The sequence below is a fragment of the Desulfocicer vacuolatum DSM 3385 genome, from assembly GCF_900176365.1.
GTDB lineage: Bacteria > Desulfobacterota > Desulfobacteria > Desulfobacterales > Desulfobacteraceae > Desulfocicer > Desulfocicer vacuolatum.
In genome coordinates, this window is sequence record NZ_FWXY01000012.1 from 115,343 (window position 1) to 168,081 (window position 52,739).

Consider the following 52,739-nt stretch of genomic DNA (forward strand, 5'->3'; position numbering starts at 1 on the left):
CCGTCCCATGGACCGGGCAAACGAAAAATCCAGAATGACGGACACCTTTATCATAATTTGGTGGGGGCAGGCATTATAACATCCCAGGACCCATTATTTCAAAAAAGGTATGGAGTGCCCCGTGTTGTAACCGAGTAAACGGGCTGGAGACCGATTCATCAACCAACCGGCCCGTGATCTATTTTTTTTATGTGAAAAGGCAGCCTCCAAGGCAAGCTAAGGCAGAGCCGCCACCCGATGGGAAATAGGAACCGGACAATTGAGCTGTCTACAGTTCCGGTGGGACCATTGCCCATCGAGGGGCGGCGGTATAATACCATTTTCAATTTTCTTTGTGGGCAGAACCGTATCAGAATGCGGTCTGCCCTTGAGGTTTATTTACAGACTTCTTCCAGACTTTCCTCAAGAATGGAAAGGCCCTTATCCAATTGCTCATCAGTGATAACAAAGGGCATCAGGGTTCGAATAACATTGCCAAAGTTACCGCAGGAAAGAACAATCAAGCCCTTGTCATAACAGATCTGGATCAATTTTTTGGCCTGTTCCGTGGCAGGCTCTTTGGTTTCTCTGTCTTTAACAAGTTCCAGGGCCAGCATGGGGCCCTTGCCCCTTACTTCACCAATGATTTCATGGGATTTCTGCATGGCGGTGAATCGTTCCCAAAGGGTTTCACCCAAGGCTTTGGAACGTTCCATTAATTTATCTTCAAATAAAACCTCAAGTACGGCAAGGGCTGCACTGCAGGAGATGGGATTACCGCTGTAAGTTCCACCAAGACCGCCGGCGTGGGGAACATCCATGATATCTTTTCGACCGGTTACGGCACTAAGCGGCATACCGCCTGCAAGGCTCTTGGCCTGGGTGACAAGATCCGGTTCAATACCCCAGTGCTCAATGGCAAGGAACTTACCGGTGCGACCGGCACCGGCCTGGACTTCATCAATGATAAGCATGATGCCGTATTTTTTACAAATTTCAGCAAGCTTAGGAAAGTATTCCGGCGGTGGTGTCACAAAACCGCCTTCTCCCTGAATGGGTTCTGCAATGACGGCTGCAGTGAAATCAGGATCCACGTTGGTGATGAAATATTCTTCAAGATAATCTGCACAATAAGTATTACACTGGGGACGCTTCAGACCAAAGGGGCAGCGATAGCAGTAGGGATAAGGCATGCGATAGATTTCCGGGGCAAAGGGGCCAAATCCATATTTGTAAGGTTTTACCTTACTTGTCAGGGACATGGTGAGCAGGGTCCTGCCATGGAAACCGTTTTCAAAACAGATAATGCCCGGACGTTTGGTGGCATATCTTGCAATTTTAACGGCATTTTCAACGGCTTCAGCACCACTGTTGGCAAACATGGTCATCTTTTCAAAATCACCGGGAACCAGGTGGTTCAATTTATCAGCCAATTCCACATAGGAGTCATACATGCCCACGTGAAAACAGGTATGAATGAATTTGTCTGCCTGATCTTTTATGGCTGCCACCACCTTGGGATGACAATGCCCCACATTGTTGACACCGATGCCACCGGCAAAATCAATGAAATCACGACCGTCAACATCGGTCATCACAGCACCGGATGCATGGCTGATAACAGCCGGAGTGATGTTGGCAGGTCCCTGGGGAACACTGTTTTTACGCATAGCCATAAACCGATCATACTTTTCTGAACTCATGTTATTTATCTCCCATACTGAATTAATGATCAATGACACATTTTGTGGGCCGATGGCATGGAAATTAAGATCAACACACAAAACCTGTCATCGAGTGAAAATAATGATGCAATTGTGGGACGTTGTCATCCAGCGATAACATATCTCAGGGAAGTCATTGGACTTACCCAAACGAATGTCGTTTTGTTAACGATAAAAGCAAAAAAGATGCCATATGAGATATAATAATATTCTCGATTAAAGACGGGTCCGCCCGTGGGCGGTATATGGCATATATAGCTGTAATCATCCCATATATGAAGAGCCAAAACATATAATTTCGTTAGAAAGGGAAAGGAGAGCGAAGAATCAACAAAATAATAATGATTCCTGTTTTGGCGAAAAAACAATGCGCATTTGCATAAAAATGCAATTTTGCATATACAAAAAGAAAAATCCCGCCACAAACGAACAAATAATCTGTAATTAATAAACGTTATGATTTGAAAAATAATTTCGTATGCCTGGGAGAGGATGGAATCAATAAAATAATATGCAATTATGCATATATAAACATCTTCACATAAAACATTTCTCGATCTAAAACGCCTGTAAATAAAGATCCTGCTGCTAAAAACAATATGGTATATAGCTTGCATAAGAAGCATGTACTTAGGCCATCGACCATGGTTAATGCAATGTGCCGGTCAAAAGGCAGGAATCCCACAGGCAAAACAACCTTGGTCACTGACTCAAAACAATTTAAAAGGGAGAAGAAACACCATGTTAAAACGGCGAATAAATCTTTTTTTGAGAAATACTCTCTTCGCTATGATGCTTTCTATCATTATAACCGGATTTGGCACAGGATTTGTAAATGACGCCCATGCCGCGAAAAAATTCAAATTCACCATGCAAAATATGTTTTCCCTGAACCATCCCATCACCGTTGCCGTGGCAAAGATGGCAAAAGAAGTAAAAAAGAACACCAACGGACAGGTTATCATCCAGGTGCTTCCCTCCGGCGCCCTCATAAAAGGCCCCAACATTTTTGAAACTGTTGGAAACGGTGCCATTGACATGGGTACCACCTGTTCCTGCTACCATGGCGGCATCCTTCCCGTTGCAGCCACTGCCTTTGCCCTTCCCGGTGATCCCAGGGGTGTTGATCAGATCCTTGAATTCATCTACGACGAAGAGGTCTTAAAATTTTACAGGGATGCATATGCCAAGGTCAATGTGTTCTACGGTGCGCCCCTTGTCATGGACGGTTATACCATCGTCTCCAAAGAACCCATCACTTCCTGGGAAGACTTAAGCAAGCTTAAGGTTCGCGCTTCCGGTACCATTGCCAAAACCCTCCAGAAAATGGAAGTTCCCACGGTATTCATTCCTTTTTCTGAAATCTATGTGGCCCTTTCCAGAGGTACCATTGATGCTGAAATCAGTGGCAGTCATACGGAAAGTTACCTGGCAAAAACCTTTGAGGTTGCAAAATATCAGACAGTTCCCGATATTTCCGGTGCCCAGAACTGTGAAGTGATCATTAACCAGGATCGCTGGAATGAACTTCCTGAAAACCTGCAGGTTGCCTTTGAAAAAGAACTCAAAGCATGTTCCACACATGTAGCAGCCCTTTTTGCTGCCGAGAATCAGGTGGTCAGAGAGAAAATGGAAGCCCAGGGTGCTGAGTATGTTGAACTTCCCCAGGACGTTGTGAAAAAATGGATCTCAACGGCTGTGAGCATGTGGGATGAAGATCTTTCCAAGGATGAACTGTCTGCCCAGTACATCCAGCTTGTTAAAAAAGATCTTAAAAAGAGAGGCTACGACCTGTAAATTTCAGTTGCGACCTTTCCCACGGGAAAGGTCAGTTTTACGAAAATGTCAGGGGCAGGCCCCGGGTCTGTCCCTTTGCAAGGGAGATCTCATATATTTTTTCCCCGGCTGACAACATTTCATTTTTCATTACACAGGTTAATTTGTCATATTTTCCCCGGCCATTGCCTGTCATTACCGGGAAATATCATTTTCATCTCTTATTTCTGAATTTTATAATACTTTTAAAATCAGAAACGCCCTTGGTTCTGGCTTGGCCAGGTTAGGATTCACTATGCTACTTTTAAAAAAATTCATCAATATCATTGAAAAGATAAATGAGGCCATGGGAAAAGGTGCCAGTTATCTGATCTTTGTATTTATGACTCTCATGGTTTACGAAGTCATCGCCCGTTACTTTTTTGCAAGCCCCACCATCTGGGTCCACGAAATATGCGGCCAGCTTTTCGCAGGCTATGTCGCCCTCACCGGCGGATGGGTTCTTCTGGAAAAAGGTCATGTGGCTGTTGATATTATTTACCAGCATTTCCCCAAATCCGGAAAACTTTTCGCAGACATTCTCGTATCCTTTGTGGGATTTTTCATGTTTTCTATTCTTTTCTGGCAGGGATACAAATTTGCCTGGCACGCAGTTATAACGAATCAGCACTCACACACCATATTTGGCCCTCCCATGTGGCCGGTGAAAATGATGATTCCCGCAGGCGCATTGTTTTTTCTTTTACAGCTCACAGCTGATTTGGCAAAAACCATTGTCAAACACCAGGAAAGGAGTGTTCGATGAATCCCGGTTTAATAGTAGCTCTCATGTTCCTTGCCGTCATTGTTCTTTTTATTTTGAGAACACCGGTGGCCTTTACCCTGGGTGTGGTGGGTATTGGATTTCTCCTGCTCCTTAACGGGCCGCGATTCCTTATGATGCTGCCGCCGGCCATCCTTGAAACCATGACCAGTATCATCCTCCTGGCCATTCCATTATTTATTTTCATTGGGTGCATGCTGGAAAAGTCAGGCATTGCCGATGAAATTTTTGAAATGATCTATAAATGGCTGGGACCTGTGCCCGGCGGCCTTGCCATTGGTACGGTTTTTATCTGTGTGATATTTGCCGCCATGGTGGGCGTTGTGGGAGCCGCAACGGTGACCATGGGCCTCATCGCCCTTCCGGCCATGCTGAAACGAAATTACAAATCCACCCTGGCCATTGGATGTATTTCCGGTGGAGGTGCATTGGGATTTTTAATTCCCCCCAGTGTTACCATGATTGTTTATGCCTCTTTGTCTAACCTTTCCATTGGTAAAATGTTTCTGGCAGGGGTGATTCCGGGCTTTCTTCTGGCCGGTCTTTTCATGTCCTATATTCTCATCAGAAGTCTTCTTGATCCCACCCTGGCGCCGCCCATTCCTGTGGAAGAACGGGCCACCTGGGCAGAAAAATTTGCCTCCATTAAAAATCTTGCCATGCCCTTTGTATTGATTTTTTCCATCATGGGCACCATTTTTTCCGGTCTTGCCACCCCCACGGAAGCGGCTGCTGTGGGTGCTTTTGTCTCCATGGGTATTGTGCTGATCCGGGAAAAATCAGCTAAGAAGACCATGAAAGTGGTCACCGATGCCGCAGAAAAAACAGCTCTTTTAACCAGCATGGTATTGTGGATTATCATTGGATGTCTTGCATTCTCTGCCGTGGTCAATACACTGGGGCTGCCGCTTTTATTAAAAGATTTCATTGATGCCCTTGGTATCAACCGATGGGTGGTTCTTGTTGCCATGCAGCTTAGTTTTTTCATGCTGGGTATGGTTATGGATGATTTGCCCATTATCATGATCACCGTACCCATCTATGTGCCCCTGGTCACCCTGCTGGGATTTGATCCGCTGTGGTTTGGTATTCTCTTTATTGTGAATATGCAGATGGCCTACCTGACACCGCCCTTTGGATTTGTCCTCTTTTACATGAAAGGAGTGGTGCCCCCCCATATTACCATGGGGGATATTTACCGGTCGGTGTGGCCTTTTATAGGTCTTCAGGCCCTTTGTCTTTTGATCATTATTTTCTTTCCCCAGGTTGTTTTGTGGCTTCCTTCTGTGGTGGGGATGTAAAGTTGCCTGTCATTTAAAAAAACAAACGTTTTCATTTTTTTCAGCACAAAAAAGCCGCTGCATCACCTTCTCTGGTGATGCAGCGGCTTTTTCAACATGAATGGATTATGTTATGGGCTGGGCAATGTAAGCGTCCATGCCGGTTCAATGATCATTGCCTTGATAAATCCACATGGGCACTGTTCCACCGGCCCTTTTAAATCCGCATTTTTCATAAAAAGTAACGGCATCACCATCTGACGTGAGCATTTGTTGGTGAAAATCGGCATATTTTTCCTGAAGAACTGACATCATTTTTCCACCAACACCCTTACCTTGAAAGTCGGGGTGAACCAGCATATGGGGATAATAAACAACCAGACATCCATCGGAAATGGCATTGGCAATTCCCACCAGTTTCTCCCCTACCCATGCAGAAACAAGGGTATGGGAATTGGTCAAACCCTGATACAACAAGTCTGGTTTTTCTGCCGATGACCATTTATTCTTTATGTAAAGGTCCATGAGTTGATCTCTTGGGATGTCCCGTGATTCCGTGATAATTATTTCCATTGTTTAACAGTCAGCCTCCTTTTTATTATTTTTCAAAGCTTTGCAAAATACCGGAACATCTTTTCTGAACATTGTCAAGGAAATCATTCGGTGCTTTGCAGATCCAGCAAAGGCGTATGATTCCTTGAAATTTCTGAAAAAATTCAAACAAAAATCAAGGAACGTGTGAGATCTTTTGCTGTCAAATTATTTTATAAAACTACATTGTAGCGCTTGACTTTTATATGAGCTGAATTAATTTGATGCCCGCAGTATTAAGACCGACGCCACCGGCCCACCTTTTTGAGTCTCTGACGCCTTTTTCATTGAACCCTTAATTCATAATCCAGGTTCTGGCTATATTCCAGATACTTGGTGTTGTTTTATGGTTTTAAGCTTACTTTTTTAATACCACCATGGAGGAGACCTATGGCTGTTATTACCCTTTCCAGAGATATTTGCAGTAAAGGCGCATTAATTGCGGAGGAAGTTGCCCGGGAACTGAACTATGAATGTATTTCCCGAAAAATTCTCATGGAAGCATCAGATCAATTTAATATTCCGGAAGTACAATTTGCAAAGGCCATCCATGATGGACCGTCTGTATTTGAAAAAATTTTCCACGGTAAAGAAAAATACATTGCTTTTTTCCAGGCAGCCCTTTTGAACCATGTTAAAAAAAATAATGTGGTCTACCATGGACTGGGGGGGCAATTTTTCCTAAAAGGGATTCCCCATGTCCTGAAAACCCGGGTTATCATGGGTATGGACGCCAGGGCAGAAGAAAAGGCCCGGGAGGAGAATATCTCAAAAACATCGGCCCGCAGACTTCTTGCCAAGGATGATAAGGAACGATACAATTGGGGAATGCATGTGTACGGTGTTAATACGGGAAGCAATGATTTGTATGACCTTGTATTGCATCTTGATCATCTGACAGTATCTGATTGTGTATCACTGATTTGCAAAACAGCACAAAGCAACACCTTTTGCCCCACCCCTGAGTCCCAGGCACATATGGCAGATCTGGCCCTGGCCGCAAGGATTAAGGCCACCCTTATCGCAAATTATGCCAACATAGGGATAACTTCTTCCAATGGCCGGGTCAGCATTCATGTAAATGAGCTTGTGGATAATCCAGCCGGAACAAAACAAAAAATTCAAGATTGCATGGCCCATATTTCCGGCATTGAAAGTCTGAGCATTCACGTAAAATCGAATCTTATTCGATCGCCTTTTCACAATTCTTCTCCATCCATGCGTCACAGTGCATAGATTGGGTTTTTCAGAGCGGCAAGTTGAAGTATCCGTTGACCTACCAACCACTTGCTTTAAAAGCGTACGGCAACGTCCCCGGTGTTTTGCATACCCGAACAAGCTTTTCCCAAAAACTGTAATAAATTAAATTTATAAATTTTATTATGGGCAGACCCCATTTCCAATGCGATCTGCCCGTATATATCTCGTCAGTCATAAGTTCTCCACTTTGACGTCACATAATGTGTTTCTTTAAAATTAAACATATCCCATGTGTTATGAGAAATGAGAAATGAGAATTTCGGACTCATGAACAATTGATGTTTCTTGCAATTTATATCAAATTTTGGTTTGATACAAATTCCGTTCTGTAGTGAAAATTTAAACTGAAACTGAGAAAACATATTATTAAATCATGAATGAACACTGCAATAAAATTACGCATCAAAAACCACTTATTCACCAACATTTTTCTGATTGTGCCCGGCATTACCCCCACAAACCTGCAGTCATTTGCGATAAAGATATGTTGACCTATGGAGAATTAGATCATTTATCCAATCAATTGGCCCATCATCTTTTGCAAAAAAAGACCAAAGGTCCAGTGGGTATCGCCATGGAACGAAACCTGAATCTGGCCATCGCCATTATAGGGGTACTCAAGGCGGGCAAAACCTACATGCCCCTGGATCTCTCCTATCCCGGGGAGCGCCTGGCCTTTTTTGTTAAAGACAGCGGCATGTCATCATTGCTCTGCCTCTCTAAACAATTACCCGTCTTAAAACATTTAAAAATTCGCTGTCTGTGCCTGGATACAAATCAAAAAAAAATTGCTCAGCAGCCGGTGTCCCCCCCCTGTGTAACAGTTACCGGAGAGCATACAGCCTATATTATCTATACATCCGGCTCCACAGGACTTCCCAAAGGGGTATGCTGCCATCACAAAGGAGTGATAAACCTGCTGGCGGATTTTCAGAGTCGTCAGCCCATCAGTGTGGGAGATCGAGGAAGCTGGTGGACAAATCTCAACTTCGATGTTTCAGTTTATGAAATTTTTGCGCCATTGACTTCAGGCGCAACCCTTCTTATGGTGCCAGAGTCCATTCGTGTGGACCCACCGGCCCTCATGAACTGGCTTTGCAAAAAAAATGTCACCAGTGCATACCTGCCCCCCATGATGGTGGCGGATCTGGAGAACTGGATTCGACATCACCCCGGTCAATGCACTTTAAAACGTTTGTTGGTAGGAGTGGAACCCCTGCCGGAAAATCTGTTAAATACCATTGACGCCCAGGTGCCGCATCTTCGTATTATCAATGGCTATGGCCCCACAGAAACCACTGTATGTGCAACGCTGTATAATGTTGGCCCTGAAAACCCGCCCCATAAAACCGTTCCCATTGGTAAACCGGTACGCAACATGCAAATACATCTGTTAGATTCCCAAAAGAAACCTGTGCCCGATGGGGAGACAGGTGAAATTTGGATTGGTGGCACAGGAGTGGCCCATGAATATCTGAACCGCCCGGAACTAACCGCCAAGCAATTTCAACCAGATCCTTTTTCAAAAGATCCCACAGCCCGCCTGTATCGAACCGGTGATATGGCCCTTAAACTGTCAGACGGCAACTTCATGTTTGTGGGCCGTGGGGACTTTCAGGTCAAATTCCACGGCCACCGTATTGAACTGGGTGAAATAGAAGCACGACTTCGTCAACATCCCAATATCCGTGAAACGTCAGTACTGCTTCGGGAAAATGAACCCGGACTTAAGCAGTTAACTGCCTACATAGTCTGCAAAACAAAAAAGTCCATCCCGGCCGGTGAACTGAAAGCGTGTTTGAAAATCGCTCTGCCCCAGTACATGATTCCATCGGTATATGTTTTTTTGGACAGAATGCCCGCCACCCCAAATGGCAAAACAGATCGCAATGCTTTACCCACCCCTGATCCAGATACGATAAAAACACAGCTCAATTCCGTTCGTGAGGTGCCGGCATCTGATTTAGAAAAAAAATTAAGCGCCATTTTTGAAAAAATGCTACATATTAAAGGAATTGGCATTCATGATAATTTTTTCGATCTGGGGGGAAATTCCCTTTTGGCCACGCGAGTATGCTCGGCCATTCTCCATGATTTAAAAACATCACTGGAGCTGATCGTTTTTTTTCAAAGCCCCACAGTAAGGGGAATTGCCCAAAAAATAAGCCTTGACCGGGAATCGCTATCAGCACAACCAGAAAATTTAATCCTGCCCGTTCAGGGAGAACGCCGTCAGTTCCCGGCATCCTACACCCAAAAAGGGATCTGGTTAATGCATCAAATGGATCCCAGGGGCATGGTTTATAATATCCCTCTGATTCTTACGATCAAAGGCGCTCTTGATTCAGACTGTCTTCAACAGGCCTTTGACTTCATGGTGGAACGATACGAGATTCTGCGAACAAGCTTTACCATCTCCAATCAAAAACTGATCCAGAAAATTCATTCCCAATTCTCCGTTGATATGCCACTCCGAAATCTATCCCATATGACGGAGTCTGAACACAATATCCAGTTAAAAAGTATCTTGACCGAAATTGGAGAGACCCCATTTGATCTTGGTCGCCTTCCGCTCATGAAGATGGTCCTGGTGAAGATAGCACAAAAAAACTTCAAATTGATATTTTGTATTCACCATATTTTAATTGACGGTTGGGGTATCGGTATCTTTTTCAGGGAGTTGTTCACGGTCTATGAGTCACTGACCCGGCATGAGCCGATTTTATCCTCACCACCGTCGTTTCACTACGGAGAAGTGGTGCTGTGGCAACAAAAAAAACTGATGCAAGAAACCACTGCATCCCACATGGATTATTGGATGCATCAGCTCAGGGAACCCAGGATACCGCTGAACCTGTTCACGGCCAAACCACGCCCCCGGGTTGATTCTTTTAAGGGAGAGCGTCACCCCATAATCCTGGCACGGGAAATCACCGAAAAGTTAAACATCCTGGCCCAGGAAGAGAATGCAACCCTTTTCATGGTATTGCTGGCGGCATTCAAAGGATTGTTGTTCAGCTATTCAAATGAGACTGATATCATTGTGGGTGCCACCGTTGCCAACCGGAATCACCCCCAGCTGGAAAAAGTGATAGGCCCTTTAATCAACTCCATGGCCATGCGAACGGATCTATCTGGAAATCCCAGTTTTCGAAAATTACTGCAACGAATTCGACGCACTGCCCTCGAAGCCTACGCCCACCAGGATGCACCCTTTGAACAGGTTAAAAAAAAACTCAACGCCGGGCAGGAGGGTGGAGCCTTGCCCATATTCCGGGTGCTGTTTATCTTGCAGAACACGCCTTTACCGCAGCTGACACTCAAGGATATCAGCTGTTCCTACGAAGAAGTGGGTAACAAAACTGCAAAAGTAGATATTTTGCTCAACCTGGAAGAAAAGGCAGGGCAGCTGGAGGGATGGTTTGAATACAACCAAAACCTGTTTGCCCCAAACACCGTCACACAAATGGTGCTGGATTTTAAAGCCCTTTTAAAGCACGTATCAACTGACACAGAGGTTGCACTGTCTGAACTTGAAAAACCCATTCGTTCACGTCTGAAAAAATTATATCCGGCAAAGATGGAAAAAAAATTCAGCGCATTTATCATCGGGGAAGGCTCCTTACCCCGTATGTGTGCGGAAATTCTTTTAAAAAAGGGATGCATTCTTTACGGCATGATTTCACCTGATGCTGAAAACCGCCACTGGGCAAAAAAAAACGGAATCTGTGCATTGGGGACACAATCAGATATTAAACCCCTGTTACAAAGAACCTCTTTTGATTACCTGTTCAGTATTGTCAACAGCTACGTGGTGCGTCCTGATATTTTGAAGATTCCCCGACGTTACGCCATCAACTACCATGATGCCCCTCTGCCGCGCTATGCAGGTATGTATGCCACAGCCTGGGCCATCATGAACAATGAAAATAAACACGGCATTTCCTGGCATAAAATGACAGAAAGCGTGGATGCCGGAGATATCCTTGAACAGCAAATGGTGACACTTGACCGGCATGAAACCTCCCTCACGCTGAACAGCAAATGCTATGGGGCTGCAATTGAGTCCTTTGAAATTCTTGTGGACAGACTGATAAAAAATAAAACGATTCTGAAACCTCAAAATTTAAATCTACGAACCTATTACAAACCATATCAAAAGCCGCAGTCAGCCGGTATTGTGATGTGGGAGGAGGATGCAAAAAAAATCCATGCAATGGTGCGGGCCTTAAATTTCGGTCCCTATGACAATCCACTATGTCTGCCCAAATTGTGGGTTGCCAACCAGATGTTTATCATGGCCGAAACCACTCCCATTGAAATCGGGTCAAAAAAACCGCCGGGCACCATTGTGATGCTGGATACCAATTTCCTGAGGGTGGCAACGGGCTCCGGTGATCTGACAATCAAATCCATTAAAACCATGAATGGAATTCCTTTAACGATTACCCAATGGGCCCAAAATATGGGTTTTGTCCCCGGTGATCACCTGCCGATTGTCACAAAAACACTTGTGCAAGCCTTTGAGACCTATTACATTGAAATATGCTGCCATGAGGAGTTTTGGGTTCAAAGACTCAGGAAACCCAGCCCCCTTAATCTTCCCATGCAACGTCTAAAAAAAACAAATGGCAGTACTTTCCGCCCCAGATTTCTGCCAATATCAGCTTGTAATGCCAGAACTGTTTTATGGCCCGGAAAAAAGGAACACAATGCAATCTCCTCACTGGGCGCCTTTGCAGTTTTTATCTCCCGGTACTGCCAGGCCTATGAATTTGATCTGGGCTTCAGACACCCCGGTATTTCTGAACAAACCTCTGAACTGTCAGATTGTTTTGCTGCCTACGTTCCTCTACCTGTGCAGGTGGATGTCAATCAGACCTATTCCGACTTCAGCAAAACATTTGAAAAAAAATGTCACCAGACAATCCAGGGCCGGACATTTTTAAAAGATATCACCTCACGATATCCGGTATTGGGCAAAAATGAGTACGGAGAAAACGGATACACATTTGCCGTGGGGCTTGAAATAGTAGATTCATTTATCGGGTATTGCATGGCTCCCGGTACTGATATGGTGTTCGTCTCCTCGATAAAAGAAAAAAAGTGTCGTATTTATTATGATGCCACTGTTTTGGTGCTTGCACAAATTCAGCAATTGATTCATCGTTTCCGCATATTTCTGACTGTACTGACAGATGCACGTGAAGACCCGATTTTCAGTATCCCCCTGCTTACCGCTGAAGAGTATAGACAGCAGATTACAACATGGAATGAAACCAACATATCGTTACCCCAAAAACCATTTGTGCATCAACGTTTTGAAATCCTGGCAAAACAGATGCCCAAGGCACTTGCTGTGATCCACGGTGAAGAAAAAATCACCTATGGAGAACTGAACAGCCAAACCAACCGCCTTGCCCGAATTCTTCAACATAAGGGGGTTAAACAGGATGTCCCGGTTGGAATTTTCATGAAACGATCCATTCATATGATCAGTGCTATTTTGAGTATTTTAAAGGCAGGTGGGGCCTATGTTCCCCTGGATCCCCGGTATCCCGCCCATCGAACCGCTCTGATGCTCAAGGATTCCGGTGTGCAGACTGTACTCACCGAACAAATTCTTGTCACTGAACTTGAGCAATTCAACATCCAAGTGATGGCCATGGAAAATATATTAAACATTTCAATAAATGAATCATCTGAAAACCTTGAGCATGCCACCCGACCCGGGGATCTGGCATATGTTATTTATACATCCGGCTCCACCGGAACCCCCAAGGGGGTCATGGTAAAGCACGGTGGGGTGGCCAATCACGTCATGGCAGTGACTGACCAATTTGAAATCACCCACAACGACCGGGTGGCCCAATTTTTTTCCATCACTTTTGACGGAGCTGTAGAGGAAATATTCATGGCCCTGACCCAAGGTGCATCCCTGGTGTTGCTTCCCTTTGCACCACTGCCGTCCATGGGAATATTCATGGAATGGGTGGAAACCGCAGGCATCACGGTTCTGGATCTTCCCAGTGCCTTTTGGCACGAATGGATGCACTGGCTTTCAGATGCAAAAAAGCCTGTTCCCCGGAAGCTTCGTGTTGTGATCGTGGGCGGAGAACAGGCGTTAGAATCTGCCTTTGACACATGGATCAAACATACAAAGGGGCAGATTCGATGGTTTAATACCTATGGTCCCACTGAAACCACAGTGATATCCACACTTCTGGAACCGAACCTTGATCCTTGCAAAAAAACAGAAAATCTTCTGTCCATTGGACGTCCCATTGCCAACACCCGAATTTATGTGGTTGACAAACACCTTCAACCGGTTCCCGTGGGGATCCCAGGAGAGATGCTCATCGGCGGTGCCGGTGTGGCCCGGGGCTATCTCAATCAACCGGAACTCACCTCACAAAAATTTATTCCAGATCCCTTTCAAAAGAAAGGAACTATTTACCGCACCGGGGATCGGGTACGGTACCGGCAAGACGGGCAGATTGAATTCCTGGGACGCCTGGACTCCCAGGTTAAAATTCGCGGATTCAGAATTGAACCCGGTGAGGTGGAAGTTGTACTTGGCAGACACCCGGCTGTAGGCCAGGGAGCCGTAACGGTTAAAACAAATCCACAAAAAGAAAAATTCCTGGTTGGGTATGTTGTTCTCCGAAGCGGCATGAGCTGTAAACCATTGGATATTTTAAAGTTTATGAAGCAAAATCTCCCTGACTACCTGGTACCGGCAATGGTGGTTCAATTGAAGTCTCTACCCCGGCTTTCCAATGGAAAAGTGGACCGATGTTCTCTCCCATATCCTGACCTGAAAACAAATGATGAAAAAAACAAACAGATGTGTCAACTTACATCTTTTGAAAACGATATGAAGACCGTCTGGAAAAATGTATTGGGCATTTCATCCATTGGAATTCATGATAATTTTTTTGAACTGGGGGGACATTCCCTTCTGGCAGTACGCCTCTGCTCGGAATTGGAGAAATACCTGGGAAGACGGTTTCCGGTTCAGAATTTATTTCAAGCTCCCTCCATCTCCAAGTTATGTAAAACCTTTTTTGAATGCAGGACAAAAAAAAACCTTCATTCTCTGGTCGAAATCCAGTCAGGTGGCCTAAAGCCGCCGTTGTTTCTCATTCATGTATTGGGTTCAGGACTTCATTTCTGGAAACCCATGCTGCCATATCTGGATAAAAATCAGCCAATTTATGGTTTGTCTGTTCATTTTTCAAACGAGAACTCTCCGGTTACAAACCGGGTGGAGGACCTGGCAGCCCACTATATTAATGAAATGCGGACGCTGCAACCCCATGGACCATATCTTCTGGCTGGGGTGTCATTTGGTGGAATGGTGGCCTATGAGATGGCTCGGCAATTGTTAATAAAGGAGGAGCGCCCAATTTTTTTGGGTCTTTTGGACACTCCCGCCCCTGATGCCATTCAGTTTGTTTCAACAACAAACCGCGTGTCGATCCACCTGAAAATGTTTAAAAAACAAGGTTTCTCATATGTGCAGAAAAAACTCGGATGGCGGATAAAAAGATTCAGACGATTCTTTGAACAAACAATAGCCAATGGTAAGAAAATTCATGTGCACTACTGCGAAAAAATCGGATGTCCACTCAATGCAAAACAGCGAGATTTCAAAGCCAGGTGGGAGAACCAGATAGCCATGAATCACTATGTTCCCAAACCCTATGACGGACATACGGTTTTATTTCGCAGTCAGGAACGCATTTTAGGTGCGGGTGCGCAAGTGGACCCTAAATTGGGATGGGGCCCACTGGTGGGACATGATCTTGATGTAATTGAAACTCCCAGCAGTCATTTAGGAATGCTTCAGGAGCCACATGTACGGTTTGTGGGAGAAAAAATGAAGAAATTAATTAACCGGTCGCTTCGTGAATTTGAATGAATAACCGCCACGGGCGAACCTTTGATGCCGTAAGGAAACATATTGAATCTCAGTATTAGCGAGTCCGGAAATTCATCCCCTGAGCTAAAAACTCAGGGGTTTTCGATAAAAGTAATTTTCAAAACTGATACACCCGGGTGTCAGAGGCCCGGGCCTGCCAATGGGGTTCCCGGTTATCAAAAGTACGTTCTGCAACATAAACCTGTCCCTGAAAATCCATGCGAATCACCGAAGATGACCGGGTACCATAGCCGGAACTTTCAATAAAAAGAGGGGAAAGAATGCGCTCCCACGCCGTACCCACCCCGGTGTCCGGCAGCTGGTGATCCAATGGTTTTTCACGGTCTTTCAAGAGCGAAAAAAGGGATGCATCATCCAAAACCCCGGTGTTTATCAAGGCTGACAAACGATCTTTTCCTTTTTGAACCTTTGGCCAGTCACAATCAATCAAACCATTGCTCAAGCCATACACACCTGGAGAAAGCGTTGTTATCTTATTTTGATAGTTGGAATAATAATAAAACCCTGTGGTATCACCCAAAACCAGGTTGAATCCGTTATATTTTCCCGATGTGGAATGAATCCGCTCAAGATATGACCTTGCAGATTCATCTTTGCAAAGAAAATCACTCACCAGTTCACCTCGGGTGGGTGCTCCGGGATTTAATCTGGCCGGATCCCGAAAATTGGTGATCCCGGCCACCCTTCCTGACCGGGTGATTCCCATCCAGGTGCCACCGCCCTTTAAATCCCTCCCTGCCAGTACCATGGGGTGATCTTCCCACCATCCAAGGGGGGCCGTGGGTCGATCATAAAATTCATCTCGATTGGCACAAAGAATCAGACGATGGTCTTGATGCATGTCAACTGCAAATAGAATCAAACACATAACTTTCCTTTTAAAAATCGACATCTTTCATAATATAAAGTTTAATTCCGCTGGGTTTTTGAAAGATAGTATTCGTAATTCCCGTTGTAGTTGATCATTTCACCCCGGTCTATTTCCATGACCCGATCCACAAGACAACGCAAAAAATGCCGATCATGGCTTACCAGGACAACGGTTCCGGTAAATTTTTTCAAGGCAGAAAGCAAAATTTCCCGGGACTGGATGTCCAGATGGTTTGTGGGTTCGTCAAGAATAAGAAAATTAACAGGCTGCCCCAGGAGTGTGGCCAGAACCACCCGGCTTTTTTCTCCACCGGACAACTGCTTTATTCGTTTTTCCACATCATCCCCAAAAAAAAGAAACGCAGCGCACAGGTTACGGATCACACCGATACCGGCAAGGGGCAGCGCTTCCTGAACAGTTTCAAAAACGGTTTTATCTGCATTGAGAATATCCATGGCATGCTGACTGAAATAGCCGATGTTAACATTGGCTCCGATTTTAACCGTTCCCTTTGTGGGGGTAGCCATTCCTGCAAGCACTTTGAGAAAGGTTGACTTTCCAGCACCATTTACCCCGACCACGGCAATTTTATCCTGCCTGTTGATCAATCCGGAAAGGTTACTGAACACGGTATTGGTCTTTCCGTCAGCAGTTTCCCATGTTTTTTCCAGATTCTCCAGAAGCACAACATCATCACCGGAACGGGGGGGCGGTGAAAATTCAAATTTCATAACCCGCTGCTGTTCGGGAATCTCAATGCGTTCTATTTTTTCAAGCTTTTTAATGCGGGATTGAACCTGTGCAGCATGGGATACCCGGGCCTTGAAACGGGCAATAAAATTTTCTTCCTTGGCAAGCATCTCCTGCTGTCGCCGGTGACTTGCCAAAAGTTGCGCCATCCTGATTTCCCGTTCCCGAATGTAAAAGTCATAATTCCCGCCATAGGTGGTAATGGTTTGATTGGCCACCTCAACGGTGCGGGAAACCACACGGTTCATGAAATCCTGATCATGGCAGGTCATCAACAACGCACCTTTGAAATCATTTACCAGCCAGTTTTCCAGCCAGAGAATGGATTCCATGTCCAGATGGTTGGTGGGCTCATCCAGAAGCAGAACATCGGGATTGATGGTCAAAATTTTTGCCAGGGCAATGCGCATTTTCCACCCACCACTGAAAAACGCCACGGGCTGTGTGTAATCTGCAGGACCAATACCCAACCCCGTAAGTACTGTCTGGGCACGGGATTCAAGATTATACCCGTCTCGATTTTCAAATGCCTCGACAGCTTCACCATATTTTTCAAGGAGCTGTTCCATGGCGCTGTCCTCCATGGGTTCTGCCATGGCCGCTTCCATCTCTTTCATCTGCTCCCCCAGCCTCATCACATCGCCGGCGGCACTCATGACTTCAGAAAGCGCTGATCCTTCTTCCATATCCCCCACGTTTTGGGAAAAATAACCTATTTTTGTTTTTTTAGAGCAGGAGATTTCCCCCTCATCTGCCGCCTCTTCCCCGGTAATCAGGTTAAAGATCGTTGTTTTTCCGGCTCCGTTGGCTCCCACAAGCCCCATGCGAGCGCCGGGTAAAATCTGCAGGCTTGCGTTTTTAAATAAAATTCTGGATCCGTGCTGCTTTGATATTTTTGTCAGATGAATCATCTTAAGTGCCCCAAAAAATTATGGAAGATACCATATTTAGAGATCATTTTGCAAGCAGGTAAATCCATTCCATCCCGATCAGGCGGACACTGAAATCCAGATGTGTTTCATATAAAACGGGCATGTCTTGGCGGACACAACGAATATAGGGTCGTAGACGCGGAGCCAAATGGTATTATGCCGCCACCCCGACGGGCAATGGGCCCGGACCGGAACTGTAGACAGCTCAATTGTCCGGTTCCTATTGCCCATCGGGGGGGGCGGCTCTGCCTTAGCTTGCCCTGGAGGCTGCATTGTATATAAAAAACTGCCACGGGCAGACCTTGTACTGATCCCACAACGAAGCTTGGAATACGCCTCTGATTTGTGGAGTATTTCATATAACCGCCACGGGCGGACCGTATTCTGATCCGGCTCTGCCCACAACAAAGGTAGAAATACTTCACAGATTTACGGAGTATTTCATATAAAAAAAAATATTGACACGAGGATGGACACAGATATATCGTTATGATATATAACGATATGAATCGTATGCTTTTGCAAAGCAACAAAATAATTCATTTTGGGTTATAGAGTCTTATCCAAGAAACTGGGGATTAAGTCCAGACCCGGTACCGCCAGCGGCGCATAAAAAAATTTAAAAGATGTTTTTGGTTTATTCATAAAAAATAAGGAGTGAAGATGGGTGCAAAAATCTATAGCCAGCTGCGTGAACAGATGGATCAATATTCAACAGGCTTTCCATCCACCGAATCCGGTGTGGAATTGCAAATCCTTGAAAAACTTTTTACCGAAGAAGATGCTGAAATCTATCTGGATTTAACCATGCTCCTGGAATTGCCGGATGAATTTGCCGCAAGGACCCACCGCTCCCAGGAAGAGGCCGGGGTAAAACTGGAAGAGATGGCAAAAAAGGGCCTGCTTTTTCGCCACGTCAAAGAAGGCAAAAAACGGTATTCTGCGGTGCCCTTTGTGATCGGTTCATACGAATTCCAGCTGGGACGCATGGATAAAGAACTGGCAGAACTGACAAACTCCTATATGGAAGAAGCTTTTCTCACCGGCATGGGTAACAACATCCCTCCCCTTAGAACCATTCCGGTGGGGAAATCAGTGGATGTTATCCATAAAGTGGCGGCATACGAGGACGCCAAAGCCATTGTCAACGGAAAGGATAAGATAGCAGTGGCAAACTGCATCTGCCGTACCCAGCAGAATCTTCTGGACAAAGGCTGTGACAAACCCCTGGAGGTGTGCCTGCTTTTTGGGTCCCATGCCGACTACTACGTTGAAAACAAAATGGGACGTTATATAACCAGTGAAGATGCTTGCAAAATACTTGACCTATGTGAAGAGGCAGGCCTGGTGAATCAGCCAGCCAATATGGTAAATCCCGGGGGCATGTGCAATTGCTGCCAGGACTGCTGCGGCGTGCTCAGGGCTCTCAATCTTCTGCCAAATCCCGGAGAAATGGTGCATAACCGTTACTGGGCAGTGGTTGATCAGGAAGCATGCATCGAATGTGAAGAGTGTCTGGACCGATGCCAGATGAATGCCATTAAAATTGAAGATACCGCAGCCATTGAAAGTGCAAGGTGCATTGGATGCGGCCTCTGCGTCACCACCTGTCCTGTGGAAGCCATCAAGTTGGAAGAAAAACCCAAAGAACACCAGGTACCGCCCCCAGCCAGCGGCCAGGAATTAATGGCCATGACTGCTGAAAAAAGAGGCACTTCCCTGATTCCTTTGAAGATGCAGCAGTAAAACCATTATTGTGAATTGAATCTGGCCCATATTGGATTCCTGGCTCTCAGGGAGTCAGAGCAAATCAATTTACCTGGCAATCCGGCTAAAAATTCGATATATCCAAGCCCCAAAATATAAGTGGTAAATTGAAAATTTCTGGCTCCTTTATGGGTGGGGCACGCTGAATATTTTGGCATCTATCTGGACCAAAGTCCCCAAAACGCAACAGAAACTCTATTTTTTGAGGTAAATTATGATTGAAATGATGCTGTTGGGATTTCTCATGGACGGTGAAAAAACCGGATATGAGATCAAAAAATATATGGAAAACAGTACCGATTTTTTTTTCAATACCGGATTCAGCAGCATTTATCCCAAGTTTAAAAAAATGGAAAAGGACAGCCTGGTTGAAGTCACTGAAAAGATCAAAAACGGAAAACTCAACAAGGTGTATATTTTAACGGATAAGGGGGAAAAAACATTTTTGGAGTGGTTGCAAAGCAAGCCCCATATAAGTCGTATCCGTGACGAGGCACTTTTAAAAGTGTTCTTTTTTGATCATCTTGACCAGGATGAGATAAGAAATCAACTAAAGGACTATCTTGAAGATATTAAGGATCAGGTCAGCACCCTGCAAAACATCCAAGAACGATTCGCATCCGGAAAAATCCCCCCCTGGAAAATGGAAACGTTGGCCTTTGGTATCCGGTATTATACTTTTTTAGAACAAAGTTTCACTGAAATGCTAACACAAAACGATTTGAAAGAGATATGATTTTGGCCAATTTGCTATCAAGCTTAATTTCCCGGGACTTAATAACCTTTTTTATATGAAACACTCCGCAAATAGGGGTGTATTTCAAGCTTTGTTGTGGGTGGAACCGGATCAGAATACGGTCCGCCCGTGGCGGTTATATGAAACTCCGTACAAAGCAGCGTAATAATTAGAGTTCCATTTTTCGCTGTGGACAGGTCAAATCCCAATATGGTCTGCCCATGGCAGTTATTGCAGCTCTACCTTCCATTTGTATCTCATTTTGCAGCAATTCCCGGTCGTGATCTAATTATGATGGTCTCGTAAAAAGCCTCAAGGCCCATCCTTGACCACAATATGTTGATAGTGATCAGAACTCAAGACCGCATATAGTTTAGCTAAAATTTCATAGGCCGACTTTTTACAGGTTCATCAATTATCTGATTTTATTTAATCTTAACCAACATAGCTTCGCGGCAATAGAAACAATAAAATCAATCATTTTAGATATTTATCATAAAGCTTACCGAAAATCGCTGCTCATCTTGAACTTTTCCCGCCATCAATGTAAAAATCCATAACAACAAAATATTTATATACAGGAAAGACTATTTTTTAAAAAAAATAAAATTTTTTTAACTTCCCTCCCCTTCCCTCCCCTTCCCTCCCATTTTACAAAAACTATCAAACAGAAATATTCTTTTTATTTTCAAATCATTATGCAAGTTCCACACATTCATTTTCCCAAACGGTATGGCCTTTGCGTTGTAAAGATAAAATTAAGCATTTTGCATTTTCTGAATTATATTTTTTGAAGCTGTAAAGTAATACCCATTGCTCCAGATTCATTATTCCCAAGAACTTAAACGAATTGGGATGAGATGGAAAATAAGATATTAAATTTTACGAACAAGTTATCCCATGGATTGATGGTACCAGGAAAGGGCATCACCATTCCATAAAAATTGATGCAACCTTTCCAACCAGGTCAGCATCAAAAGAATAAAGAAGCTCTTAAGGTTCTCAAACTCATAAAGTGATGGAATCATGAAGAGTTTAATTACACAGCAGAAAAAATCTCTTTTTCTGCACAATAATTAATCCGTAACACAGGAGGCATTGCGTGGCTATTAACTCCCCTTTAACTGAATTAGATATTAACCTTGCCGACAAAGGTTTTTATAAAGGTTTCAACCAAATAGTAACCATAGGGACAAAGATATTAATTGCACTTCTGGTCATATGGGCTGCAGTTTTTTCAGAACAGGCCGGTGCTGTCTTAAAAAAAATGCAGGGATGGTCTTTTGAGTCTTTCGGGCCTTGGTATATTTATGCCATGGCATTTGTTGTTATTCTATGCCTGATTTTGGCGATCTATCCGGCCATGGGTAAAATTCGCCTGGGTGGTGAAAATGCCAAACCCGAATTCTCCACGTTTTCATGGTTTTCCATGATGTTTGGAGCCGGTGTTGGAATTGGTATGCTCACCTTTTCCTCGGCTGAACCCATCTATCACTTTGCCAGCAACCCTGATACCATAATGGGGCTTGTTGAACCCAAAGCCCAGGAGACCCTTCGTTCTGTTTACAAATGGTCCTTTTTCCACTGGGGGCTCACAGCATGGGGTTGCTACGGCATTGTGGGACTTGTCCTTGCCTATTTTTCCTACAATCGTAATCTGCCCCTGACCATCCGTTCCGGTCTAACCCCGCTGTTTGGTAAAAAGCTCGAAGGAATTTTTGGAGATATTGTTGATATCACCGCAGTCATTGCCACCATTCTTGGCATTGCTGTAACCATCGGATATGGTATTGCCCAGTTTGCATCGGGCATGCATACGGTGGCTGGTGCCCAATGGATGGTTAATGCCGATGGTTCCCCCACAAACACGGCCATGCTAATCGCCCTTTGTGTGGTCATGGCAACCTCCATTCTTTCAGCAGCTTCCGGTGTGGGTAAGGGGATCAAATGGCTCTCCAACCTCAACATGGTGCTCTCCTTTTCACTACTGGCATTCTTTTTGATTTTTGGTGCACCCATGGTGGCCATAGAATCACTATTTTTGGGTATTTGGGATTATATCATCAACTTCCCTGTCCAGGCCATAACTTACTGGCCCAACTCTGAAGTGGAACCTGCTGCCACCCTCTATAAATGGCAATCCATTTGGTGGACCGTATTTTACTGGGCATGGTGGATCTCCTTTGCCCCCTTTGTTGGCCTTTTCTTTGCCCGTATTTCCCGGGGCAGGACCATCCGGGAGTATGTTCTTGGCACCATGGTTATCCCGGCTGTCATGTGTTTTATCTGGTTCACCGTTGTGGGCGGCACTGCCATTGACCTGGAGCTCACCGGTAAAGCAGGCGGTAGCATTCTTGGTGCTGGCCAGGAAGCCCAGCTATTTGCCACCCTCAGTGTTATGCTCTCTCCCATAATGGCCAAGGGTATGTCCTTTATGGTGGTCATATTGCTCATAACCTATCTTGTCACATCAGCAGATTCCGGCATTCTCGTTATCAACACCATCAACGCCGGTGGTGATGATCGTCAAAAAGGAATAAAACATATTATTTTCTGGGGAGTTGCCCTTACCACGGTTATTGCAGTTCTCCTTCTGGCAGGAGGTCTCACGGCTCTAAAATCTGCCATGCTGGTGGGAGCATTGCCATTTTCCGCCATAATGGTTCTCATGGGATTTGCCTTGCTAAAAGCATTGATCCGCGATGCCATGCGATCAAAGGAAAAAAATTTCAAAGGCATCCCTGCCGATGCAAAACAGATCTAATCACAAAATGTACAGAAAACCTATGACTAAAAAAAGGAGAAATAAGGAAGATGTCATTCTTTAACTATGCCGTTTCTAAAACAATTATGCACGTTCCATCCCCAGTGGTTCACCACTTTGCAAAGGATTATGTGGCAGGGAACGACCTTGATGATGCCGTTCGTGTGTGTCGTGAACTCAGCGCCAAAGGCATTGAGTCCACCCTGGATATCCTGGGAGAGTACATAACAAAAAAAGAACAGGCTCTTCCCTTTAAGCAGGACTGCATAGATATCCTGGAGACCATCCATCGCGATAAACTGGATGCCAATCTCTCTGTTAAACCAAGCCAGATGGGATTGCTAATGGATTACGATTTCGCATTCAATAACCTCAGGGATATTGTTGCCAGGGCTGCCGAACTCAACGGCTTTGTGCGCATTGATATGGAAGACATTGAATGTAACGAAGACACCATCAAAATATATCGCATTCTTCGGGAAGAGTTCCCGGATCACGTGGGTACCGCACTACAGTCCTATATGCGAAATGCCATGGACCACCTTGAACTGCTTGGTGATGGCCCCATTAATCTTAGACTGGTCAAGGGAATTTTCATTGTCACCCGCCAACAGGCTTGGCGGGACCCTGAGCTCATCACCCGCAACTATATCCAGCTCCTGGAACGGATGTTCGAGCTTGGAGCCTATGTGGGTATAGCCACCCACGATGAAAGACTTTATTATGAGGCACAGAAACTGATCAAAAAATTTGGTCTTAAAAGGGAGCAATATGAGTTTCAGATGCTTCTGGGGGTGGACCCAGAGTTGCGGGATTTGATCGTATCTGAAGGACACCGCCTGAGGGTATATATCCCCTATGGAAAACAGTGGCTGGGATATTCACGAAGGCGTTTACTGGAAAATCCAAATATTGCCCGGGCAGCCCTGGGTCAAATGCTTCGGGGTACCGGTGGAAGATAATTTTTATATGAAATACTCCTCAAATCAGAGGTGTATGTAAACTTTGTTGTGGGCAGAGCCGGATCAGAATACGGTCTGCCCGTGGCAGTTATATACAATGCAGCCTCCAAGGCAACCTAAGGCAGAGCCGCCCCCCGACGGACAATAGGAACCGGACAATTGAGCTGTCTACAGTTCCGGTCCGGGACCATTGCCCGTCGGGGGGCGGCGGTATAATACCATTTGACTCCGCGTCTACGACCCTATATTTGTTGTGTCCGTGAGGACATGCCCGTCGAGGGCGATACAATTATTCCTGCCACTAATCCCCCAATGTGCCACCCTGTGATCAATCGTCTTTTTTTCGATTCAAGTGGTGGGTCAGGCCATGTTTTCTCAGCTTCCGCACCACGGAAGTCTGGCTGGTTTTAAGAAAAGCAGCCAGGCTTCTGGTGGAAGCACACGTTTCCAGTGCCTGGAGTAACATCTCCCTTTCCACAGCCATGACCCGTTGGGCAAGACTCTGACTGGGTGGAATACTCTTTGGGGAATGAATTCCGTCTTTGAGAAGTTTTTTATTATTTAGAAGCTCATTGATGGTATTTGCCCCACCCATTACAACGGCTTTTTTTATAACATTCTGCAACTCCCGAACATTACCCGGGAATTTATAACATCGAAGTTTATCCAGCTCCAGTTGCTCAAAGGTGCAGGCCATATCAAATTCTTTATTATATTGCTCCAGAAAAAAACGGGACAGCGCCATAACATCCTCGGGTCGTCTACGTAAAGGAACAATCTTCAATGTAAAGACGTTCAATCGATAATAAAGATCCTGTCTGAAAAGGCCATCTTTAACCGCCTTTTCAAGGTCAAGATTGGTGGCAGCTATAATGTTACAATCAATTTTAACCGGTTTTAACCCACCAAGATGCATCACCTCCTTGTCTTCCAGGGATTTTAGCAATTTTGCCTGCACTGTCATGGAAAGCTCACCAATTTCGTCCAAAAAGAGAGTGCCTCCTTTTGCCATTTCAAAAAGGCCTATTTTTCCTTTTTCACTGGCCCCTGTAAAGGCCCCTTTTTCGTAACCGAACAATTCCGCTTCCAATAGAGTTTCCGGTAATGCTGCGCAATTGATTTGCACAAAGGGATTTTGCTTGCGAGAACCGTTATTGTGAACAAATTTAGCCAACAGCCCTTTGCCTGTACCGGATTCTCCCAAAATAAGAATATTGGAAATATTCAGTTCAGACAATTTCAAAGCTGTGGATAGAATCTCCCGCATCTCTCCACTAACTGCAATTATTTTTTGTTTTTTCAACTCCATCATGTTTAACTTGGTCAACTCATCCTGGAACCGACGATTGATATGACGCTGGCTTTCAAGCTCTCTTTTCAGATGATTGAGTTGAGTGAGATCCCGTTCATTGACGATGACCATGGAAATTTGTCCATAATCGTCAAAAACCGGCGTTCCAGTAATTAAAAGATCTCTGTGTTGTTTTATGAGGCGTTGCATCATGCTTATTTGCTTTTTTTCTTTTAAGACCCTTTCAGTGACACTCTCATTGATATGTCCCCGGTCCAGAAGTATCTGATAAGAAAGCCCCACCATCTCTTGAGCCTTACACCCAATACTTTTTTCCGCAGCCCGGTTAAGGGTTATCACAATCCCTTGTCCATCAAATACCCAGATACTTTCTGATGATTCATTTAGAATGGTTTCCAGCTGCTGATTGGTGGTTTCCAGATTTTTTGTCTGCCGTTTCACTTCAATGGCAAGTTTTTGATTAATACGCTTCTGGGCCTGCTTTAACTCCATCTCCCTGGTGATGTCCTGGTGGGTTCCCACCATTTTAACGGGAACGCCGTTCTCATCCTTTTCCGTAACAATGGCCCGGGATCGAATCCAGCGATAGTTGCCATCCTTCTGGCGCAGCCTGTACTCCGATTGATAAGTCTCTTTTTTTTCTTTTATAATATTGACCAGCCGTTTCAAGGCTTGGGATTTATCATCGGGGTGAAGCATCTGGGCCCACTTTTTAATATCTCCGGGAAGCTCTCCTTCTTCATACCCGTAAATTTCACTGTACCGGGGACTTAAAAAGCCCTTGTCTTCCGGGATATCCCAATCCCACAGCCCGTCCACAGTGGCGGAAAGTGCATATTCCAGATGGGCATTTTTCCTTAATTGAGCCTCCTCTTTTTGTTTTATTCTGGTGATATCCTGTACAATTGTAACCATGGCAATGGCTTCTTTCTTATCGTCAAGCACCGGAGATGAGTACATGAGTACATTGAGTTGTTTACCTCCCGGCTGGTGGATCTGAGCCTCATATTCCCTTGCAATATAATGATTCCGGGACATAAGGTGATGCACAAATTGTTCTTCGTTTATTCCCCCCGAATCCGGATAAAAGCACTTGCCGCCGATATCAAAAAAAGCATCTTTAAGGGTATTATTGATAAGACTGCCGGAAATGCCCATGATACGATGAAACTCAGAATTGGCAACCAGCACCCGACGTTCCCCGATGCGGGTGACAACCACCCCCACCGGGACCTGGGACATGGCATTGTGCAATACCCGGTTAAGTTCTATAATTTCATTTTCAGACTCATAGTCCGGCAACGTCTTATCTCCCATAAATACACCTTTTTTCATTGCTCTTTTAATACTTCATAGCCATGTGATCTCCATCAGCAAAAGCCCAATACTTAATCAAGTCATGGATATATCTATCACACCCACCGGGAATATCAATTATTCACAGGTATCATAGTTCTTTCACCCTGGGATTTTTTTGAGACAAAATAGAAAGACGGTTAAAATATCAACTCCGCATCTCAAAAAAAAACGGAGCAAAAACTTTTTTATAAGTCTGCCCCGTTTCGTCTACTCAACCACCTTAAACCATCTTGCCGGCACCGGATCAGCAAAAATCGCATATCAAAAAAATCCCATGGATTACACTGCCAGGCTCAAACCCAGCTTATCTGCCATGGGAACCATGACAGATAAAAAACTGAGGATTATTTGGCAGCCTTCATATGATCCGCAAGCGGTTTACACTTTTTTAAAAGTTTATCCCTAAGAATGGAAACATTGCTCTTGAAAGTGTAAAGTGGCAATGAACCATGCCGATTATTTCTGTGCCATCATTTCACGAATTTTCACCACGCCGTCATGGGCATCCTCGGCATAGGCATCGGCTCCAATGCGGGCGGCCCATCGGGGGGTCACAGGAGCGCCACCCACCACGGTACGAAACCGGTCTTTGAGTCCGGCTGATTTCAAAGCCTCTTCAAGGGTTTTCTGCTGGTTCATGGTGGTGGTCAGCAAGGCACTGGTACCAATGACATCGGCATTTACTTCCACGGCCTTTTCAAGAATAGTGTCGATGTCCACATCCCGTCCCAGGTCATGGACGGTGAAGCCGTTGGCCTTCATCAACGATACCACAATGCATTTCCCAATATCATGAACATCGCCCTTTACCGTTGCCACAACCACCGATGCGCCGGACTCTTGAGCACCGTCACCCTTGGCAGCCAAAGCGTCATTGATGATGTCCGTTGCCACTTTCATGGCATCGGCGGCCTGCATCAGCTCGGGCAAAAAAAGCTGGCCACGGCCAAAAAGGTCCCCCACCTCATTGATTCCGGGGATAAAGGCATTATTCATCAATTCCAGGGGGTCCTGGCCGTCCCCGATCACTTTTTTTGCAATCTCCTCCACCCTGTCCTTATCTTGGGCCACCAGCATTTTTTTTGCTTCTTCAATGAGTGCACTATCTATCATTTTATTTTTCCCTCAATGTAAAATGTAATGGATCAATCCCCCACCATTTGAGGCGTTGTTTTGCAATCTACCGGATCTGTCGAGCCTCAAAGTTGAGCTTGATATTTTTTTATATGAAATACTCTGCAAATCTGGGGTGTATTTCAAGCTTTGTTGTGGGCTGACCGAGGTCAGAAGAAGGCCTGCCCGTGACGGCTATAAGATCTTCTTTAATCCCTCTTCCATGATCTCAAAGGCTCGACCCAATTGCTCCTCAGTGATGACAAATGGTGCCAACACCCGGATAACATTGCCGTAAATGCCACAGGAAAGAATTACCAAGCCAAGCTCCAGACAATGGGCACAAAGGGCTTTGGCTTTTTCCGGTGCCGGAGATCCATCAGCGTTGACAATGGTGATACCGGCCATGGCACCCACTCCACGCACCTCTCCCACGCCGTCAAACTGCTCCTTCCAAATGCCGAATTGACTTTGAAGCTTCTGGCCAAGAATCACCGATTTTTCCAACATATTCTCTTCTTCAAAGATATCCAGAACAGCCAGAGCTGCAGCACAGGCAAGGGGGTTGGCACTGTAAGTCCCTCCAAGCCCTGCCAGGTGCACACTGTCCATTATCTCTTTTTTACCCACCACGGCACTTAACGGCATACCCGCCGCAAGGCTTTTAGCAACGGTCACAAGATCCGGTTCCACCCCCCAATGCTCCATGGCAAACATTTTGCCCGTACGTCCCATGCCACTTTGGATCTCATCTGCCACAAACAAAATACCATGTTGTTTACAAAGGGCAGCTACTTCTTTGAAGAAGCCATCCGGTGGAGCAATAAACCCACCTTCACCCTGAACCGGTTCCGCCACAACGGCAGCCACTTCAGAGGGATCCACACCGGTGATCAATAATTTTTTCAGGGCATCAATGTCACCAAAGGGTGCCCGGTAAATTTCAGGAGCAAAGGGGCCAAACCCTTTTTTATAGGGCTGAACCTTTGCCGTCATGCTCATGGTGAGAAGGGTTCTGCCATGGTAGGCATTGTCAAACACAATAATTCCAGGTCTTTTTGTATAATATCTTGCTACTTTCACAGCATTCTCAACAGCCTCTGCACCGCTGTTAAGAAACAACACTTTTTTATCAAAATCCCCTGGTGTGAGTTTGGCTAACCGATGGGCCAGAGTTACAGCAGGTGCATAAGGATGCACCATAAAGCAGGTGTGCGTAAAATCAGCAGCCTGCTCCTGTATGGCCTTGACCACTTTGGGATGGCTATGCCCCACATTCATCACGGCAATGCCACCGGCAAAATCAATGAACTCTTTGCCTTCCACATCGGTGACAATGGCCCCCCTGGCAGACTTGATATAGGCCTGGGTGGAACTGCAGTGGGCATCGGCGATGCTTTCATTTCGCAACGCCTGTAGCGTTGCATTACTATCTAATTTATTCATTTTTATTCTCCATATTTTTTTTATATGAAATACTCCGCAAACCGGAGATGTATTTCAAGCCTTGTTGTGGGCAGAGCCGGGTCAGAATACGGTCCGCCCGTGGCGGTTTTCCTTCTTATATGTTTTGAGCGGCTTCTTTTTCCGCATCGCTTTCAAGACGACGGGGCTGGTGAAGATGGGAATAATCATATCTAAGCCATTTCAAAAGGGAAAAAACTGAGATGATCATCAAAAAAATCAGAGGAACGCTCACCACAAGACTTGCGGTTTTTAATGGCCCAAGACCACCGATTTTCATGAGCACCAGGGCGATGCCGCCAAGAGCTACGGCCCAAAATCCACGATTAAACAATACAGGTTCCTGCCCCTCTTTCATATCTTCTGAAGAGACAGTTGCAAGGGCATAGGCCGAGGAATCCACGGTGGTGCCGGAATAGACAAATCCCACAAAGATAAACAACGGAAGAATCAACCATTTCATGGGCATCTGCATGAGTACTCCAATAATGGCGGCGGAAGGGGATTGGTTTTTCATGACCTCAATGACGGGGAAAATATCATTTAATTCTGCATGCATGGCATTGTTGCCGAAAATCAGGAAAAACAGGGCGCATCCGCCACTGCCGGCCAGAATAACCGTGGAAGTAAGATCCCGAAAGGTTCGTCCCTTGGAAATCCGCGCAATAAATATGCCCATATAAGGGCCATAGGCCACCCACCATGCCCAGTAAAAAATGGTCCACCACTGGGGGAACATGCTTCTTCGGATGGGATCCGTGTAAAGGGCCATGCGGGCGTAGTTGGTTGCCAAAAGTCCCATGCTGTCGGTGAACACATTGACCATGAAAAAAGTAGGCCCAAGTACAAAAATAATGGCACAGAGAAAAAACACCGCCACCACATTGATGTCACTTAAAATTTTAATACCTCGCTTTAATCCCAGGGTCACAGAGATAGTAAAAATGGCTGTCCAGATCACCACAACCATGAGATCCACTCCCGGTGTATGGGTTAACCCGAACATTTGACAGATGGCCTCAGCCAGCATGGGGGTCCCTGCTGCCAATGTGGTGCCGGTGCCTCCCACAAGCCCAAAAATCATAAGAATATCAATGATCTTCCCAACCATTCCAAGAGCGCGTTTTTCACCAATGATACCACTGCAGGCAGTACTCAGTCTCAAGCCTGTCATTTTTCGATTATAGTAGGCATAACCAATGGGAAAAGCAGATAAAAGATAAATGGCCCACCCCGACGGCCCCCAGTGGAAGATACCGTACATGCCGGCCCATTCGGCAGCTGCCTGGGTGTTTTTTTCAATGCCAAAGGGCGGTGCCCCATAATAATAGGACCACTCAATGGAGGACCAAAAGATCAAAGAGGTGCCAACCCCTGAGCAAAAAAACATGGCGATCCAGCTCCAGCGGCTGAACTCGGGCTTGGCATCGGGTCCTCCCAGGCGAATATCGCCATATTTGCCAAACCCCATCCATAAACAGACAACCAGGGCAAAAATTCCAAACCAGATATAGAGAAAACCCAATTGATCGGTGCAATAGCTGAAAATAATACTGATGGCCTTTTTGGCTTCGACCTCAAAGACTATCATAAATAAAATTAAAGATATAACGGTGATAACAGCGGGCCAAAATATTCCCTTTGCAATGGGGGCTCCGGTCTCTTCTAAAACCATTGGTTTTTCTGAAATATCCTTGTTTATCGCGGCAGTTTCCATACTCATCTCCTTATTCGTGTCTCATTTGAAATTCAGTAACATGCACGGAATCATCAATCAAAAAGTGTGTCACCTCCCTGGGCGACACACTTTGATTGATCTTATTTTCCGGTGTTTTTTCTGAAATTACGAACGCAGTTGATATCTATGTCCAGAAGATCTGCAATGTTGTGCTTGGCCTCTATGCCCTTGGCGCTCCTTGCGCCGGCATGGAGGGTGCCAAGCCTTAAATCTGTACGAACTTCCGTCATGATGATGGGATCGGTGAGGTCCTTTACAGCCACACCCAGTTTTTTAGCAACATATGCTTTGGCTTCCACAAGTCTCATGCCCTGGGAAATCTGCATACGGGCAACCAGATCTCCGGCTGCCCGCATTCCGCCCATTCCCGAGGCCAATGCGTGGGTTACTGCCATTCCAAGGGGATCGCCGACGCCAACCTACAGCCCGTCAAGGTTACACAGCTCCACCAGGGCCTTGGATGCCCTGGAGGTGACATCAATGGGGGTATGGTCATGGACTGTGACGCCGCCAACGCCCATACCGATGTTGGCATGGATGGGAATATCTGCAATGTCGCTGCATGCCTTGGTAAAGGTGACAGCCCGGGCAAGATTCCAGGGGGTGCTTTCTGTGGTACTGGTGTTCATAACAGTTCCAAAGATATTGACACCCGCCTTCTGGGCCAGCTCCAGCATCTGATGATTGTAAAGACCTGCCAGACGAACACCCTCATACTCCAGAGCCCCGTGCATCCCCAATACAAACTCTCCTGCCATGCCCATTTCGATACCGATATCCGGATATTTCTCCCGAAGAATTTCTGCGGTTCTGAGTCCTGCCAGGGCATCGGCATCTCCGGCAGCCCCAACGGTGTCGAGCAAGATACAGTCCACACCGGACTCGTACATGCTGCTGGCCACATCCACCATATCCTTCACTGCTTCATCAACGGCCAGTTCATAGGATTCCTGGGCCTCTTTGATCTTACCCATGGGCATCAGTTCCGCAGGGTTGGGAAATGGACCGTCGGGCTGACTGTAACGCCCCAGATTGGGCTGGGCACCGTACATGATGGGCGCTGTGGTGGTGAGCAGAGCCTGTTCCATCAACGGTTCTTCAAAGGTCAAGATGGGTTTAATCGGTTTATAACTGTAATCCACAAACCCCATCTCCAGGGTGTCCGCACCCATTAGTTTTTCATAAATCTGCAGGGCCGTGATACGGTCCGAAGTGACATTGGTTCGCAGCATTTTGATGGGAGCGCCATCATAGCTCAACACACATTCGTATCCGGGATCCACCCCCACCACCCGGTGGGTGCATTTGAAAATGTCTGCCAGATGATCCATCTCATCCTGGGTCATGGCGGGAATATTGCCCCTTTCCGCCGCATCTTCGGTCCCTGCAATGAGATCTTCCATTAATTCAGATTCCGTCAGCTCAACGGCGGAGCCGTCTCCGTAACGGGTGAGTATTTTTGTCATATTCTCTCCTTACACCCCTCTGTCTTGTTCAGCTGCCAGGACAATGTCCCGGATCTTTTGCTGCACCTCTTCTGACAACGGCGTCGGCTGATGATTTTCCAGGATATTCCGGGCTTTTTCCGTGGCCACTTCGTATAAATCTTTACATCCGCCAGCCTCCCATCGCTCGATACCCTGTCGATTGATGATTGTGGGCTGGGACTGGATGCGCATGTTTTTAAAGGTGGCCGGGTGGCTGAGAAAATCCTTGAACTGTCCCACTTCCCGGGTAACATCCACGGCAAGGGTTTCATCGTTCACGGGAATTCCGCCCACCACATATCGAATCATTTTCGCAAATTCGTTATCAAGGACCAGCTGAGCAAAATCAAAGGTCATACCCGACTCCACCATACCCAAGCCGTAAATGAGGTTGGCACCTGCCAACGCCGGTAACATGGCTGTAAGGGTTTTTTCATGGCCAGTTTGGATATCGGAAATTTTACTGTCAGCCTAACCACCGGCGACAAAACTGGGCAGGGCGTAGTATCGGGCAAGTCTTGCCACTGCCCCACTGATCATGGCGCACTCAGGGGAGCCCACCGAGGCAGTTGCCAGTCTTAAATCCATGGCCGTGGTGGAGCTGCCATAAATGACCTTGGCTCCCTTGCAGGTAAGCTGGCTAAGTACGATGCCGGACAGCACTTCGGCATTATGATTCACCAGGGTTCCAGCCAGGGTCACAGGAGAAGATCCGCCGGACATGGCCATGGAAAGGATATTAACGGCCATGCCGGAACGGGCCGCCCCCATGATTACTTCACAGGTATCCTTAACCAGTTTCAAGGGACTCACCGGACAGGTTATGAAAGTTATTAATGGCCGCTCCAGCAATTTTTCCTTGCTACCGGAAATGGCTGTTGCCATTTCCACGATTTTTTCCAACTGATACCCGTCAAAGGGTCCCATGAAAAGATGTTTGCTGGTATTGTTGAAGCTTGCTTCAGCATTGTGAAGCTGCCCCACTGCCTGGGGTACTTCATGGGCACCCACAGCCCTTTCATAAACATCCACCTCGTCCATGGCATCGGCAAGCTTGGCAGCATTGCTCACATCCTGTTTGGTGGGGGAGCGAAGTTCTCCTGTGTAGGGATCACGTACTTTAACCCCTTCACCAAAGGTGGTGAATCCCACCCGGTTACTCTCCAGAATCACATCATTCTTGGGGTCTCTACCCGCCAGAAAAAGTTTGGAAGGGGCCGATTGAATGGCCTCTTCCACCATATAGGGTGGAAGTTTTACGATTTTTTTATCAAGATCAACAATTGCCCCTGCCCCTTGAAAAATTTCAAAGGCTTCGGGGTCTTCCACAAATACGCCTGTATTTTCCAACACCTCCAGGGTTGCCAGATGAATGTCTTCAAGCTCATCATCCGTGAAAAGGGGCGCGCCGAATCCACCGTTCAGGGCCTTGCCGGCATGACTGTTTCGTCTCAAAGCTACCTCCTTGTTAAAGTTATTATTTTTTCATGAAAAACATGTAAGTTCTCAATACCCAGGGGTGATAAAACCTGATTAAGCTTTTCAACACCGATGAGTTTTTATATGAAATACTCCGTAAACCGCGGCGTATTTCAGACTTTGTTGTGGGCGGAACCGGATCAGAATAAGGTCCGCCCGTGGCGGTTATTTAATAAGTGCCTTGTCTGCCGCTTTGACAATATCGTCAATCTCCTTGAGCACATGATCTTCAAGGGGGGGGACTTCATGACCGGTTTTAAGTTTTTCCAGGTACTCATCGGTGCGCTGCATCAATGTGGTGGGATTGTCAAACCACTGCTTGGAACCGATATAATTAAATAATTTTGATCGAAAGCGTTCTTCTGTTCGAAGATGTTTCATGGTGTGCAAAGCAGAAACATACTCTTTTTTGCCCATGGCCACCTGGGCAATGGCATCCACGCCAAGGGTGGCATGGTTGATGTCACACTTTCGCAAGATTCTTTTGGAATAATCCATTATTTCATTTTGCAGTATCAAAGAGTGGGGGGAGTAGGCATTGTTACCGTCCAGACCGGAACCACCCTGCTCTCCAACGCCGAGCATGGTATTAAACAAGGTTCCCTGGGTCAGATTAAAAATAGTCTGCTGGGCCTGACAGCTGGAACTTGTGGTGCAGGTTGTTGTCACCGGTGTTTTACAATGACGGGACACCTGGGCCACAGCAGCAAACAATGCCTGGAGTTCGGCAGAGGTATACTGCACCCCCCCTGTGGCCATGTCCAGGGACTGGAATAATGCATAATACCATACCGGCATACCGGGTTTAATGGTCTGCAAAATGGTGGTACACCCCATGAATTCCGCCGTTGCCTGGGCAAGAATACCGGCCATGGTATAGGGGGCATTACCGCCCATGAGGGTGGTGATGGGTACCTTGACGGGAAGACCGTAATCAGCATAGAGCATGGCGCGCTCGATCTCATCATCGGTGATGGTTAAAGGCGAAATCACACAGAAAATGCCAGAACCCTGGTTACGGCCTTCCTGCATGGCTTTTTTGCTTCCAAAAACCGCCTCCAGCATCTTCAACTGGTATTGAAGATTCACTGAACTTGAGGTAAGTACCCATAGATTTTTCCGGGTATTCTCAATAAGGGCTCTCAAAGAATAGATATCATAGGTTTCATTGGGGGCATCAGATGGGGTTAAGGATCCCACACAGCCCACATTGCCAAGGGCATCGGAGATATGGGCCTGTTCAGCAATATCCGCACAGGTGAGTCTTGCCGTGGTGTCCCGGTAAAGGTCAAAGCGGTCAATGGCACCTGATGCCGTACGAATCCTGGCATCCACATTGAGCCCTGCCTGATAGTCAAACGCTTCTGTTCGGCCACTGCAGGTGAACTCTTCCGGGGCCAGGGCAAGGGCTTTTTCCACCATGTCCCGGGGAAAATAGACCCGTTTTTTAGCGGCATCCACTCTGGCTCCGGCACCGGACAGCATTTCAAGTGCCCCCTGGTGGGTCATTTCCATGCCCACATTGTCAAGGACTTCAAGGGCGGCATCGTAAACTTTAGTTATCTCTTCAGTGGTGTACATTTCGTAAAATGGAGGCATATTAGAATTTCCCTTTTTTTTATTTGCCTTTTCCAAGAAACGGTCATCTACTTGGAACGCTCCTGGTTTCGACTAAATCTTTTATCAAACACTTAACTTAGGAACCTGAAATAGCAAAACGTGTGCCACCATTACAAAATTTATTTTTATATATTCAATTCAGATAGTTACGCAAACGAATTATTTTAAAGGATTTTTCAGAAGAAACGATTTGGACTCAAAAAATTAATTATCGATCAAATATTGGGTCAATATTAAAAAACAGGAAAGAATGCCACCTTTTGAACGCATATGCTATTTTAATTGAATTAATATAGAAGTCAGATCTTATTAATTCACCATTATAAGAACCAACCCCCTCCAATATTTAAAGCAAAAGAAAGTTAACTCACCAATTCAAAAGTCCTTAATTTATAAGCTTAATACTGGATTATATGAAGGATAAATCAACGATTCATATGCCATAACAATCTATGGAATACATCACGAACACAAACCGGTTCAAAATTCATTTCCATTGTCAGTCATAAATTTTCTGTGTGATTTACTTTATTTAAGAATATTACCGGAAAGGAATATGGAGGGATATTCAGTGTTTTAAATTTGGTATTTAAATAAGGGCTTAATGTTTATAACTCAACTTTCGGGCTTCATTTCAAAGCCAGCATTTTTAAATGTACCGACGGGGTCAGTGTGCCGACGGGGTCAGGCTTTTGTTATTGATGTTATCGACCAAGGCCTTTGCCAACGAAAAAAGCCTCGATAATGTCAATAACGACAGCCTGACCCCACCACGAAATGCGAACACCGAAAGTTGAGTTTGTAAGCGGCGGGTCCATGTACAAAAAAGTTCAATAAAAAAACAGAGATAAAACAAACAGGTTGATTTTATGAAAGCCAAGTCAAATGATTTCCCGGCCAATTAAATGCACAGTTTAAACCCCTATTTTTGTGCAGATGCCAATTTCAGAGTATTGGCAACCATCTCATCCAGACTGCCATCAGCCTTAAACTGTTTTAATTTTTCATTTACCATGGAATAATATTTTAAAATTCCTGATTTTTTTGAAAACCCCATATGAAGTTCCCGGGAAGAAACCACCTTGGGCAGCATCTCTATTTTATCTTGGAATCCCATTTTATTCACCCGCATAAAAAAACCAAACTGAGGAACAACTGCATAATCTGCCCGCAAATTAACGAGCATCTTAATGATTTGATCATAGTGGGCGATTTTCATCATATTTAATTTGGGCTCATACAGTCTAAATTCCGGGCTTATGCTGTCTCCTTTTACCATGACCCCCTGCTTACCTTCTAAGTCCTCAAGGGAATCAAAGAAAAAGCCCTTTCCTTTTGCCACAGCCACGCAGTTGGGAACCGTGACATAGGGTATGGTAAAATCCATAAATTGAGCCCGTTCTCCGGTGCGAAAAATCGCAAGCATGATATCGATCTCACCGGTTTTCATCATATGAATCGCCCTGGCCCAGGGCAAAGATTTTGTTTTAACCCGGACATTGACATCAGAAAAAATTTCTCTGATCAGGTCAACAACAGGCCCGGTCAATTCCCGTCCTTGCTGTCTGGCCCATATGGACGGAGGCGCTGTGACGCTGACCACATCATTGGCATAAACCGGCAGAACCCCAAAAACACTTAAAAGCACACAAAGTATCAATTTCATAAAACCCCCTTATTTTGCTGCCATAAAAAGCATCATACATAGTCAAATTTAGGGATTGATCATCAGCCGGTCCCCGTTTCCCAATGGACACTGACGGCAAAGATGGATTCAGGGCAAAAAAGCACTTAAGACGATTTAAAGGTTGCCGGTATTAAAAAAATTGAAACCACCAGCAAAACACCAATGGCAATAAAAGCAGGATAAAAACTTCCCCCGATTTCAAAAATCCAGCCCGCTGCCATGGGAGCCACGGCTGCAGGAATATTGGCGGAAAACAAGAACCCATATATTGCGCCCATGCGTTTATCGCCCCAACACAGCGCTGTGGAAGAGGCATAAAGCACCAAAATACCGCCATAATTAAAACCGGTGCCAAGGGCAAAGAGATAAAAGCCTGTTTTTGACCCCAGAAACAAAGCGCCCAGGATTAAAAAGAATGCCTGGCACAGCAGATTGGCTTTTACTGCCGTGGCAGGAGTTACCCTGTCAAAAAACGCTCCCCAGGAAATTCTGCCCAGGGCATTGGCAAGGGCAAACAAAGAAACGGCAAACACCCCGGCCTGGACCCCGGAGGCGGTGTGAAGCTCTTTTAGATTGGCATTCACGGCAAATCCTGCGGCCAGCCCTGAAAACATGGCAAAATAAAGAATGCGAAACATGGGTTGAGCCAACATCCAGGAAAAAGAGACGCCCTTGTTTTTTTCAGGCTCATCAATGTTTTTGTTATCATTTTCAGGGGTCTTCATGACAGTGCCTGCCAAAGTGATAAGCACCAGAAAAACAGCGCCCAGGATGGGAAACACCTGGAAAGGGGTTTTTCCCATGTGGGTCATGAGTGCTCCCCCCACCTGGCTGACAATGGCAGCTCCCCCCCCAAACCCGGCAACGGCAATACCGGTTACCAGTCCCTTTTGTTTTGGAAACCACAAAATGGCAGTGGAAAGGGGAACAATATAGGCAAGACCTGCCCCCACACCGGCAATAACACCAATACCCATGACAGTGAATGCAAAGGCATATCCCCCAAGCCCTGCCATCATCCAACCGGACCCAAAAAGAAGCCCCCCCAGCATGGCACTGAATCTGGGTCCCATGCGGGTTAGAACAGATCCAGAGAACACCATGGTCACGGGAAACACAAAGTAAAAAAATGAAAAAGGCAGTTGAACCCCGGCCTGGCTGATGCCGGTGACGGCCTTAAGGGATGCCACATAAACGGACCAGGAGTAGGTGGCCCCAAGGCAAAGCTGCATCACCACCGCAGATAAAAGCACAAGATATCGAGTCAAAACGTTTTTTTATCTCCAAAAAAATCCATGACAAATTGAATATGATTTTTCATTGCCTTATATGCCCCATAGGGATCTCGATTTTTTATGGTTTTCATGATTTCTTCGTGCTGGCGAATAATAATCTGAATATTATCTTCCTTCTCATAAAGCCCTGAGAGATTTTCACGGATACCGTAAAAAAGATAATCATAAAAATTACGCATCACCAGAACCTGGAGGGGATTTTTGGCGGCATAAGCAATGGCCATGTGAAAAGAGGTGTCGGCTTCGGTTCCCAGTCGACCCGAAGCGATCTCAATCTTCATCTCTTCAATGCTGTGGGCAAGTGCCTTTAGATCATTTTCATCCGCCCGCTTGGCAGCAAGGGCTGTGGCGTTACACTCAAGCCCCATGCGCACTTCCAACAACTCTTCAATGGTGGCATCCTGGGCTTCCATGGCCTTTACCAATGGACTTTCTATTTTTCCGTCATGGGTTTTAACAAATGTCCCCTGGCCTTGTTTTTGAACAATAAGCCCCATGGTCACCAGCCGTTGAATGGCATCACGAATGGTTGTCCGGCTGACATTCATGGCCTCGGCAAGCTCCCTTTCGGGCATCATTTTTTCTCCAGGTTTAAGGGTGCCCCGAAAAATCAATTCTCGAATCTGATCAAAAACCTGATCTGAAATACGTTTGGGTTTTATGGGCTTTATGGATACAGTCATATCATTTCATTCCATCTTGAATTAAAAGCAATGTAAAACAATTAAAGTGCTGTTCAACAAAACTGTGCTATAACAAAAAAAAGGGTTTTAAAGCAAGATGATTAACACGGAAAACCAGGGCAGCCCAAGTTAAAAAAATCTGCCGGTGGCAGTTGATATCATCATCTATTTCTCAAAAAATCGGCATAAAGTTCCAGGGGATGTTTCACCTTTACCTGTGCCCCGCTTTTTGCCAGCATATCAGAAATCTGAATCATGCAGGCCGGGCATCCTGTTGCCACGGTATCACAATGGGTATCTGAAATACTTTGCTGTTTTAAGGTCCCGATGCGGGAAGAAATCCCATAATGATAGAGATTAAAACTGCCCCCCATACCACAACATTTGTCAGCCCCTTCCATCTCCACAAGTTCATGCCCCGAAGCTTTTATCAATTGCCGGGGCTCCCGGGCCACCCCCAGCGATTTTTTCAAATGACAGGGATCATGATAGGTCACCGGCCCACCCTTTGTCCCATGGATTTCATCCCGTGGATCAAGGGACACACTATTGACCAGAAACTGATTTATATCAAGGGTTTTTTCTGACAGTTTCCCAATTTTTGCCCGGGTACCACTCTCCTTTCCCTCATATATGGAGGGCCACAATTTTTTAATGGTGGAGGTGCAGGTGGCACAGGCGGTGACAAGGTAATCAAATTTTTCCCGCTCAAACAAACCAATGTGATGTGCCACCAGCTTGGTAAAACTTTTTCTGTCCCCGGAGGCCAGGGCCGGAATTCCGCAACATCCTTGTCCATCAGGAATATAAAGCCCAATGCCATGGTGTTTGAACACCTCAATGACATCATTGGCAATGCGGGGAAATACCTTATCAATGATACAGCCTGTGAACAGGGCCACCTTAATCCCGGATTTACCCACAGGGGTATTCAGCCGGGGGGTCAGGCGATGGAAAGATTTTTCTGCCATGGATGGAAAATGGCGGTTGTCCAGAAGCGGAGAGATCACCCTGGCACAGGAGGTTGCCTGGGGATTTTTATCTTTTTTTGTGAAAACACCCTGGAATTTTCCGGCAAGTTCTGTGAAAAAATCAAAGGTTTTTGGATCGGAAAGCAATTTTTTAAAAATCACCTGCTTGGCCGGTGACAACCCTTTATACTCAGCAAGAATGGCCCGGGCTTTGATAAAGATCTCCACCACATTGACGCCGCTTGGGCAGTTGGCCGCACAGGAGCCGCATAATAAACAGCGGTTAAGACGCTCTTCCACCCCATTGGGATTGTCAAACATATTTTTACCAAGGCCGTCCAGCAGGGCCAATTTTCCCCGGGCCACATCGGCTTCCCGGTGGGTCTGTTCAAAGAGCGGGCACACTGATTGACAGGTACCGCAACGGATGCACACCACCAGTTGATCCTCAAGCTCTTTTACACGTTGTGCCAGGGATTTCATATCATTCATAATTAAAGTGCTCCTGTTACTTTACCCGGATTGAGTATATTATTAGGATCAAGGGCCTTTCTCAAGCGCCTTGAAAACAATATGGAGGATCTTCCCACCTCTCTTTCCAGAAACGGCGCCTTGGCAAGGCCGGTGCCGTGCTCTCCGGATAAGGTGCCCCCCAGCTCCAATGCCCGGTCAAAAATTTCCTCAATGGCCTGTTCCACCCGGAGCCACTCCTCTTTATTTCGTTTGTCAGTGAGTATGGTGGGATGAAGATTCCCGTCCCCGGCATGGCCAAATGTGCCGATACTGATATCATATTTTTGGGAAATTTCCTGCAAAGATTTCACCATGGCGGGAATTTTACTCCGGGGAACGGTGGCATCCTCCAACACCAGGGTAGGCTTTAACTTGGCAAGGGCAGACAAGGCACTTCTCCGGGCTGCCCAGATGCGGTCCCGCTCGTTTTCATCGGTTGCCACCTTGACACTGTCAGCACCAAACTCCCGGCACAGCTCTTCCACCCGGAGGCCGTCTTCTTCCACCTGTCCCGGATGACCGTCCACCTCAATCAACAACAATGCCCCGGCATCCAGGGGTAAGCCTGCCTTGCTGTAAGATTCCACAGCCCGGATGGTGAAATTATCCAGAAGCTCCAATGTGGCGGGCACAATTCGATCGGCAATGATGGCAGCAACGGTTTTTGATGCCTGTTCAATGGTTTTATAAACCGCCACCATGGATTTGCGGGCCTTGGGCAGGGGAATTAATTTTAAAACGATTTCGTCCATGACCCCCAGGGTACCTTCGGACCCCACCATGAGACCGGCAAGGTTATATCCTGTGGCGCATTTCACCGTTCTGGAACCGGATCTCACATGTTCGCCATGGGCATCATAAAAACTGACCCCCATGACATAATCCTTGGTCACGCCATATTTCAACCCCCTCAATCCCCCGGCATTTTCCGCCACATTCCCACCAATGGTGGAAACCGCTTGGCTTCCCGGGTCCGGGGGATAAAAAAGGCCTTTTTTCTCCACAGCTGCGGCCAGTGTGGCTGTGACCACCCCGGGCTGAACAACTGCATACATATCTGCTTCATTAATTTCCAGGATGGCATTGAGCTTTCCGGTGAGTATCACAACACCGCTGTTATGGGGAATGGTGCCGCCACTTAAATTGGTTCCGGCCCCCCGGACGGTCATGGGCAGGCAATACTCACTGCACAACTTGACAATTTTTCCCAGCTCCCCGGAATTTTCAGGCATCACTGCCGCAATGGGTATCACCGCATCAAGGACAGCCGCATCATAAGAGTAGGTCACCATATCTTCATTATCAGCCAATACATTCTCTGCACCGACAATTTTTTTCAATTCGTCAATAATGGTTTTTTTTTTCACAATTCCCCCTTATTTAGTATTGGTATTACCAATATTTTATTCTTCGCGATTCTTACACCGACCCCATCGTTATTTATTGGTCATACCTTAATGCTCGCAAAACAAAAACTATTTCAAAAACAATTGATTTTTAAGGATTTTTAAAAACAATAACAGAGTTTTTCAAAAAATTCAATTATTTTATTTTTTTCTTGACTTTTACAACTCCATGCATTTATTATTGGTCATACCATAAATTTAAAAATAAAAAACAAGCAAACAAGCACCAAATTGGTTTGTTTTAAAACCACAAATCAAACCAAGAAGGGAGGTAGAAAGCCCAACGTTTTATCGGTTCGTCAATCTTCACAATTGGCGATGAAGCAATCGCAGAGTGCATTTATTTTCTTTATTTAAAGTCCTTTGTTCTGGAGGAGAAAAAATGAAAAAAGTTTTAACACTGATTATCGCATGCTTAATTACAGTGACCCTGGCAGCCGGTTCATCCTTTGCCGGCAAAAGAGAAAAATTCGGGGAAGATCCCCGCCACAAAACAGCCAAACGGGTCAGCTTCAAACCCTCGGATAAAAAAATTCGTTGGAAAATGGTTATGCCCTGGTCCAAGGGACTTCTTTTTTACGACATTGCCGTGCATTTCACCGACAGTGTTCGTCTGGCATCTGCAGGACGCCTGGACATCAAACCGTTTTCCGCCGGCGAACTGGTACCGGCCATGCAGTCATTTGACGCTGTAAGCAAGGGATCTGCCCAGGTGGGACATGACTGGCCCGGTTATTGGAAAGGAAAAAATGAAGCCTTTGTTGCCTTTGGAGATGTTCCCTTTGGCCTTGATCCCGAAGGATACAATGTCTGGCTGTACGAACAGGGGGGAATAGAGCTTCTTCAGGAACTTTACGGCAAATTTAATCTTTATGCCCTTCCCGGTGGACAGACCGGTCAGGATATGGGACTTTTTTCCAATAAAAAAGCCACAAAAATGGAAGACTTCAAAGGACTTCGTATCCGTACACCGGGATGGTACATGGACATCATGAACAGCCTGGGAGCATCGGTAAGTCCCCTTCCCGGCGGCGAAGTTTATCTGGCCCTGGAACGTGGGGTCATTGATGCGGCAGAGTTTTCAGCCCCGGCCATTAATTATCCCATGGGTTTTGATGATATCACAAAATATGCCATTCAACCCGGTGTGCATCAGCCCGGCGGACAGTGCAACCTGTTCTTTAACATGGATGCCTGGAACAAACTTCCCGAAGACTTGAAATATATCGTAAAAATCTGTGCAAAAGAGACCCAGCTCTGGAGCCTTACCTGGATAAACAACCTCAACTCCAAAGCCATGGAGAAATTCAAAGAAAAAGTTGAAATTGTCCAGATGGAAAAAGAGACACTGATTCAATTTCGTAAAACAACCCAGGCATATCTTGAAACCCTTAAAGAAAAATACCCTGATGTTAAAAAGGTTCTTGAATCCCAGGAAAAATTCAAACAAGAATATTCTGTGTGGCGAAAAGCAAAAAGCGGTGTCGCACCCTGGCCCTACGAAACCTATATCAGCGGTGAAATTTCCCAGTAAAAATAAACTTTATTGCTCAATTTAAAAGAGCAAACAATTTGATTAAACAAAAACGTCCGCCCGACAGCATCATAAAAGGCGGGCGTTTTACACAACCTGCAATAAATTTACAACCCGCAATAAAAGGGATTTACCCATGCTTGAAAATGTATCTGAAAAATTGACTGCCCTCAACAGAAAGGAGGGAGAGATTGCCTCTTTTCTCATCTACCCTCTTTTGTTCATTGTGGTGTATGAAGTGGTCATGAGATATGTCTTTAACGCCCCTACTATCTGGGGTTTTGAAGCCACCACCTTTTTGTACGGCCTTCATTTCATGTTTGGATTTGCCTACACCGATGTATACGACGGCCATGTAAAAGTAGATATTTTTACATCCTTGTTATCCACGAAAAAACAAATTTTCATGAGAATCTTCACAAACATCATCTTTTTTCTACCGGTAATGATCTGCATGACCATCTGGGCCTTTAAATTTGCCATCACCTCCACCATGGGGCTTGAAGTAAATTCAACCAGCTGGGCCCCCCCCATCTGGCCTTTGAAAATACTCATGGCCGTCTGTTTTCTGTTTCTTCTACTCCAGGGAATTTCAAACCTGATCAACGACATCAACGCCTTTGGCAAAAAATAAAAAGAGGTTATTCACATGAGCCTTGAATTCATGACAATCGCAATGTTTGCCACCCTGGTCATTGCCATTACCTTTGGTCACCCTCTGGCTTATACCCTTGCAGGGGTTGCCACCTTGTTTGGTCTCATTGACAACGGCGGCTCCATTCCCATGCTGTTTGACATGTTTGCCAACAACGCCTGGGGATTAATGAACAATTACACCCTTGTGGCCATTCCGCTTTTTATCTTAATGGCCCAGCTGCTGGATCGATCCAAGGTTTCCGATGCTCTGTTTGAAGCGCTTTATGTGGTTCTGGGCGGGTTAAAGGGAGGATTGGGCCTGGCTGTTGTTGTGGTGTGCACCGTCTTTGCAGCCACCACCGGCATCATCGGTGCTTCAGTTGTGGCAATGGGCCTTTTGGCCACACCGGCCCTGATCAAAAAAGGCTATCAAAAAGAACTGGCCAGCGGCATCATCTGCGCATCAGGAACCCTTGGCATTCTCATCCCCCCCAGTATCATGATGGTGGTTTACGGCGGACTGACCGGCATGAAAGAGACCTCCGTGGGTAATCTCTTTGCCGGTGCTATTTTTCCCGGACTCATGCTGGCATCCCTCTATTTTATATATATCCTCATTCGGTGTAACATCAATCCCCAGCTGGGTCCCCCAATTTCAAAGGAAGAAGCGTCCACATACTCCAGCACCCAGAAGTGGGCCATGACCCTAAAGTCCCTGGTCCCCCCCCTGGGATTGATCCTGGCGGTCATGGGCACCATACTGGCCGGGGTGGCCACCCCCACGGAGGCCGCAGGTCTGGGTTCCGGCGGTGCCATGCTCCTTGCCTTTTTCAACAAAAAACTCAGTTGGCAGGTATTAAAAGAAGCCAGTTATGCCACATTAAAAACCACCTCCATGGTCATGCTGCTTTTCATCGGCGGCAAATTTTTCAGCACGGTTTTTTTAAGCATGGGCGGCGGTGATGTGGTGGCAGATCTTCTCATCGGCAGCGGCATGAACAGATGGGCCATTCTCGGCATCATGATGGCCATTGTATTTCTCATGGGTATGTTCATTGACTGGGCCGCCATTCTTCTGGTCACTGTTCCCATCTTTATGCCCATTGCCATGGAAATCGGTTTTGATCCTCTGTGGTTCTCCCTGCTCATGTGTGTTAACCTCCAGACCTCCTTTCTGACCCCTCCCTTTGGTTATGCGCTTTTTTATTTCAAAGGTGTGGCACCGGAAGGCTATACCATGATGCATATTTACAAAGGTATTTTACCCTTTGTGGCGCTTCAGATCATCAGTCTGGCCCTTTTATGTCTGTTTCCGTCCATCGTCACATGGCTGCCAGGTGTATTTTTCGGCTCATGATAAAAAAAAGTGAATAAGATAAGGAGAAAAGGCTGTGGATCATCACCAACTTATCCAGCAATTCAAGGAAAAAGCTCAACTGGTATCGGCAACGATCCACCCCGAGATGACCCTGGAAACCGCATTGACAACGGCTGTTAAATATTGTCAGAAAAAGTCATCCTGCCAGACATCCCGGCCCTGGGAATCCCCCCCCGGTCACCAGGACAACGGGGGGGCCCGGGAGCATGTAAAAACCATTGCTTTACCGGAAAACCACGCCTCCCTGGAAACGCTCCTGTCGCCCATGTGTTCATCCCGAGGCATTGAGCTTGTGACAAAAAACTTCAGAAACCATGCCCGGGGTATGGACATGGGCATCACCTTTGCCGATTACGGCATTGCCGACACCGGGACCCTGGTCATTGGCTGTGACGGAGAGGACATGCGCCTTGCCACCATGATCAGTGACATCCATGTGGCCCTGCTGCCCCAGTCCCGGATACGCTCCACAGCCCTTGAACTCACAGATGAGCTGGAAGATATGATGGCAGCCCCGGGGGCTTACACCGCCTTTATCACCGGCCCCAGTCGCACCGCAGACATAGAACGGGTGCTGGCCATCGGGGTTCATGGCCCCCTGGAACTTCACATCATGTTGCTTAAGGATTGATCCATGGAAAAAAAAACATCCCAAGAGACATTAAAAGCGTATAGAAAACGCATTGACACGGCCCTTGACAATGATTTTTTAAGAACCGCCATGGACCGCTTTGCCGTGGCCTACAAAGAGGGCAGAAAAAATGCCTTTAAAGATATGGACACCGATGATCTCATTGAGCAGGTGGCAATACTTAAAAAAAAGGCCATTGAAAACAGAACAGCTCTTTTGGAAGAATTTACCTTCCAGGCCGAAAAAAAAGGCATTCAGGTGCACATGGCTGCGGATGCACAAGAAGCCAATAACATTATTTCCCATATTGGAAAGGCTGCCAACTGCCAAAAGGTCATTAAATCAAAATCCATGACCGCAGAAGAGACCCACCTCAATCCCTGGCTGGAAAACCGGGGATTTAAGGTCACAGAAACCGATCTTGGTGAATGGATTGTACAGCTGCGCCATGAAGGCCCGTCCCACATGGTCATGCCAGCCATCCATCTTTCCCGGTATCAGGTGGCAGATCTTTTCTCCCAGGTTACCGATTCCAGGCAGGATGCCAAAATTGAAGGCCTTGTGAAAGTGGCACGGTCCACACTGAGAGATAATTTTATTGAAGCGGACATGGGCATCACCGGTGCCAATTTTCTCATTGCAAAAACCGCCACCATGGGCCTTGTCACCAACGAGGGCAATGCCCGCCTGGCCACCACCCTGCCCCGGGTCCATGTGGTGCTGGCCGGTATTGATAAAATCCTGCCCAGCCTTGAAGATGCCCTTAAGGTGGCAAGGGTCCTTCCCCGTAATGCCACAGGCCAGCAGCTCACCTCCTATGTCACCTGGATCACAGGCCCGTCCCAGTGCACTTCAATGGAAACAGATAAGCGTGAAATGCACATTGTATTATTGGACAACGGTCGCTCTGCCATTGCAGATGATCCTCTTTTTTCCCAGGTGCTGCACTGTGTGAGATGCGGTGCCTGTGCCAATGTCTGTCCTGTTTATCGCATGGTGGGGGGGCACCAGATGGGGCACATTTACATCGGTGCCATCGGACTCATCACCACCTATTTTTTCCACGGCAGAGAAAATGCCCGAAACCTGGTTCAAAACTGCACCAACTGCGGGGCTTGCAAAGCGGTGTGCGCGGCAAACATAGATCTGCCAAGATTAATTAAAGAGGTCCACGCCCGGATTCAGGATGAAGAAGGCCACCCACTTAAAAGCCTGCTCCTGGCCAAGGTACTGAAAAATCGCAAACTATTCCATGGGCTGCTGCGTTCGGCAAGTCTTGCCCAGGTACCGGTGACGGGAAACACCCCCTATTTGCGACATCTTCCCATGGTATTTTCCAATGAACATAATTTTCGGGCCTTGCCTGCCATAGCAAAGGTGCCCTTCCGGGATCGCTGGAAAAAGCTTAAACCCCGCATTGACAAACCTGCCATGAAAATCATTCTGTTTTCCGGATGTGTCCAGGATTTTGTCTATCCGGAACAGCTGGAAGCTGCAGTAAAACTGTTTAAAAAAGGCTCTGTGGATGTTGAATTTCCCATGGGTCAATCCTGTTGCGGGCTACCGGCCATGATGATGGGGGAAAAAGAGGCGGCAAGGGATGTTGCCATCCAGAATGTAAAGGCCATGCGCGGATTTAATGCCCAATGGATTGTCACCCTGTGTGCTTCGTGTGCCTCCCATCTCACCCATGCCACCCGGGATCTGACCAAAGGCTTTCTTCCAGATAAAGAGATCAAAGATTTTATCCAACGGATTATTCCTTTCAGTGACTTTATTAACCGCTTTGCCCCTGAAACGGTACTTCCCGGAGGTAAAGATTTAGCCTCCCATGCACCCAAGGCTGTTTCCACTGCGGGTAAAGGCAAAGTCACCTGGCATTCTCCCTGTCATCTGTGCCGGGGCATGGGGGTACGAAATGCGCCCAAGGATCTCATTGCGGCATCGGGCCAGACCTTTGTCCAGGCAGAAGAAGAAGAGACCTGCTGTGGATTTGGGGGCAGCTTTTCTGCCAATTTTCCTGCAGTATCAAGGGAAATCCTCACCCGTAAGCTTGATGATGCTGAAAACACCGGGGCCGAACTTCTGGTCACCGAGTGTCCGGGATGTGTTCTGCAACTGCGGGGGGGGGCCGTGAATCAAGAGCGCAATCTCAAGGTGAGCCATCTGGCTGAACTTCTGGCCGGTACCGTAAAAACGTCGTCTGATTAAAAAAAGCCGCGATTATTTGGTTTAAAATGCCCGCTGGGCATACACACTCTACATCTCCCTTGAAATCATGACATCTCAATAGATTTTCTTTCAAATCAGATGTTATGATTTCAAGGAACTCCCTCCACAAAACAAATTAACCCCACCAACTCCCTCCTGCCCTTGCCACAACAAAAAGAAAAGGCTCGTGTTGGGTTCCGGGTCTTATATCTTTAAATCCAGTATAATACACTGAATTTATTAAGAATTAACCAAAGGCCTTGTAAATATTAAAACCATAAAGTATTCTCATTAAATAAAATGAGTTATCATCGCTTTAAGGAAATAAAACCCTGAAACACAACATGAGCCTAAATCTTTTACATTGGCCTTGGGTATCTGTTGATTGTTGATGGCAGAATGGTCTTCCCCCCCCTTATTGATTCTGCTCGTCATCATAAAGATTCATGTCAGGATAGTATTCTTCTGCGCATCCGGGGCAGATGCTGTGGCTGATATCTGCATCTGAATGTTTTTCAATATAAGCATCAATCTGATTCCAATACCCTTTATCATCCCTGACTTTTTTACAATATGAGCATACGGGCAATAAACCGCTTAATTGTTTAACCCTGTTTAGTGCATCCTGGAGGTCTTTGGTTCTTTCTTTTACCTTTTGTTCCAGGGTTTCGTAAGATTCTTTTAATTTTTTTGAGGCATCATTGATGGAGGCAGCCACCTGATCAAGTTCATCCCGGGAAGATTGGCTCTTTCTGTTCAGTTTCAGGTAGCCTGATCTTTTATTAACTTTGTAGTTTTTTAAATATTGATCAATGGTGGACAGATGTTTGATGACAAAATAATGAAATAAAAAATAAATAAAAATTGTAACGATGAATGTTTTTACGGTCTGGGAAATTAATACGATAATAAGCCTGTTGATTAAACGGGCATATACGTTGCTCAGGCTTGCAACTATTTTTAACTTTCCAATATCACGGCTGGTGTTGTCACTGACATACACTATGGGGAGAATTTTCTCCACCGCGTGTTTAGAATGTTGTTTTCCAACGCTGATAAAGACCTTTCCTTCACCGGAAAGTTCAAGGTATTCAATGTCTTTAAGATTTGAAATACCCTCAAGATGAAGATGCAGGGCCTTTTCATTAAAAAACCACAACGCATCGGCAATTTGTTTTTTAAAACTTTTTTCTATGCGGGAAAATTGTCCATCAATACTGTCTATATCCCTTTGATATTCAATTTTCAGTTGTATGGATGTTATCACCAGGGTCACAAATCCGCTGAATATCAGGATGTAAAGCAAAAGCCTGTTGGCAATTTTATTTTTAACGTATGGAAGTATCATTAATTCTGTTCCTGAATAAACGCATCATAGTATTTTCGTATCAACAACAATTCTTTTTCATCAGTATGACCTATTTCAGTAATTTTTCTATACTCGGCAGTGGGTTTAATTTTTTTAAGTGCGGCATTCCATTTTTCAATGACCTTTTTGCCCCATTCATTTTTTGAGCAATTCATGTAAACATATGAAATCGGGTCCATTTCAGATATTGGAATACTGATCAGGGTGTTTGGTGCATTTGATTTTTTTTGATAATAGGTCGCCACTATGGGATATTCGATGGTGTAATCCACACGCCCCATGATAACCATTTTAATCAAAGATTCCGGACTTTCAGAGACCCGCGTGAGATTAGAGTCGTTTTCATGATTTTTCATCAAGGAGTCTATTTTTCGGGTAAAGGATCTGTTTTTTTCTGCATATCCCTTGATTCTATTTTCCTTGAGCAACTTGGTTATTGAATAAGAAACAGGATTGCCAAGACGCTGGGCGGTTTCTTTTTTCATAATGATTGCATTGGGCAGAACAAATGTATGCGGTGCTGAATAGTATACGATATTTTCCCTTTTCCCGGTTTTTAAGCCAAAAGTGTAGCAAATGTTTTTATCACTCTCAATTTCATGCCAGAACCTGGCCCAGTTCATTCGCTCTGTCACATGTTCATATTCCGGGAGATTTTTCTGAGCTGTGTCAAGGATATAATTGAATCTGCCAGTGCCCTTTTCCTCGCCGTCAATCATCATCCATGGGGGCCAGTCCAATACCATCCAGGTTATTTTTTCTTTTGAATGGGATACATTACAACAAAGCAGCAATGTGATTAAACTTATTAACAACGCTCTCATTTTTCCCCCTTTACGGGCTTGGATGTGAGTTCTCAATAACTGCCACGGGCATGTCCTGCCGGATACAACGAGTATTGCAACCAATAAAAAATGCTATTATGCCGACTTTAAGGAATTAAAACAAACTTACCCACATGTTTTTTATGGATGAATTCTTTTTGTGCCGCAACAATTTCTTTAAGTGGAAATGTTTTTGCCAGAAGGGGTTTTATTTCATTTTTTTCAATGTAGGAGATGAGATTGGGAAAAACAGGCTCATCCCAAGCCGTGCACCCTGTGAGTTTTAAATCCTTTAGATAAAGGTCCCGCATATCAAGGGCCACAAGCGGCCCGGCAATGGCCCCGGAGGATACAAAACGGCCTCCTCTTTTCAAGACTTTGAGCATTTTTCCAAAGCAATCTCCTGCAACATTATCCACAACAACATCCACGGCGTTTTCACCCAGGATATCCACAATATCATCCCCCCGGGCAATGAGTTTATCTGCCCCAAGTGTTTTTACTTTTTCAAGTTTTGCTTTTCCGGCAATGGCTGTTACAACAGCTCCCCGCCGTTTTGCCAGCTGTACAGCGGCGGAGCCGACACCGCCCGAAGCCCCTGCAATCAATACATGTTCACCCTTTGCCACCCCTGTCCGGTGGAGCATATTTTCAGCCGTACCATAGGCGCATGGGATGGTACCAAGCTCGGCATTGCTCCAGTCACATGCCACGGGGAAGATTTCAGTTACAGGGACTTTTACAAATTGTGCAAACGCCCCGTCAAAATCCGAAGCCATCCAGATATTCTCCAGAGAATCCCAGCCGTTAATGCGCATACAGGGCCGAACCAGTACCCGGGAACCCACAAGGGTTTTATCATATCCTGCTGGAACCGATATCACCCGGCCGCAGCAATCTGTTCCTTGAATAAAGGGAAAGGGGGTTGCCTCATTCCAACCGCCGTCCCCCTGTTTTTCTGCATTTTGTTTTTCCTTTTCTTCCATTGTAAGGGATTCTGTACCGGTTGTCACCCTGGAAGAGTACCAGCCAAGGCGGGTGTTTATTTCAGTATTGTTTATTCCGGCGGCAAGTACCTGTAAAAGAACTTCATTGGGACCCGGTTCCGGAATCGGCACACAGCGGTAATCCAGTTTTTCATAACCGCCGCTTCCCGTTGTGACCACGGCGTTCATGGTTGTTTTGCAATTTTTGATATCAAAGCGATTTTTTCCGGGCTTTGTTATGGTGTCCTTTTTCATACAATCCTTTTTGAAAAACAGAAGAAATAAGACCGAGGGCACGATTTAATGTATGACTCCAGTAATTAATAAGTGTTTGAATATTTAATAACACCTTCGCTGAGTTTACTTAAATTTATATCTAAGCCTATATATTGATATCTAAACATGTACGGACCACAATATATAGAATTGGGTTTGGCGGTGTTTAAATTAAAGTTAAATTTGGCATAGGTGTTGTTTAATATATCGTTTTATGGAAATTTTGGCAACCGGGACCTCTTGAGAGCTCTCCGGGCAACACTTTTAGCAAATTTGGCTTTTACCTGAAAAATTCATGCGGGTACGGGTTTTTTCTTTGGCTCATGTTGTGTTTCAGGGTTTTATTTCCTTAAAGCGATGATAACTCATTGTATTTAATGAGAATACTTTATGGTTTTAATATTCACAGGACCTTTGGTTAATTTTTAATAAATTCAGTGCATTATACTGAATTTAAAGATATAAGCCCCCGGAACCCAACATGAGCCTATTTTTTTTATATGAAATGCTCCGTGTTGAATGTCAGAATAAATGGACAATTATTTTCCGATTATTTTGACCAAGTCAGAATTTTTTCATAATCAATGGACCATCCAGACAACTATCA

General features: G+C 45.7%; 31 protein-coding genes and 2 pseudogenes. 14 read left to right on the forward strand and 19 right to left on the reverse strand.

Annotated features, from left to right (window positions below; all coding sequences use genetic code 11):
* Positions 1 to 374: 374 nt before the first annotated feature.
* Entirely contained in the window at positions 375 to 1,682 is a 1,308-nt protein-coding gene (gabT, locus tag B9A32_RS12165; protein WP_084069718.1) for a 4-aminobutyrate--2-oxoglutarate transaminase, read from the reverse strand.
* An 810-nt stretch (positions 1,683 to 2,492) separates the two neighbouring features.
* Between gabT (B9A32_RS12165) and B9A32_RS12170 the strand changes: the two genes are divergently transcribed.
* From B9A32_RS12170 to B9A32_RS12180, 3 genes are all read left to right on the forward strand, one after another.
* Positions 2,493 to 3,500, forward strand: coding sequence for a TRAP transporter substrate-binding protein (locus B9A32_RS12170; RefSeq protein WP_232367141.1), 1,008 nt, complete (start codon positions 2,493 to 2,495; stop codon positions 3,498 to 3,500).
* Between the two features lie 274 nt (positions 3,501 to 3,774).
* A complete protein-coding gene (locus B9A32_RS12175; protein WP_084069720.1) occupies positions 3,775 to 4,284 on the forward strand; it encodes a TRAP transporter small permease subunit in 510 nt (169 codons plus the stop codon).
* The gene (locus tag B9A32_RS12180; protein WP_084069721.1) at positions 4,281 to 5,603 is read left to right on the forward strand and encodes a TRAP transporter large permease; all 1,323 of its coding nucleotides are present in this window, start codon (positions 4,281 to 4,283) and stop codon (positions 5,601 to 5,603) included. The genes B9A32_RS12175 and B9A32_RS12180 overlap by 4 nt, the downstream gene beginning before the upstream one ends.
* A 144-nt stretch (positions 5,604 to 5,747) precedes the next feature.
* Here B9A32_RS12180 and B9A32_RS12185 read toward each other — a convergent pair whose 3' ends face one another.
* Positions 5,748 to 6,155 carry a GNAT family N-acetyltransferase gene (locus B9A32_RS12185; protein WP_084069722.1) on the reverse strand — a complete coding sequence of 136 codons (408 nt, stop codon included), beginning with the start codon at positions 6,153 to 6,155 and terminating at the stop codon, positions 5,748 to 5,750.
* Positions 6,156 to 6,563: 408 nt separating this feature from the next.
* Here B9A32_RS12185 and B9A32_RS12190 point away from each other — a divergent pair, with 408 nt between their 5' ends.
* Both B9A32_RS12190 and B9A32_RS12195 read left to right on the forward strand, forming a co-directional pair.
* Positions 6,564 to 7,409, forward strand: a complete 846-nt coding sequence (locus B9A32_RS12190) for a cytidylate kinase-like family protein (protein WP_084069723.1) — start codon at positions 6,564 to 6,566, stop codon at positions 7,407 to 7,409.
* 397 nt (positions 7,410 to 7,806) lie between these two features.
* Positions 7,807 to 15,357, forward strand: coding sequence for an amino acid adenylation domain-containing protein (locus B9A32_RS12195; RefSeq protein WP_084069724.1), 7,551 nt, complete (start codon positions 7,807 to 7,809; stop codon positions 15,355 to 15,357).
* Between the two features lie 118 nt (positions 15,358 to 15,475).
* On the opposite strand, the gene B9A32_RS12200 is transcribed toward B9A32_RS12195, so the two are convergent.
* Together B9A32_RS12200 and B9A32_RS12205 are read right to left on the reverse strand one after the other, a co-directional pair.
* Positions 15,476 to 16,246, reverse strand: a complete 771-nt coding sequence (locus B9A32_RS12200) for an NRDE family protein (protein ID WP_084069725.1) — start codon at positions 16,244 to 16,246, stop codon at positions 15,476 to 15,478.
* Between the two features lie 41 nt (positions 16,247 to 16,287).
* The gene (locus B9A32_RS12205) at positions 16,288 to 17,910 is read right to left on the reverse strand and encodes an ABC-F family ATP-binding cassette domain-containing protein (RefSeq protein ID WP_084069726.1); all 1,623 of its coding nucleotides are present in this window, start codon (positions 17,908 to 17,910) and stop codon (positions 16,288 to 16,290) included.
* 684 nt (positions 17,911 to 18,594) lie between these two features.
* Here B9A32_RS12205 and B9A32_RS12210 point away from each other — a divergent pair.
* From B9A32_RS12210 to B9A32_RS12230, 4 genes are all read left to right on the forward strand, one after another.
* Positions 18,595 to 19,677, forward strand: coding sequence for a 4Fe-4S dicluster domain-containing protein (locus B9A32_RS12210; RefSeq protein ID WP_084069727.1), 1,083 nt, complete (start codon positions 18,595 to 18,597; stop codon positions 19,675 to 19,677).
* Between the two features lie 235 nt (positions 19,678 to 19,912).
* On the forward strand, positions 19,913 to 20,434 hold the full coding sequence (locus tag B9A32_RS12215; RefSeq protein WP_084069728.1) for a PadR family transcriptional regulator: 522 nt from the start codon (positions 19,913 to 19,915) through the stop codon (positions 20,432 to 20,434).
* A gap of 1,102 nt (positions 20,435 to 21,536) precedes the next feature.
* Entirely contained in the window at positions 21,537 to 23,198 is a 1,662-nt protein-coding gene (locus tag B9A32_RS12225; protein WP_084069730.1) for a BCCT family transporter, read from the forward strand.
* Positions 23,199 to 23,248: 50 nt separating this feature from the next.
* On the forward strand, positions 23,249 to 24,160 hold the full coding sequence (locus B9A32_RS12230) for a proline dehydrogenase family protein (protein WP_084069731.1): 912 nt from the start codon (positions 23,249 to 23,251) through the stop codon (positions 24,158 to 24,160).
* Between the two features lie 328 nt (positions 24,161 to 24,488).
* Here the strand turns inward: B9A32_RS12230 and B9A32_RS12235 are convergent, their stop codons facing one another.
* The 12 genes and pseudogenes from B9A32_RS12235 to B9A32_RS12300 form a co-directional block, all read right to left on the reverse strand.
* Complete coding sequence (locus tag B9A32_RS12235; RefSeq protein WP_084069732.1) at positions 24,489 to 26,807, reverse strand: sigma 54-interacting transcriptional regulator; 2,319 nt, start codon at positions 26,805 to 26,807, stop codon at positions 24,489 to 24,491.
* A 480-nt stretch (positions 26,808 to 27,287) separates the two neighbouring features.
* A complete protein-coding gene (locus B9A32_RS12245; protein ID WP_084069734.1) occupies positions 27,288 to 27,944 on the reverse strand; it encodes a cobalamin B12-binding domain-containing protein in 657 nt (218 codons plus the stop codon).
* Positions 27,945 to 28,139: 195 nt separating this feature from the next.
* Positions 28,140 to 29,390 (reverse strand): 4-aminobutyrate--2-oxoglutarate transaminase, encoded by a 1,251-nt coding sequence (gabT, locus tag B9A32_RS12250; protein WP_084069735.1) that lies wholly within the window; start codon positions 29,388 to 29,390, stop codon positions 28,140 to 28,142.
* Positions 29,391 to 29,505: 115 nt separating this feature from the next.
* Positions 29,506 to 31,125 (reverse strand): BCCT family transporter, encoded by a 1,620-nt coding sequence (locus B9A32_RS12255; RefSeq protein ID WP_212637915.1) that lies wholly within the window; start codon positions 31,123 to 31,125, stop codon positions 29,506 to 29,508.
* Between the two features lie 101 nt (positions 31,126 to 31,226).
* Positions 31,227 to 32,612: pseudogene (mtbB, locus tag B9A32_RS12260) on the reverse strand ([dimethylamine--corrinoid protein] Co-methyltransferase).
* A gap of 9 nt (positions 32,613 to 32,621) precedes the next feature.
* A pseudogene (mttB, locus tag B9A32_RS22150) lies at positions 32,622 to 34,088 on the reverse strand ([trimethylamine--corrinoid protein] Co-methyltransferase).
* Between the two features lie 189 nt (positions 34,089 to 34,277).
* Positions 34,278 to 35,711: a trimethylamine methyltransferase family protein gene (locus tag B9A32_RS12275; protein WP_139795811.1), complete on the reverse strand. Its 1,434-nt coding sequence runs from the start codon at positions 35,709 to 35,711 to the stop codon at positions 34,278 to 34,280.
* A 943-nt stretch (positions 35,712 to 36,654) separates the two neighbouring features.
* On the reverse strand, positions 36,655 to 37,398 hold the full coding sequence (locus tag B9A32_RS12280) for a substrate-binding periplasmic protein (RefSeq protein ID WP_084069739.1): 744 nt from the start codon (positions 37,396 to 37,398) through the stop codon (positions 36,655 to 36,657).
* Positions 37,399 to 37,523: 125 nt separating this feature from the next.
* A complete protein-coding gene (locus B9A32_RS12285; RefSeq protein WP_212637918.1) occupies positions 37,524 to 38,687 on the reverse strand; it encodes an MFS transporter in 1,164 nt (387 codons plus the stop codon).
* A complete protein-coding gene (locus tag B9A32_RS12290) occupies positions 38,684 to 39,397 on the reverse strand; it encodes a FadR/GntR family transcriptional regulator (RefSeq protein ID WP_084069740.1) in 714 nt (237 codons plus the stop codon). Before B9A32_RS12290 ends, B9A32_RS12285 begins: the two co-directional genes overlap by 4 nt.
* A 161-nt stretch (positions 39,398 to 39,558) precedes the next feature.
* Positions 39,559 to 40,860 carry a (Fe-S)-binding protein gene (locus B9A32_RS12295; protein ID WP_084069741.1) on the reverse strand — a complete coding sequence of 434 codons (1,302 nt, stop codon included), beginning with the start codon at positions 40,858 to 40,860 and terminating at the stop codon, positions 39,559 to 39,561.
* Between the two features lie 2 nt (positions 40,861 to 40,862).
* Positions 40,863 to 42,248, reverse strand: a complete 1,386-nt coding sequence (locus B9A32_RS12300; RefSeq protein ID WP_084069742.1) for an FAD-linked oxidase C-terminal domain-containing protein — start codon at positions 42,246 to 42,248, stop codon at positions 40,863 to 40,865.
* A gap of 421 nt (positions 42,249 to 42,669) precedes the next feature.
* Here B9A32_RS12300 and B9A32_RS12305 point away from each other — a divergent pair, with 421 nt between their 5' ends.
* From B9A32_RS12305 to ldhH, 5 genes are all read left to right on the forward strand, one after another.
* Positions 42,670 to 43,821 carry a TRAP transporter substrate-binding protein gene (locus tag B9A32_RS12305; RefSeq protein WP_084069743.1) on the forward strand — a complete coding sequence of 384 codons (1,152 nt, stop codon included), beginning with the start codon at positions 42,670 to 42,672 and terminating at the stop codon, positions 43,819 to 43,821.
* Between the two features lie 136 nt (positions 43,822 to 43,957).
* Positions 43,958 to 44,455 carry a TRAP transporter small permease subunit gene (locus B9A32_RS12310; RefSeq protein WP_084069744.1) on the forward strand — a complete coding sequence of 166 codons (498 nt, stop codon included), beginning with the start codon at positions 43,958 to 43,960 and terminating at the stop codon, positions 44,453 to 44,455.
* 15 nt (positions 44,456 to 44,470) lie between these two features.
* Complete coding sequence (locus tag B9A32_RS12315) at positions 44,471 to 45,814, forward strand: TRAP transporter large permease (protein WP_084069745.1); 1,344 nt, start codon at positions 44,471 to 44,473, stop codon at positions 45,812 to 45,814.
* Between the two features lie 34 nt (positions 45,815 to 45,848).
* On the forward strand, positions 45,849 to 46,466 hold the full coding sequence (locus B9A32_RS12320) for a LutC/YkgG family protein (RefSeq protein WP_084069746.1): 618 nt from the start codon (positions 45,849 to 45,851) through the stop codon (positions 46,464 to 46,466).
* A 3-nt stretch (positions 46,467 to 46,469) separates the two neighbouring features.
* Positions 46,470 to 48,677 carry an L-lactate dehydrogenase (quinone) large subunit LdhH gene (gene ldhH, locus B9A32_RS12325; RefSeq protein ID WP_084069747.1) on the forward strand — a complete coding sequence of 736 codons (2,208 nt, stop codon included), beginning with the start codon at positions 46,470 to 46,472 and terminating at the stop codon, positions 48,675 to 48,677.
* Positions 48,678 to 49,092: 415 nt separating this feature from the next.
* On the opposite strand, the gene B9A32_RS12330 is transcribed toward ldhH, so the two are convergent.
* The 3 genes from B9A32_RS12330 to B9A32_RS12340 all read right to left on the reverse strand — a co-directional run bounded on the left by B9A32_RS12330 (position 49,093) and on the right by B9A32_RS12340 (position 52,111).
* On the reverse strand, positions 49,093 to 50,025 hold the full coding sequence (locus B9A32_RS12330) for a hypothetical protein (RefSeq protein ID WP_084069748.1): 933 nt from the start codon (positions 50,023 to 50,025) through the stop codon (positions 49,093 to 49,095).
* Complete coding sequence (locus tag B9A32_RS12335) at positions 50,025 to 50,870, reverse strand: TIGR02285 family protein (protein ID WP_084069749.1); 846 nt, start codon at positions 50,868 to 50,870, stop codon at positions 50,025 to 50,027. The genes B9A32_RS12330 and B9A32_RS12335 overlap by 1 nt, the downstream gene beginning before the upstream one ends.
* 107 nt (positions 50,871 to 50,977) lie before the next feature.
* Entirely contained in the window at positions 50,978 to 52,111 is a 1,134-nt protein-coding gene (locus B9A32_RS12340) for an alcohol dehydrogenase family protein (RefSeq protein ID WP_084069750.1), read from the reverse strand.
* Between the last annotated feature and the right edge of the window lie 628 nt (positions 52,112 to 52,739).

Bases quoted from the DNA above. Each gene is read 5' to 3' on its own strand.
- B9A32_RS12340 (WP_084069750.1), bottom strand. From the start codon at position 52,111: ATGAAAAAGGACACCATAACAAAGCCCGGAAAAAATCGCTTTGATATC.
- B9A32_RS12200 (WP_084069725.1), bottom strand. From the start codon at position 16,246: ATGTGTTTGATTCTATTTGCAGTTGACATGCATCAAGACCATCGTCTG.
- B9A32_RS12330 (WP_084069748.1), bottom strand. From the start codon at position 50,025: ATGATACTTCCATACGTTAAAAATAAAATTGCCAACAGGCTTTTGCTT.
- B9A32_RS12230 (WP_084069731.1), top strand. From the start codon at position 23,249: ATGTCATTCTTTAACTATGCCGTTTCTAAAACAATTATGCACGTTCCA.
- gabT (WP_084069735.1), bottom strand. From the start codon at position 29,390: ATGAATAAATTAGATAGTAATGCAACGCTACAGGCGTTGCGAAATGAA.
- B9A32_RS12335 (WP_084069749.1), bottom strand. From the start codon at position 50,870: ATGAGAGCGTTGTTAATAAGTTTAATCACATTGCTGCTTTGTTGTAAT.
- B9A32_RS12170 (WP_232367141.1), top strand. From the start codon at position 2,493: ATGATGCTTTCTATCATTATAACCGGATTTGGCACAGGATTTGTAAAT.
- B9A32_RS12175 (WP_084069720.1), top strand. From the start codon at position 3,775: ATGCTACTTTTAAAAAAATTCATCAATATCATTGAAAAGATAAATGAG.
- B9A32_RS12215 (WP_084069728.1), top strand. From the start codon at position 19,913: ATGATTGAAATGATGCTGTTGGGATTTCTCATGGACGGTGAAAAAACC.
- gabT (WP_084069718.1), bottom strand. From the start codon at position 1,682: ATGAGTTCAGAAAAGTATGATCGGTTTATGGCTATGCGTAAAAACAGT.
- B9A32_RS12315 (WP_084069745.1), top strand. From the start codon at position 44,471: ATGAGCCTTGAATTCATGACAATCGCAATGTTTGCCACCCTGGTCATT.
- B9A32_RS12245 (WP_084069734.1), bottom strand. From the start codon at position 27,944: ATGATAGATAGTGCACTCATTGAAGAAGCAAAAAAAATGCTGGTGGCC.
- B9A32_RS12190 (WP_084069723.1), top strand. From the start codon at position 6,564: ATGGCTGTTATTACCCTTTCCAGAGATATTTGCAGTAAAGGCGCATTA.
- B9A32_RS12280 (WP_084069739.1), bottom strand. From the start codon at position 37,398: ATGAAATTGATACTTTGTGTGCTTTTAAGTGTTTTTGGGGTTCTGCCG.
- B9A32_RS12185 (WP_084069722.1), bottom strand. From the start codon at position 6,155: ATGGAAATAATTATCACGGAATCACGGGACATCCCAAGAGATCAACTC.
- B9A32_RS12275 (WP_139795811.1), bottom strand. From the start codon at position 35,711: ATGCCTCCATTTTACGAAATGTACACCACTGAAGAGATAACTAAAGTT.
- B9A32_RS12290 (WP_084069740.1), bottom strand. From the start codon at position 39,397: ATGACTGTATCCATAAAGCCCATAAAACCCAAACGTATTTCAGATCAG.
- B9A32_RS12210 (WP_084069727.1), top strand. From the start codon at position 18,595: ATGGGTGCAAAAATCTATAGCCAGCTGCGTGAACAGATGGATCAATAT.
- B9A32_RS12205 (WP_084069726.1), bottom strand. From the start codon at position 17,910: ATGATTCATCTGACAAAAATATCAAAGCAGCACGGATCCAGAATTTTA.
- B9A32_RS12310 (WP_084069744.1), top strand. From the start codon at position 43,958: ATGCTTGAAAATGTATCTGAAAAATTGACTGCCCTCAACAGAAAGGAG.
- B9A32_RS12295 (WP_084069741.1), bottom strand. From the start codon at position 40,860: ATGAATGATATGAAATCCCTGGCACAACGTGTAAAAGAGCTTGAGGAT.
- B9A32_RS12235 (WP_084069732.1), bottom strand. From the start codon at position 26,807: ATGAAAAAAGGTGTATTTATGGGAGATAAGACGTTGCCGGACTATGAG.
- B9A32_RS12180 (WP_084069721.1), top strand. From the start codon at position 4,281: ATGAATCCCGGTTTAATAGTAGCTCTCATGTTCCTTGCCGTCATTGTT.
- B9A32_RS12195 (WP_084069724.1), top strand. From the start codon at position 7,807: ATGAATGAACACTGCAATAAAATTACGCATCAAAAACCACTTATTCAC.
- B9A32_RS12255 (WP_212637915.1), bottom strand. From the start codon at position 31,125: ATGGAAACTGCCGCGATAAACAAGGATATTTCAGAAAAACCAATGGTT.
- B9A32_RS12305 (WP_084069743.1), top strand. From the start codon at position 42,670: ATGAAAAAAGTTTTAACACTGATTATCGCATGCTTAATTACAGTGACC.
- ldhH (WP_084069747.1), top strand. From the start codon at position 46,470: ATGGAAAAAAAAACATCCCAAGAGACATTAAAAGCGTATAGAAAACGC.